We start from the raw sequence: 41,356 nt of genomic DNA on the forward strand, positions 1-41,356 counted from the left end.
ACGTCCGAGTGACGGTATCTCCCGAAGCGTGGGCGACATTTTTGGCCGTTAAACGGAGTGAGAGAAATCAGTACGTGCAATCTATGCAACTCGATGGCTCATCCGAAGGTGTAAAGCAGTTTCTGCAGTCTTTCGTCGATTAAAATCACTTTACTAACAGCTTAGAAAACGGTATTGGAATCGAAGTAGAAGGCTAATAAGTTTTGATTTTCCAGGTAGCTATTCGCAGTATTTTTATTGGCTCAAGCCCTTCTATTTGATTTAGAAATTCCTGAGAGGAGAGGTAAGAAGGAGTGAATAGAAAAAATCTAGGATGAAGAGGAGGGGAAATTTTGAGCGAATGGAAAAAGACCAGTTGCGTGCTTTGTGCCCAAAATTGCGGTCTCGAGGCGTTGGTGGAGAATAACCAAATTGTTAAGGTCAAACCTGACAAAGATAATCCCCGCAGCCAGGGATATGCTTGCCGAAAGGGGCTCAATATCGCTTATTACCAGCATCACAGTGATCGTCTTACTCACCCGTTGAAAAAAGTGGGGAACGATTTTGTACCTATTTCTTGGGATCAGGCACTCGCTGAGATCGCGGAGAAACTCAGGTCTATCGTAGATGAGCATGGGCCACGTTCCTTGGCCTTTATGGGTCTGGGAGGCTTGGGCGGTCATTCTGAAGCCGTTTTCGGACTTCGTCTTTTACGTTCTTTGGGCTCGAAATACTACTATAATGCCTTGGCTGGCGAACTTACCGGTTTATACTGGGGCTATGGTCGAACAATAGGCAGGCAATATAATTTTACGATTTTCGATCACGATCAGACGGATCTCCTTTTAGCCATTGGTTGGAACGGTTGGATGAGCCATCAGATGCCTCAGGCCAGAAGGTACCTTGATAAGATGTCCAAAGACCCAGGAAAACTGTTAGTAGTCATAGATCCCCGTCCTTCAGAGACTGCAAAAAAAGCAGATATTCATCTGGCTTTGCGTCCAGGTACAGATGCCCTCCTAACTCGTGCGTTGATCGCCATCATCTTACAGGAAGGGTGGCAAAATCAATCATATATTGACCTGCATGTCAGTCAGTTTGAGCAGATCCATCCTTGGTTTAAGGATTTTGAAGCCAGGGAAGCCTGCAGAGTATGTGAACTGGACTATGATCAAGTCAAAGAAGTTGCGCGACTTTTTGCCACGCGAAAATCATCCCTTCATGCTGACCTGGGGGTACTTATGGGCAGGCATAGTTCAGTGACGACTTATTTAGAAATTATACTGCTCGCCATTTGTGGACGCCTTTTTGTTCCAGGAGGTAATGTTGTTCCAGGTTATTTAATGACCATGGGACCACATACGGATGATCGAAATCCCAAGCACTGGAAAACTATGTCGACCGGTTTCCCTACAATTCTAGGTATGTATCCACCTAACGCAATGCCAGAAGAAATTGACAATAACCACCCCGAACGGCTGCGGGCGGTACTTATTTCTTCCAGTAACCCTGTGCGCTCTTTTGCTGACACGACGGCCTATGAACAAGCCTTCTCCAAGCTAGATCTATTGGTTACTATTGATATTGCCATGACGGAAACAGCTAAGATGTCAGATTACGTATTGCCAGATCACTCGCTTTATGAGAGATGGGATACTACTTACTTCCAGCTCAATTATCCCGAAATATATTGCCAAATGCGTCAGCCCATCGTGAAACCAGAGGGGGAACTCCTGGAAGGGAGTGAGATCTTTACTCGTTTGGCCGATATACTAGGCTTTATTCCGGCAATCCCAGAATCACTTTATTCTGCTGCTAAAAAATCCCGAATAGAATATGGTCAGGCATTATATGCCTATATGAAATCGGAACCGAAGGCAGCGGCAATAATGCCATTTGTGGTGGCTAAAACTCTAGGCAAAGAAATGGGATCAGTTAACTTAGCCTGGATGTGGGCTCTGCTTCAAACTGTCCCTCAGAGTTTTAAGGAAAATGCAGTTCGGGCTGGCTTCAAACTCGGTCTCACTATGGGTGATGACATCTTTCAAGCAATCCTTGATCATCCGGAAGGTTTATGGATCGGTAAGGTGGACCCAGACAACAACTTTGCCAACCTAAAAACGGATGATAATCGCATCAACTTATATATACCAGAAGTCGAAGAATGGGTTACGGGCATAACCCCAGAGTATGAAGAAGAACAACTTCAGTCTGAAGGTAAGTACCCCTTTGTTCTTTTGGCAGGACGGCACATGGATGAGAATGCCAATACCTTAATGCGGAATCCTGAGTGGAACCGTGGGCGAAGAGCTTGTACCGTGGCTATGAATCCGGAGGATGCCGAACGGCTGGGCCTAAATGACCAACAAATCGTGAAGGTTACCACTGAAGCAGGGACGGTGAACATCGAACTGGAAACCACCACGGACACTCGCCCCGGAATGGTGATCATTCCGCACGGTTTTGGGTTGGAATTTAACGGAGAGATATACGGAGTGGGGGTCAATCGATTGACCAAAAATACTAATCGCGATCGCATTGCAGGTACACCTTTACATCGCTATGTGCGCTGTCAGGTGGAAGCGGTTATCGATTCTTAAGAAACACAATTCAAGATGGCCGATGGTTAGGGAGATGTGCGACCTGGAAAGAATGAGTAATCTTATAAATGGCTAAGATAAGAATGACATAGGACTTCGGGCAGAGGGTAAGCACTAATGACCGAGATGGTAAGCGACCCCGATCCCGAAAAATCGGGAAGAGTTATCAAAGCAATGCTCCAGATGAAGAAAATGGATATAAAGACTTTAAAGCAAGGGTATGAGGGATAGGATTATGAAGGGCACTCAATTAATGGGTGCTCTTTTCAATTTAAGGATTTGAATTGCAGTACATACCAGTGAATATTTGAAAATATTTCACCCGTAAAATGAACTTATTAGGTAAGATAGAACTCATAGGTATAGAAGTGAGGTGAAAGCTTTGGAAAATGAGTTTACCCAGATGATAAAACGAGCAAAAATGGGGGATAAAGAGGTAATTATAGAACTCATCATGAGGCAAAAACAGGATTATTATCGCCTCGCCTATACCTTTATGAAGAACCAAGATGACGCATTAGACGTCATGGAAGATATGATTCTTAAAGTGTATGAAAATATTAAGAAGCTTCACGATGATACTGCTTTTTATAGTTGGAGTAAAACAATCCTAGTTAATTGTTGTAAAAATAACTTAAGGAGAAAGAATAGGGTCATATTGATCAGCAATATTCCGGTAGGCTCTCACGAAGATGTCTTTCAAGTAAAGGACGAACAACTAGATATTGAAAAACACATGAAAAAGCTCAATCAAAAACACTTGGAAGTTCTAAAATTAAGGTATTACCTTGATATGGATTATGAATCAATTGCTGCTATCTTAAAAATCCCAATAGGAACTGTCAAATCACGAATTCACACTGGGCTTCTAAAATTAAAACAGAGCATGGGAGTGAGTAACTGATGAACAATATAGAGGATATTCTTAAAGCAGAAAAGTGTAAAATTGATCAAATTGAAGTCCCCGAAGAATTGGAGGGGCGACTGCGTACTGCCTTAAATAAAGACAAACAATTTAGACTAAGAAACAGAGCTAAAGTTTATGCCGCGGCCATGGTTATGGTGGTTACTCTATTACTATCGTTTAATTATGATGTAATTGCTTTTTATAGTAAACAACTCCTAGGGTATGATCAGGTCATGAATGCTTCTTTGAAAGAATTAAGTGAACTCGGTAAAGGACAACCCGTAGGAAAAAGCTTTCTATTTGACAATGGAGTCTCATTAACAGTTGATTACGTAATGTTAGATGAAAACCAACTTTTATTGTTCTATACCGTAAAAGATCCATCAGGGCACGTCGAAGAAAATGACATCTCATCTTTAATGTCCTTAAAAGCCTTTTGGGGAGAATATGACCATCAGAATTCCCAAGGTATTCTTAATGAAGATAAAACAGAAATAAAATATCTCGCCAGCTTTGAGCCTCCAAATCCTTTTGAAAAAAGCTTAACCTTAAGATTTTCGCAAATACTGAAGGGAACACAAACGCCTGCTGAGATCAGCTTTACTTTAAACAGGAATACTGCTATGGGACATACACTAAAAGAGACTCTCAATGAGACGATTAAAGTTGATCAAGCCCATATAAAAATTGAATCAATTCTTGCATCCCCTACAAAAACAGTAATCAATGGTTCTATTCAAAACATTTTAGAATTAGCTATAGAACAGCTCAGTGGAGAAAGACTTCGACCGACAGACCTAACGCTAAAGCTTATTGCCAATGGAAAAGAAGTTCCCGTACAAGGGGGTGGGATGAGTACAGACATGAAAGGGATTACTTTTCACAGTGATTATGATCCTTTACCCTCAGATTTAGAGCAACTCCAACTAGAATTGGTGAAGTTTGGAGCAGATCACGATGTGAATCGACAGTTTAAATTGGGGAGAACTAACGATAGCGAGAATCAGAAGTTAAATATTCTAGGGCAAATAGTAGAGATAGATCAAATTAAAACTTCCCAGGGAGAGACGCGTATAACCATTAGTAGTGAAGAGAGCCTTATCTTAAGTCGAGTATATTTGATGATTGATGGACAGAAGGTTCCCCTAGAAGAAACCATTCTGGACAATTATGATAAACTACAGGATGGTACCATTATTCATACACGAACGCTGCGTTTCTTGGGTGCGGGGGATGAGTTGGATCTGGACGTCCAAAGAATGACTTATTCAAAAAGCTATGATGAAATGCTGGAGATTCCGATTAATTAAATAATGGCTAAGATAATAAGTAAGAGCTAGGGCATTCAGACAGATGTTTGGATGTTCTAGCTTCTTGTTTTTAAATTAAAAAGGGATGGACTTTAACTATATACTGAATAAGAAATTGGCTCTCGTACAGCCCACCCAGGCTGAGGAAAGTCTGGGCGAACAGCTTGTTTTATAACAACTGCCCTCAATGAAATGATATAATCAATAGGGTCTAATGTTTAATGTATTAATTCGATGCTGACAAATTATTTAATGTTTAGCCGTTCCCTGGATGAAAAGGAACTATAAAACGAGCGTCGAAGTATTAATGACTCTTCTATGATAGTTGCCAGATTTATTTCAATCCAAGGATGGAAAAGGGGGATGCGAGGTGGGTGTTTTCTCGGATATGATCATTGGGTCTGGGATAGATACAGTGGACTGCATGATTACACTTGATTTCCCAAAGGTTTCTGAAGATCGAAATATTTATGAAGTCTATGAAGAATTTGGCCAATCGTTAGACTGTGTTTATGTCGTAAACAGAGACGGATTTTTGGTGGGTCTTCTAGATCAGCCTACTATGCTAAAGGTCGGGGCTCGTAGGAATATGCAAAAATTAGCAGGGGAGCTTGTGTGTAAGGTTCCGATGTGCTTGCCCTCGAGTAGTTCAGTTCAAGAGGCGATCACCCTTTTTTTAAAACTAAAAGTGAACGAAGTCCCGGTTACTGATGAGACGGGACGGATGATCGGAGTACTTAAGCTTTGGCCGTTGTTTGATTACCAGGCAAGCAAGTTGGAGAGTTTAGAACAAGAGCTTAACAAATCTAAAAAGCTAACAGCTACATTGGAAGCGGTTATAGAAAATCCGTATGAAGGTATGGTTGTCGTCGACGAAAATAGCCATGTGACTATGATTAATAATTTCTATTTGGAGGTCCTTGGGGTAACTAGGGAAGAAGCTCTGGGTCGACATATTTGCGAACTAACTCCACATTCAGAACTTCCAAACATTGTGCGTACGGGGAAGGCTCAATTTGTAGACTACTGGAAAGTTGGAGACCGGGATTTTATGATTATCCGGGCACCCATTAAAAAAGATGGCAAGACAATTGGCGCACTTGGCAAGACCCTCTTTAAGGATATGGGCCTAGCTCATGTCTTCGCCCGGAAACTGGCCCAATTGGAAGATGATCTGAAGTTTTATAAAGAAGAGTTGCGCAAAATTCACAGCGCTACTTATACTTTTGATGATATTATCGGAGAAGGATTTAAAATTACAGCAACCATACGCTTAGCTCAACGTGCGGCTCGTACAACCTCAACCGTTCTGTTAACGGGGGAGAGTGGAACGGGAAAAGAGTTGTTCGCTCATGCTATTCATAATTACAGCGTGCGGCGCCATGGACCATTTATTAAGGTTAACTGTGCCGCGATTCCGGAACAGCTCTTGGAATCTGAGCTGTTTGGTTATGTTGAAGGGGCCTTCACCGGAGCAAGCAAAGATGGTAAACCCGGTAAGTTTGAACTGGCGAACCATGGTACTATCTTCTTGGACGAGATTGGGGATATGAGCCTAACAATGCAGGCCAAGCTTTTACGTGTCATTCAGGAACGTGAAATTGAAAGGATAGGCGGAACGCAACCTTTCAAAATCGATGTGCGTATTATTACAGCTACAAACCGCAAATTAGAAAAAATGTTGCAGGAAGGGACGTTTCGGGACGACCTTTTCTATCGGTTAAATGTTATGGTTCTTGAGTTACCTTGCTTACGGGAAAGGTCTGGGGACATTAGATTACTGGCAAATTACATGGTGACTAAATTAAACCAAAAATTAGAGACAGATGTGGAAGGCATTTCTCAAGAAGCCATGCAAATATTACAAAACTATGCATGGCCAGGCAACGTCCGAGAACTGGAGAGCGTTTTGGAACGAACGATGAACATGGTTGACGAGCCGATTATTTTACCTGAACATTTACCGGCTCGAATACTGCAGGCCAAAATGAGCGTGAATGATATTCAGAGCGGAGAACATAGCAGATTCGAGGAAGGCAGAAATTTTGCTGAAAAAGAGTTGTTGGTTGATGCTTTGAAGTGTGCCAAGGGCAATAAGGCGCAAGCTGCAAAAATCTTGGGGATTCACAGATCTGTTCTGTATAAGAAACTTACGAAGCATGGGCTTGGTGGTGAGGTTTTGTCTGGGGAGTTGTAATCTGAATGATCGTCGGGTTGCTTAATCGAGACAAGGCGTCTTTTTTAGGAGCATATTGTCTCAAATAGGAGACGCGAAAATGTGTCAATGCGGCATTGTTTTAAGATGGTTCTAAATAATCTCATTAGATGATTTGCTTAGGGGCAGGGTTTTTCCATGCCCTTTTTTGGTTCGTTAAATAATTATTAAAAAAAGTCAGAAATTTGGATCTATTCTTGCATATTGAGTGAATTAACAGAGGGGGCTGCTGGGCCAAAATCTTCTGAGAATAAATAATAAGGGAGGGGTCGATTTGGATTATAAAAAGGAGTACGAGCGCAAATTCATCACTGCTGACGAAGCGGTCAAGGTCGTGAAATCAGGGGATGTTGTTCATTATGGTGAATTCATGATGGCTTCACATGTTTTGGATGCCGCTTTGGCCAAGAGGTGTGATGAGTTAGAAGGGGTGAACATTAGAACAGTTACCTGTCCGTTTATACCGCAAACTACTGTCAATGACCTGGAAAGGAAACATTTTATTTATAATGACTGGCATTTTAGTGGAGCCAGCAGAAAACTGCATGATAAGAATTTGTGCAACTATATTCCACTGACCTATCATGAAGGTCCCAGTTTTTTTGACCGAAGTTGGGTACCGGTTGATGTAGCCTTGATCAAGGTTACTCCTCCTGACCAACATGGCTATGTAAACTTGGGCACATCGAATTCTATAACACATGCCTTCTGTGATGCTGCTAAAATCGTGATTGCTGAAGTAAACGAGTCCGTACCCCGATGTTTAGGTGGCTCCAGGGAGACCTTACATGTATCCGAAATCAACTATTTTGTTCAGGGTGACAATAGACCTCTTATTCAGCTTCCTGAAACCCCAATCTCAGATGTGGATAAGATAATCGCCAAAATTATTCTGGAACAAATCGAAGACGGTGCCTGCTTACAGTTAGGAATTGGGGCTATGCCCAATGCAGTAGGCGCAATGATCGCCCAATCGGACTTAAAAGACCTAGGTGTTCACACAGAAATGCTGGTCGATTCCTTTGTGGATATGTACGAAGCCGGAAGAATTACGGGTCTGCGCAAACAGCTTGACAAAGGTAAGATGGTCTATACCTTTGCCATGGGAACCAACAAACTCTATGATTTTTTGAATAACAATCCGGTTTGTGCAAGTTACCCGGTGGATTACACGAATGAACCTGACATAATATGCCGGAATGACAATATGATCTGCATTAACAATGCGATAGAAGTAGATCTTTATGGTCAGGTGGCATCGGAATCATCAGGTACACGGCAGATTTCTGGAACCGGCGGCCAGTTAGACTATATTTATGGGTCTTATAAATCTAAAGGCGGTAAGGGTTTGATCTGTCTTACCTCGACCTTCGTTGACAGTGAGGGCAAGATGCAATCCCGCATTACGCCTACTATAAGTCCAGGGTCGATTGTTACCGTTCCTAGGAGTATTAATTATTATGTAGTTACAGAATACGGTATAGCGATGCTGAAGGGAAAGAGTACGTGGCAAAGAGCCGAAGCCTTAATAAATATTGCTCATCCGGATCTGCGTGATGAACTGATTAAGGAAGCGGATGCCAATAAGATATGGGTAAAATCTAACAAGATATCCTAAGGCTGTAGATCTCCTGAATTTGGGGAGGGCTAATTAATATTAAAGGGGTTTTAAATTATGGTAATGCAACTTAATGAAGTTGTGATGGTTAGCGCTTGCAGAACACCTATTGGTTCTTATGGAGGGTCACTTCAACCAGTGCCTGCCAATGAATTGACCAAGCTTGTTGCTACTGAGGCTATAAAACGTGCGGGAATTGATCCGAAACAGGTGGATGAAATCGTGGCCGGAATGTGCTTAGGTCATGGTAATGGCTCATGTCCTCCCCGTATTGTGGCTATGGAGATTGGTATGGATCCTAAATCAAGTGCCTGTATGGTCAACCAGAACTGTGCATCTGCAATGAGAGCCGTGGAAATCGCTGCTATGAAACTGCAACTAGGCAAATACGAAATAGCTCTAGTAACTGGCACTGAAAGTATGAGTAATATCCCTTACATCTCTACGACATCCAGATGGGGTGCAAGAATGGGCGACGTCAAACTTCAGGACGCCATGCTTGCAGATGGATTGGTATGCCAACTAGCCGGTTCCCATATGGGAGGAACTGCTGAAAATATCGCTGAACAGTATGGAATTACCAGAAAAGAATGTGACGAGCTAGCTCTTCTTAGCCATCAGAGGGCAATAAGGGCTATTGACGAAGGTCGTTTTGTCAGAGAGATTGTTCCTGTTCCAGTCAAAAAGGGAAAAAAAGAATACCTGTTCAAGCAGGACGAACATTCTATTCGAGGTGCAAGCTTCGAAAGTATGGCCAAGCTGAAACCTGCATTTAAAAAAGACGGTGTTGTAACTGCTGGCAACGCTTCTGGTCTAAATGACGCAGCGGCGGCTGTCGTTTTGATGACTAAGGAAAAGGCTGAGGAACTGGGAATCAAACCTCTAATGAAACTTATAAATATCTGTGATGAAGGGGTAGAAGCTAGTGTTATGGGCTTAGGTCCCGCTGTTGCTATACCCAAATGTTTGAAAGAAGCTGGAATAAAGTATGAAGACGTTGATTACTGGGAAATCAACGAAGCCTTTGCAGCCCAAGTGATTGGTGTTGGCAAGAAGATAAAAGATGAAGCAGGCATCACTTTCAACATAGGTACGTTCGAGCAGGATGGCAACATTAACACGAATGGTTCTGGAATTGGATTAGGACATCCGGTTGGGGCTACCGGACTGCGCATCATTGTAAGCCTTTATTATGAACTGGAGAGACTTGGGAAAACAGTTGGCGGCGCTTCCCTTTGCGTAGGTGGCGGAGCAGCTATGGCTTCTCTGTGGACTCGAGAGATATAGATGTTGTAAGAAATTGGTGAAAAAATTTGTGCTGGAGGGAATGTAAACATGGCGTCTAATTTTGCAGTTAATAATATTAGAGATTTTGAATTTATTATCCAAGAATGGCTTCCAACTGAGGGGGTTTTTAATTACCCGCAGTTTGCAGATTATTATTCCAAGGATGACATTAAATCAGTCTTAGATCCTGTTTTAAAAATGTGCAAGGCAGTAATTGAGCCGACCAATGGCGAAAATGAGACTCATCCTGCTACCTTTGCTGATGGTGAGGTAACTACCCCGCCTAGCTTAGGACCACTTTTCCACAAGTTGCAGGAAGAGGGCTGGGGTACCAGCAATATAGATAATTCCCCCGATGCCATGGTATTACCGGAAATGCTGAATGCCGCCGTTTGGGAGCTTATTTGTGCAGCTAATCCCACCTTTATGCCCTATGTTCTGCTGACCAGTGGGGCAGCCGGTTTAATTCAAAGCTTTGGCAATGACGAATTAAAAGCTAAGTTCCTTCCTAATATGATGAATGGAACTTGGGCTGGAACTATGTGTCTGACTGAGCCCGGAGCAGGGTCCGATGTAGGGGATATTCTTTCTAAAGCCTATCCGACTGACGATCCGCGGATCTTTAAGATCAAAGGCAATAAGATCTTTATAACTGGTGGCAACAATGATTTTACGGAAAATATCATCCACCTCTATTTAGCTCGTATAGAAGGTGCTAAACCCGGTACCAGCGGAATTTCTCTGTTCGTAGTTCCTAAGTTATGGGTTAACGAGGATGGCAGTTTGGAAGACAATGATTTTCTAAACACTGGGATAGAGCATAAAATGGGCCAGCATGGTTCGGTCACGGCCGCTTTATCGGCTGGGGAAAACGATAATTGTCGAGGCTGGCTGCTGGGTAAAGACCCACGTGATAACGAGGGCAAGGGCGAAGGTATGGCCCAGATGTTTCAAATGATGAACATGGCCCGGATGGAAACAGGTCATATGGCGCTGTCTTGTATTATCAACGCCTTTGCGAATGCCCGAGATAATGCTAAAGAAAGAGTTCAGGGCCGCTTGCTGACAAATCCCAAAGCTGGTCGGGTGTCCATTATTAACCATGAGGATATTAAGCGCACTCTGATGATGGGCAAAGCACATATTGAAGCCATGCGGGCCATGATGTACAGGGTTTATCTGGCTTTTGACCAGAGGCATCGCGATCCTGATCCGGCAGTAAGGCAAGCCGCCAACGACCTGATCGATATAGCCACCCCGCTTTGCAAGGCCTATCCTTCTGATGAAGGATGGTGGCTCATTGGAGAAGCTATCCAATCCTATGGGGGGTATGGCTACTGTGAAGAGTATCCCCTATCCCAAATAGCTCGCGACATGAAGATTTATTCCATCTGGGAAGGAACCAACTATATCCAGTCCATGGATCTGATTGGCCGTAAGATGAACATGAAGGGCGGCGCTGTCTTTGGGGCTTGGGTACAAGAAATGGTAGATTTCCATGAAGCTAATAAAGGCAATGAAGCTTTAAGCAAGGAATTTTCTAACCTGGGCAAGGCACTTGATGCTTATCAAGCTATGCTTAAGGCCTTGAACGGATACACCAAAACCAATATGAGCATGATTCCTCTCTATTCCCGACGAATCCTTACCGCCAGTGCCCAGCTCTTTTGTGGCCGGCAGATTCTTGATCAAGCGGTATTGGCGGATAAGAAAGCTAAAGAAGTGGGAGTAGAGCACTTTGATTATAAGTTCTACACCGGCAAAGTAGCCGCCGCCAAGTACTACCTGTGCAATGTTGTTCCCAATGTATGGGCAGTTGCGGAGATAGTCATTGATGGGGATACTTCAGCTCTTGATGTTCCGGTAGATGTTTTCGAATACTAGAAGATAAGAGAGCAAATTAAAACAGGGAGTGTCGCGAACTATTTTTGAAGTAGTAAGCGATGCTCCCTTTTGCTTTGCACGGAAAAATAATTTAGTAATCGGATTATAACTAACAAAACTTAAATTAGTTATCAAAAATATTCCCAAAATCAATGTTTCAATATTTACCCATTATGAGTTCCCATGTCTTATTTCAAGCACAACTTCTTAAAAATTAAATAAACAAATTTGACTATTATTACTGGCGCAAATATACATATGATAAAAACTATCTGTTGATTGTATTTTCCCTTTAATAAAGTGAAGTATTGGGCAAGAATCACATACAAATACACCCATATGGTTCCGAAAATCATCGTCCTGATAAAAGATTTCACAAAAATCACCCATATTCATTATAAACAATAGAAAGGGCAAAATCTACGAACTTTTGGTTTGCGTTTTGAGACCGTCCCTTTTTTGTGGAACAGATGTGAAGAGTCATCTCGCGGTGCTATAGAAACGTGGGACGTGTTGTTTAAAAGTTCTATTTTAAACAACACGTCCCACCTTACATTATCCTACTGCGTTCTCTGTTATTGGTTTAAGATCTAAACTTCCATCATATCCATTGGGAAAGAATATATAGGTGGCTGCTTCTTTGTTTTCACCTGTTAAGCGAACTGCACACGCAGAGCCGTCGGATAATTCACTAACAACCATGACGCCAGTTTCGGGGGTTGCATAAATCACTTTACTGCTGGTTATGGAGACCTCTTCCGGCATTAATCTGGCGATATCTTCTTCAGCCTTATTTTTCCACTCGGGATCTTCTGGATTTTTACTGTTATCTACTAAATAAGAAAGGTTGAAGGAACTTGCATCAAGCATGGATCCGTTCACAGAGTCCACACTGGCAATATACCTTTGTGTAGTATTGTCTTCGTTGGGAGCGTGGAATATTACTGTCCAGTTGTCTGAGTTTGGCATTGGGTTTTTCGAAAAGCTTGCATGAGCAGTGTAGCTTGTAAAGTCAACATTATAGGCCGTCTTAAGTATGTCTGCGGCGTAAGCGGCAGCTTGTTCAGCTGAAATATCCTTAGCGCCTGGAATAGAGTTGGAAATTATGTCCTTGAATTTTTCCTCGATCTGCTCAGGTGTGATATCTTCTGTCAGGCTTAACTTGTCTCTAATTAGTTTATCTCGCTCGGGTGACCCCTTAGATAGGTCGATTACTGAATACTCCGCAGTAACTCCAGTTTCTAAAGAAAAATTATTAGTAGTCTCTTGAGTGTTAGTCGCGACGACATATGCTGAAGAACTTTCTGGAACGTTAGGATCAAGGGCAAAAGCCATTGCAGAGCTGCTGCCTAAGATTAATAAGGCTCCAGCACCAATTACCCAAGTCTTAGCTGCTATTTCTTTAAGTTTTTTCATGATATTATCTCCCTCTTAAATCATTTATTATTGTAGCGCTACAACCAGATTATATATCCTTATGCATCAGGGAGTTTTCAGAAGGTTGTAAGGAAGTTGTAAAAATAACTTGCACTGTAGTTCCTTTTCCTGGAGAAGATCGGATTCTTAGTCTAGCCTCGTGCAAATGTGCAATCTCACGGCAGAGTGACAGTCCAAGTCCTATGCCACCGGAGCCTCGTGAACGTGCTTTGTCCACACGATAAAAAGGTTCGCAGATCAAAGCGGTCTGTTCATCTTCCATACCGCAGCCAGAATCCTTAACTTCAAGGATTGGCACAGTATCGAAATAAGCGGATAGCTGGATGGAAGATGCCTTGGGAGATGCCTTCACAGCATTGTCTACAAGGTTTACCAGCAGCGACTGTAAAAGGATAAAATCTCCTGTTATTTGATTCAATGAGGAGCTGATATCTAATTGAACATTTTCTTCTTCTAATTTTATTGCTAACACTGATTTTACCTGTTGAAGCAATTCTAACGGGATTATGGGCTGAAAATCTAACGTATTGTTTCTTACAAGTGCCAAATCTAGCAATTTAAAGGCCAAGTTCTTCATCCTGTCAGTTTCAGTTAGGATATATCTGGCTGCCTTGATGCGATTCTGTTCACTAGAATTAGTGTTCTGCAAATACTCTGCATATCCGTAAATAGCTGTCAGTGGCGTTCTCAATTCGTGTGCTAAATTATCTACGAGGCGCTGTTTATCGTGGGCATTCTTGTCGAGCTCTGTAATCTTCTCTTGTATGCTGTTTGCCATCAGATTGAAGTTTTCTGCCAGGTCATGGAACTCATCTTTGCCCGGCATTCTAATTCGCTCATCATATACACCGCCTGCTATTTTATGTGTAGCCTTTTGCATAATCCTGATAGGCTTAGTAAGCTTCCTCAACAGCAGCAGTAATACTAATGCTAACATTGTTTCTACCAAGGCACTCACCGAAATCAGATAGCGGGTGAGCTGGGAGTGGTTATTGTATAGTTCAGAAAGGTCCCGAACATAGATAAGAGTATGATCTTCGTACGGCCCGCCTAATTTTCCAACGATATATAAGTAATTTATTCCGTTAGCTGAAAGCACCTTGGTTTTATAGGAATCTTTCGTAAGGCTCCCAACATCTATTTCGGAGGTGACAGTAGGAGGAATATTAGAAAAAAGAACCTTCTTTGAATCCTTAAGCTCAAGGAATACATTTTGCTTTCCATAGTAGCCAGCATATGAACGCATTATGTTTTGAATAGCAGAGGGAGTCAGTGAAGCTGGTTCACGATAGTAAATGCTGTCCATAGTTTCCAAAACACCATTCATGATAAAGTGATATTCCCCTAATGTTCGGTCCGAATCCCGCTTCATATTGAGAGAGAAGCTATAGCTAGACGTGAGGTAGAGGCAGATGTTGATGGATATAATGAAAACGATTAAGATTCCAATAAAAGCTTTTTGCCAAAATTTCATTGATCCACCTCTAGGCGGTACCCTATTTTATAGACAGTTTTAATTCTGTTTTCCCAGTTGAGTTTTTTACGCAGCTTTTGAATATGTACATCCACCGTTCTTGTCTCTCCAAAATAATCATACTCCCAAGCCAGTTTAAGGAGTTTTTCACGGGACAAAGCAATATTTATATTATTAATGAGTATCTCTAGTAATTCATATTCCCGAAGCGTAAGTTCGATTTCACTGTCGTTTACTGTAACCACTCTGCTTTCCAGATTTACTACGGTACTGTCAAGAGAAAAAATCTTTGAAGACCGATTTGTACGGCGAAGCACGGCTTCAATACGTGCCAACAGCTCAATTGTTTCAAAGGGTTTAACGATATAATCGTCAGCACCTAGATTAAGTCCTTTTACTTTATCAGACAAATTGCCCATAGCTGTGAGAAAAATTACAGGGATGTTTTCGGGAACATGCTTCATCAGAGTAAAACCATCTTGGCCAGGAAGCATAATGTCCATGATAATCAGTGAATAAGTATTATGCTTTAAGAATTCGAGCGCCTCATTGCCTTCATATGCTTGTTCGCTGGTATGACCGACCAACTCAAGATTCATGGCAATGAGATCATTTATAGATTTTTCATCTTCAACTATGAGAATATGCGCCATAAAACCACCTCAGCTCAATTTTAACATATCCAGAAAACTAGAAATGTAATAGAGTTGTAAATTCGCTTTGGTGAATATAAACTTTGGTTAAAATTCCCTGAAAGAGTGCGCTGTATGTAATAATATATTTATAGAAATAAAGAAGAGGATTGGGTGATGAGGGAGACTCGTGGAGAGTTAAGCCAAGTTATTAAAATTCTTGGTCAGATCAATAATCGAAAGGAGGAACTTGCTTGGGTATATACGAATTTGAAGGAAATAAACCAGTTATTGGAAAAGGATGTTTTATTCATCCTGAGGCAACTATTATTGGCGATGTCACTTTGGAAGAGGGTTGTTATGTAGGGGCGGGAGCACGTATCCGCGGGGACTGGGGTAAGATTACAATCGGGCGTGAATCGAACATTCAGGAGAACTGCGTCATTCACGTTGGGGTTGGGCTATCTGCACAACTAGGCCCTCAGAGTCACATAGGGCATGGAGCGATTCTGCATTCCACCACCTTGGGGGAACATGTTTTTGTAGGAATGGCATCAATAATCATGGATGGAACTGAAATAGGAGATGGTTGTTGCATCGGAGCAGGAGCTGTAATTCCGGAAAACAAACTGATTCCACCCCGCAAACTATTGGTAGGGGTGCCTGCCAAAATAATTGGGGATGTCTCGGAGGCAATGAAGGAACATTTGGAACAAGGAACCTCTTTCTATATTGGATTGCCGTCTCGTTGCATTAAAGGATTAAAAGAAATAAAGTACTTGGGTGAAGAGAGGAATGGGTTCTTTTAAGTGATACAAATATGAAAGCTAACAATCGAAATCTAGCAGAAATCCATCTCGCGGTCCTTCTATTTGGTTTGTCAGGACTATTTGCGAAATTACTGCCCTTTTCATCGGTAATCATAGTGCTCGGCAGAGTCTTTTTTTCCAGCATTTTTTTAGGGGGAGTAATCCTTTATCTTAAAAAAGATATAAAGCTAAAAGAGCAAAAGCACTACATCTATTTGGTCCTCATGGGCGCTGTTTTAGCCTTTCATTGGAGTACGTTTTTTACGTCGATTCAAGTTTCAACAGTATCTATCGGCTTGTTAACGTTTTCCACATTTCCGGTGTTTGTTACATTTTTGGAACCGCTTTTTTTTCATGAGAAACTTAAACTATCTAATCTAACGATTGCGATAGTGACATTCTTAGGAGTTATGCTTGTGATTCCAAGGTTCGACTTGGGGAATAACTTGACCCAAGGGGTTATGTGGGGAATGCTCTCCGGACTTACCTATGCAGTCTTATCAATGCTCAACAGAAAATTTGTCAAAGACTATTCAAGCCTTGTCATTGCTTTCTATGAACAAGTTACGGCTACAATTATTTTAATTCCTTTTTTTGTCATACAACACCCGGTTTTTAGCTCGATAGAGATTTTATTACTCCTTCTTTTGGGGGTAGTGTTTACTGGAATTTCTCATTCACTCTTTATTAATGGATTAAAGACCATTAAGACACAAACAGCAGGTGTTATTTCCTGCCTTGAACCGGTCTATGGCATTATTTTCACTACGTTGATATTGAGAGAAATACCAACGATCCGAGAAGTCCTGGGAGGCCTTATTATTCTAAGTGCAGTTTTTTACTCGACCACTAAAACGAACTAATTTTTATAGCATAATAGTTTATTAGCAAATTGACCTATCCAGACAAGTTATGAAGATAATGAAGATGAAATGAACAAAGACAACCACTGAAAAACTGAAGGGGATGAGTTGAAAAGCAATAGTTGTACTATTAGTTTGCGATATATGGAATATAATAATAGACAGACAAATAATAAAGGCTAAAATCGAGAGTTCATAATATGGAAGCCCAAATGCCCTCTTTCAGATCTCATTCTTTAGGATAATTTCGTTAGAATGGATTGTATTGTATGGTCTCTCGATAAAAATAAGGAGAAGAAACTAGAAGTATGAAGAATATTTTTAAAAATGCTATCGAGATAGCAAAGGGAATATGCAAATCGAAATTAGGTAACGGGGATATAGCGGTGGATTGTACCATGGGAAATGGAAATGATACTGCATTTTTATGCAATCTAGTTGGAGAAGAGGGGAAAGTCTATGCTTTTGATATCCAAGAAGAGGCTGCAGTTAATACTGGGAAGAGACTAAAAGAATTGAAGTTTCTTGAAAGAGCTGAAATCATACTTACTGGTCACGAAAATATTGATAAATATGTTAAGGAAGGTGTTGTTCAATTAGTAATATTTAATTTAGGATATCTTCCAAAGGGAAATCATGAGGTTACTACGAAAAAGGAGACAACCATTGAAGCTCTACAGAAATGTTTAAGGTTGCTCAAACCTAACGGTATAATTTTATTAGTTGTATATTCGGGACATGAGAATGGTAAAATGGAACTAAGGGCTTTGGAGGACTTTACAGCAACATTAAACCAAAAAGAGTATAATGTAGCCAAAATTTGCTTCACAAATCAGATTAATAATCCACCGGGACTTATTTGTATTGAAAAAGTTTTCAAAGCCTAAGAAGAGAAGTAGAAATTAAATTTCTCCTTGCAATATAATATTGCATTGCGTACAATAAGATTGTATAAAATACAAATAAGGATAAGGTGATGAACATGTCAATTTATGATTATTCGTTTCAATCTATTGAAGGAAAGACCGTCTCTCTTTCTGATTATAAAGGAAAGGTGATGTTGCTCGTCAACACCGCCAGTAAATGCGGCTTTACGCCACAATATGAGGGATTGGAGAAGCTTTACAAAACCTATCAAGATCAGGGGTTGGTGGTAATTGGTTTCCCATGTAACCAGTTTTCTGAGCAGGAACCAGGGACAAATAGTGAAGTTCAGGAGTTCTGTAAGATAAGATACGGAGTTACGTTCCCACTGTCTGCTAAGATAAATGTACGGGATGAAAATGCAGATCCGATCTTTCAGTATCTTTCTGAACACACAACCTTTGACGGCTTTGGAAAAGGCCTTAAAAACAAGGCGTTTGAACTTATGATGAAACAGAAATATGGAAAGCAGTTCTCCGATAGCTCTGTAAAATGGAACTTTACTAAATTCCTCATCGGCAAGGACGGAAAAATCGCAGGCCGTTTTGAGCCCACCATATCCCCAGAAAGCATGACCACTTCCATTGAGGAGTGCTTGTAAATTGAACGGGAACTCAAAAGACATGCTCAAGCTCGATAATCAGCTGTGTTTTGCACTTTATGCATGCTCGAAAGAAATTATTTCCTTGTATAAGCCGTACCTGAACGCTCATGGGCTAACCTACACTCAATATATTACTCTCTTGGTATTATGGGAGCAGGATTCGCTCAGTGTCTCTGAGCTCGGAAACAAGCTTTTGCTTGATTCAGGTACACTCACCCCTCTTCTAAAAAAACTCGAAAAGTCCCAATTGATTGAGAGAGTAAGAGATAAAGACGATGAACGAATCGTCAAGGTTTACTTGACGGAAAAAGGAAGAATGCTACAGGAATCATTTCTTGAACTTCCTCAAAAAATGTTTTGCAATTCTGGCATTAAGCTAGAGGAGGCAATAAATCTTAAAGCAATGCTCAATCAGTTACTGGGAAATATTCGGAAGCTGTAATAAGTTGTTGTTCTTTGATATTGACAGCCATAATAACCTGTCATATAATAATTAGTATTATAGTTAATAAATTAATACACAATGACTGATGATGAGAAATAGTATGTCTTATGGGAATGTCTTAGCGAGTCAGAGGCGGTGAGAGTCTGATACAAATCTCTTAGACAGAATGGTTCTCAGAGGTGTGATCCGAAAGCTGTTACAGTTAGTAGGTGATCCGGGGGTTTCCCGTTACAGAGACAAGGGTATCGAGAAAATTTTTCTCCGTACCTGATAGATTAGAGGTATTTGGTGGTTTGTTTGCATAAGTTCGATCAGCAGTGATTGGATTTGTAAAAAAAATTACCCTATACGAATTAAGGTGGTACCACGGAGCATTCCGTCCTTTTAGGATTGAATGCTCTTTTTTATTTACCTGATTTAAGCACAAGCATCAAATGGTACATGGAAAATGAATATGCAACTGCATGAAAGGAGCGTTCAAATGGTTAAGGAAAAAACACATGTGCTATCCGATGACGGCTACGAAACGAGTGGGCATTTTGGCCCATATGGAGGTGCTTATGTTCCAGAGACGTTAGTGCCTGCTTTACGAGAATTAGAAGCGGCTTATATGGAATCTTGCCAAGATGAGAGCTTTCAGCAGGAATTTAAAGAGCTTTTGCAAAGGTATGTTGGACGACCGTCTCTCTTCTATGAAGCTAAGCGCCTTGCGAAACAATTAGGTGGTGCGCGCATTTATCTTAAGAGAGAAGATCTCAATCACACAGGCGCTCATAAAATCAACAACACCCTGGGGCAGGTTTTGCTTGCTAAACGTATGGGCAAGAAACGGGTGATTGCAGAGACTGGAGCGGGTCAACACGGGGTAGCAACGGCCACGGCTTGCGCGCTGTTTGCTCTTCCTTGTGTGGTTTATATGGGAGAGGAAGATGTGCGCAGACAGAATTTAAACGTTTTACGAATGAGATTACTGGGGGCTGAAGTTCGCACGGTGACCCACGGTTCATGTACCCTGAAAGATGCTATCAATGAAGCGCTCAGAGATTGGGTTACGAATGTTGAGGAAACGTTTTACTGTTTTGGAACAGCAGCCGGACCCCATCCCTATCCGACGATTGTTCGAGATTTTCAAACAGTGATTGGGCAGGAGACGCGGGAGCAGGCCTTGAACGAGCTGGGAAAACTTCCGGACGCGATCATTGCTTGCATCGGTGGAGGAAGTAATGCTATTGGGATCTTTCATCCATTTATCGATGATAAAGAGGTAAGGCTGATCGGAGTCGAAGCTGGAGGAACAGGGAACAAGACGGGTGAAAATGCGGCGACACTTTGTCTAGGTGAGCCGGGAGTTCTGCACGGAGCGTATAGCTATTTATTACAAGATGATGATGGACAAATCGTTGTAACAACCTCCGTTTCTGCAGGGCTTGACTATCCGGGCGTCGGTCCTGAACACAGTAATTTAAAGGAGACTGGGCGAGCTGACTATGTCAGTATTTCTGATCAAGAAGCCTTGGACGCGTGCACCCTGCTCTGTCAAACAGAAGGCATACTGCCTGCCCTGGAAAGTGCCCATGCTGTTGCTTATGCGGCAAAACTCGCACCAGGGCTCTCGAAGGACCAGGTGATCGTCGTTAATCTCTCGGGAAGAGGAGATAAAGACGTAGAAACTCTGGCTCAGTATTTGGAAGGAGGAGCAAATCATGAGTGAGCGGCTTAAAGCAGTTTTTAAAAGTGAGCCTATTGGGGTAACCCGTCTAGTCTCATATATAATGGCAGGAGATCCCTCTGTCGAAGCAAGTCTTCGTCGCTTGAAGGGACTGGCCGATCACGGTGTGGATGTGTTAGAACTGGGGGTCCCCTTCAGTGATCCTATGGCAGATGGAGTGGTCATTCAAGCTGCTGCTGAGAGAGCTTTGAACGCTCAGATGACAGTGAAAAAAACCTTGAAACTTGTCCAGGAATTTCGCAGAACCCACGATACTCCGCTTCTTTTAATGAGTTATCTTAACCCCCTTCTTCGCTACGGGTGGGATCAATTGGTGGAGGATGCTTCTGATGCAGGGGTTGATGGGTTTATTTTGCCGGATTTGCCTTGGAGAGAAGGCCAAGGTCTGCGCTTGAGAACGAAAAAGAGGGTGGGCAACAAATTGGATTTCATCCCAATGATCGCCCAAACGAGTCGTGAGCAGGATGTTCAGGCCGTCTCTCAGGTTACGGAAGGCTTTGCTTATGTCATATCGCGTAATGGGATTACGGGAGGAGAGGTTGAACTCCCTGCCAGCGTTAATAAGTTCATTGAAAGTTTAGGGAACAGTCTTCAAATTCCCCGTTGTGTTGGTTTTGGGATTCAGAAACCGGAACAAGTCCGTGCGTTGGCAAAGGTTTGTGACGGAGTTGTTGTAGGTAGTGCTTTAGTGAAGGCCTTTGCTAAGCTCGACCAAAAAGGACTAGAGGAACAAGATCTGATAGAGCAGGAAAAAGAAGTGTTTTCTTGGTTGGCTAGCCTTAAGAATTAGGCAGAGCAGAACCTTGGGGAGGCAACATTGAAAAAAGTGGTGTGCGGGCATGAGCCCTTAGAATGAAAAGAGAGAAGGCAAAGAGTATGAAAAAATTATTATCTCTGCTTATCCTGGTGGCGCTGGCATTCAGTCTCACAGGGTGTGGTGGAGGAAAACCTGCAACAACCGCTGGAGGACCAGAGAAGGAACAAAAGACTGTCGCAATTTTGACTCCTTATTTATCCTCCGTTACTACGAATGAAATGGTCGAAAACTTGAAAACCCAAGTAGCTGAGCGTGATTTGAAAGCTAATGTCGTAGATACCAAAGGGGACTTTGCTCAACTGGCAAGCCGGATGGAGGATCTGATCTCGAGCAAGGTAAATGCTATCGTGCTCGTGAGCACAGATCCGAATCAATTGAAGGATCAGATTAAGAAAGCACAAGAAAAGGGGATTCCGGTCTTTGGGTGTGATTCCGGTTATATCGAAGGAATGACTATGAATGCAACCAGTGACAACCAAGCAATGGCCCAGATGATTACAGAATATCTCTTTACAACGATGAACAATAAAGGGAACCTCGTAGTTCTCACCCACAGACCACATCCTGGAGTGCTGAAAAGAACTCAGGAGCTTGATGTGCTTCTCCAGAAAACAGCCGAGATCAAAATCGTTACAGAACAACAAGTCCAAGTTCCCGGACCTATCGAAAGCGCTCGCCAACAGATGGAAAATTTATTGCTGGCCAACAAAACCGAAGAATCATTGACAGCAGTTTGGGCTGGTTGGGATGAGCCTGCTATTGGAGCTTCACAGGCGATCGAGGCAGCAGGACGGAAAAACATCATGGTTGTTGGCATAGACGGGACCAGCCAAGCGATTGATATGATTAAAAAAGGTTCGCCATTGATTGCTACGGTCAAACAGAATTTCCCTGGCATGGCTGAAATAGTGGCCAACCAGATAGATTTAGTTTTCCAAGGCAAACAGGTAGAAGGTACGGAACTTTATGCACCCGCTACGTTGATCACGAAAGAGAATGCAGGGAAGTGATCAGTGGATGTCGCTGCTGCAGGTAAGAAACTTAGATAAGACGTTTGGCCAAAACTATGCACTTTCTGGCGTATCTTTAACTATTGAAGCGGGTGAAATACACGCGCTGGTTGGAGAAAATGGCGCCGGAAAGTCTACCTTCATTAAGTTAATAACTGGAGTTTATCAGCCTGACGGAGGGGATATTTTCTGGCAAGGGGAAAAGGTGGGCATAAAAAATCCACGGAATGCCCGTGACTTGGGAATCAGCGTCATTCACCAAGATCGTCATCTTGTGCCTTATTTTACGGGTCTGGAAAACCTATATCTTGGAGCCGATTATCCCAAACGGAAATTGTGGCTCGGTATTCGCTGGGACATAATGCGTGAAGAAGCTGAAAAGCTAAAAGTCCAATTAGGTATAGAGGTTCCCTTGGAAAAACAGGCTCAGGATATGTCGCCAACGGAACGTACTTTATTGGAGATTCTGAGGGCAGTAAGGGTCGGATGCAAACTTCTTTTTCTGGATGAGCCGACGGCATCGTTAACTGACCTGGAAACTGAAATATTGTTTCGTTTGCTTTTTCGCCTAAAATCCCAGGGAACCGCCATCATCTATGTTTCTCATCGTTTGGATGAAGTTTTTCGGCTTGCTGAGCGAATCACGGTGCTACGTAATGGTCAACTGGCGGGGACGGTAATTAAGGACGATGTTAACAAAGACAGCTTGATCAAGCTCATGGCTGGTCGTGAGATATTATCCAGTGACGTGAAAAAAGAAGCAGAGGTTAATGCGGAACCCTTCGTTTTGGAGGTAAAAGGTTTAAGAACAGTTGACAAGAGAGTAAAAGAAGCTACCTTCTCCCTTCGCAAGGGGGAAATAGTGGGTATTTTTGGCTTAGCAGGCGCGGGACGGACCGAACTCCTAGAGGCGATCTATGGAATTAGGCCGAACTGCAGGGGGGAAATAAGGATCAAAGGGAAGGTTTTATCCAAACCTTCCCCCGCGGTTTCTTTGCAAGAAGGAATTGTACTTATTCCTGAGGATCGCCGAGGACAGGCTTTGATCATGGATATGTCTATTCGTGAAAATATTACCTTGCCTGTTCTTAAAAATTACACGGCGAGAGGAATCATCGCTCATACTAAAGAACTTAGAGATACGGAAGACTGTATTACTGAACTGAAAATAAAAGCTAATGGGGCAGGGCAAGCTGTTCAAGCCCTGAGTGGAGGAAATCAACAAAAGGTCGTTTTTGCCAGAGCTTTAATGTCCCGTCCGGGATTGTTCTTGTGTGACGAACCGACCCAAGGCGTCGATGTGATGACTCGCAGTGAAATTCATCGTTTACTGAGAAATCAGGCCGAACAAGGTGGGGCAGTTGTGTATGTATCATCGGATTTAGAAGAAATGTTAGAAGTGGCTCATCGTCTGGTAATTATGCATGACGGAGAAACGATCACGGAATTTGCGGCCAAGGGATTGACACAGGAATCTGTACTGCAGTGTTGTTATTATCCAAGAAAGGAGAGTGAGCCTTCAATTGAAGGAGAAGGGTAAACCAAATTGGCTTCAGCTGCTTCGCGTGTATGGAACGGTTATCGCTGCAATTTTAATTGTAATCGGATTCAGTGTTTTAAGCCCCACTTCTTTTGCAACTTGGGACAATGCGGTTAATATCAGTCGCCAAATTTCCTTTCTTGTTATTATTGCTGTAGGAGCTACCTTGGTGATGGCTATTGGGGAATTTGACCTTTCCGTAGGTGCTATGGCCAGCTTGGGGGGCGTTTTTTCTGCTAAATTGGCGGTTCAGGGTTCACCTTTTTGGGCAGTATTCCTCATCCCCTTAGGGGTTGCCTTTGGAATAGGGTTTATTAACGGTTGGATTGTGACTCGTTTTAGAGTGTTGTCGTTTATTACAACTATGGCCATGGGAACGATATTAGGCGGTTTTACCTTCTGGTTTACGGGAGGGACCACCATCTTCGAGAATATTCCAGAATCGTTTCGTTATTTGGGTCAGTCAGAATGGCTTGGGATTCCTGTGCTTTCATTTGTGATGATTTTGGTGACGGTTATATTTTGGTTCGTGATGGCAAACACTGCTTTTGGACGTCGTTTGTATGCGTTGGGAGGGAATGAAGCAGCCTCACGAATTGCGGGGATTAATGTGCATGCCAATAAAAATTTGGCCTTTGCCATATGTGCTGCTCTGGCTGCTTTAGCTGGGATCTTAATGGCTTCTCGCTTAGGTTCTGCTCATCCCACCGGCGGAAACGGCCTGTTTTTACCCGCTTATGCTGCAGCCTTTTTAGGAATGACCACGTTTAAAGAAGGAGTGCCGAATATCTGGGGGACCTTTGTAGGTGCCGCCATCATAGGGATATTAGCGAATGGACTAACGATTCTTGAAGTGCCAACGTTTATGCAGGATGTTATAACTGGAGTCATTGTGATTTCTGCGGTGATCTTGCAAAAACTTGGGAGAAAGTGAACAAAAGGGAAGATAAGTGGCGATCAGTTCGGATAAACCTAGGAGGTGATTATATGCAGTATATTGCCTCGTTCGATATTGGTACAACCAATGCCAAGGGAATTCTTGTCTCTCAGGACGGAGTAATTCATGGGGAAATGACAAAACCTATTCGTACTTACCACGATGGGAACAGGGTTGAGCAGGAGCCAGAAGAGTGGTGGCAAGCTGTCAGAGAGATTGCCCAGGATTGGTGGAAAAGTGGGTTCCCGGCGGAAAAAATTCAAGCAATTACCTTGAGTGGGCAGATGGAGGACTGCATCCCAATCGATGGTAAGGGTAATCCGGTTAGACGAGGGATTCTTTATTCGGATTCCCGCGCCGAGTCAGAGGCTAAACAAATCTTAGGGCGCTTTGGAGAAGAAGAGATTCGGCAAAAAACCGGAAACCATATCGATGGACAGATGACATTTCCCAAAATGGTCTGGCTTCGAGAAAATGAGCCCGATTATTTTTCGAAAACAGAGTGTTTCTTGATTAGTGCTAAGGACTATGTCATCCGCCAATTGACGGGTCGAAGTGTCACAGATCCTACTTCAGCAGCCACTGCAGGGATGATGAATTTACTTGATCGATCCTGGCTAAGCACATGGCTTAACTCGTTTGGGTTAGTGACATCCTGTCTTCCCGAACTGTTAGGTCCTGATGAAATTGCGGGTTATGTAATAAAAGAGGCTTCTTCATTGACCGGATTCAAGATTGGCACTCCGGTGTTATGCGGAATCGGAGACGCTGGGGCAGCGACGTTGGGGGCAGGGGTGACTGAGATTGGGGAGATGTATGCTTATTTGGGGACAACCGGCTGGGTTGCCTTGCCTACAGCTACCGTCAGTCGGGTTGGCAATGGAGTATTCCATTTGGCTCATGCGCCCAAAGATGTAATGATTGCCATTGCTCCATTACTCAATGCGGGAAATGTTCACCACTGGGCGTTGTCCGTGTTTGGGGACCCTAATCGATCGGAGGGCAAAGAGGGGTTTGCTTATTTGGAAGAGATTATGGCCAATACTGACCCGAGCCCTAGAAAGGTTGTTTTTTTACCCTATTTGCATGGTGAACGCTGTCCGATCCAAGACCCGGATGCCAGTGGATCTTTTATTGGTCTTAAATCGACAACCACGCGAGGAGAAATGTGTGCGGCTGTTCTAGAAGGGGTTGCTATGGCGATCCGTCAAGTCATGGAGCTTCTCTTGGGCGAAAAAGAAATTCGGCGAATCACCTTGATTGGCGGCGGGAGTAGAAGTCGTGTTTGGAACCAGATAATAGCAGATGTATGTCATTGTAACGTGGTTGTTCCCCAAGATTCAGAATTTCTCCCGGCTTTGGGGGCAGCGGCGGCGGGTTATGTTCGCTTGGGTTGGGCTAATAGCTATGCAGACTTCTCGAAAAGATTCCTTTCTCTGAGGGAAGGAGAGGAGTATTCGCCTAATGCAAAGAATGCCTCCGCTTATGACAAACTGTATTGTAACTATCTGCGGATTTATTCGGCAGTACAAGCATTAGATTAAGACGGATGTTGAACAGAGAAATGAGTCTTATAAGTCGTTATGCAAAAACCCCAGCTTTGCTGGGGCTTTTTGCATGTTTCTATGTGTTGGATTTCAGCTCCGGTTATTTTTTTATTATCGGAACTTGTAATTCCGTAAGCCAATCATTTTCGTCTTCTTTATTCCAAATTCCATCAATATATGATTCCCTTGGGTTATCGTTTGCTAGAAAACCATTTTCTTCAATCCATTTATACAGATGAGCATAGGCATTAGTGTTAATTAGGGATAATTCTTCTCAACGTTATAAATAGTTAATAATTTGTTAATAAACTGTTTAGAGAAAGTCAATAGGCTTAGTCTAGAATATATCTAGGAAAGCTGTGAGAAATTTTGTTTTAGTGATATTCAATTTATCCCAAATAAGAAAAGCTTAAGAGTTCGAACTAAAATGAAGTATGAAATCAGAATTCTGCGTCTAAATAATATAAGACTATTTAGTAACTCTTATTGCGCTCTAGGCTTAAAGTAGGGTGTATTTGCTATTGCCAATTTTTGAATAGTTGAGGTGTGTAATGGATTTAGTTATCGAAACAGTCGATTTATGGAAGGCATATAAGTTAGGGACTGTAGAAGTGGAAGTTTTGAAGGATATTAATGTACATATTCACAAGGGAGAGTTTGTTTCGATTATGGGACCATCAGGTTCAGGTAAAAGTACTCTTTTATATTTAATTGGTGGGCTTGATAAGCCAACCTCGGGCTGCATTAGGGTAAATGGTCAAGAGATTTCCAAGATGAAGGATAAAGATGAAAGTTCGATGCGGAGAAGAGAAATAGGGTTTGTATTCCAGTTTTACAATCTCATACCTAATTTAAGTGTTGAAGAAAACATTTTACTTCCTGTCCTGCTGGACGGGAAAAAAATTAAGAACTATAAAGACGACCTAGAGCAGATTTTAGATATTGTAGGTTTGTCTGATAGAAGAAACCATACTCCAAAAGAATTATCAGGGGGTCAGCAACAAAGAGTGGCAATTGCCAGAGCACTAATTAATGAGCCTGAGATTATTTTAGCAGATGAACCCATAGGAAATCTTGACTCGAAAACCGGAACTGAGGTTATGGAACTTCTAAAAACAATTAATATGGAAAAAGGAAGAACTATTGTCCAGGTTACCCACTCAAAGGAGGCCGCAGATTACGGCCAAAGAATCATTAACTTAAAAGACGGGAAGGTATGTCAAGTATGAAAAAGGTATTACTTATAGGGCTTATCGGGATATTCTTATTAATTATAGCAGGGTGCAGTAAAGAAACGGCTAAAACTAACGATGAAAATGTTACCCAAGTTGAAACAAAGCAGGTAATAGAAGCTTTTGGTACCGTTAAGTCAACAGAGGTGAAAAATATAACCATCGATTTTTTGGCACAAGTTACTAAGATTAATGTTATAGAAGGGCAAAGTGTAAAACAGGGAGATGTTTTACTTAGCATAGACTCTCAAAACTATCTAACAGAAATCCGTAACAAGGAACTTGATTTAGGGACTCTGCAAATAGAATTAGCGGGTTTAAATAAGGATTATGAGGTAAAAAAGAGCAGGCTGGAAAATAACTCTGACCCTGAGATCATGAAATATATAAATGATAAGAAACATGCCGAGGAATTATTGAATAGAGCTCAAGAGGATTTAACAGCTAGAGAAGCACTATATAATGCTGGCGCAATATCCCAAAGTGAGCTTAATGGGTTTAAGGAAACTGTCACTGAAAAGAAAAAATCTGTCCAAGATGCTGTTTTTTCTGAGGAAACCACCCGGAAGAAAATTCAAGATGAGCTGGATCAGCTTAAAACATCAATAGATCTGAAAAGTCCCAGAGTTACCTCCCTGGAGCTTGATATCAAAGCTATGCAGGAAAAAATGAACAAAAGCTACATAAGCCGCAATGATATTCTGACAGATGTTCCAAATGGGGTGGTATCCGAAATTGGTTGCGTTCAAGGGGATACAATTACTGACCCGGAGAAAAAACTTTTGAGTATCCTGAATAAGGACCGTTTAGTGGTAGACGCAAATGTAGCTGAAGAATTTATTAAGGATGTTAAGATAGGAGCGGAAGTTACAATAATCCCTCAAGCAGATAAATCACGGAATTACCAAGGGAAAGTTTTGTTCATTGCTGACAAAGCGGTTCTGAAGAACAATGAGACCATAATACCTGTTCGGATATCGATTGAAAATCCAGACAGCTTTTTGCTTCCAGAGTTTAATGTTGATGTCAAAATAAACTTTGAAAACGTTAAAGAAGAGTCAGCGTATAATTTGACAGTTACAACAGGGAAACTTTAGGAGTGATGAAATGGGCATAATCACCAAGTTCATAGTTAAAGGTATTTGTGAAAAAAAGTTACGTTCATTTCTGATAATCTTGGCAATCGTGCTTTCCTCGGGAGTGTTTTTCGCTTCAATTGCAATTTCCGGAAGTCTAGAACAAATGATTATTAAAGGGATTCGAGATTCAATTGGAAATGCGGATATTATAATCACCCCAAGCGAAAAATCCTCCTCCCCGTATTTCTATATGGATAAAGCGGAGTTATATAAAGATCGTGCGGAATACATGATTGGGGAGCTTCAGGAAAACGCAGTTTATAAACCAAACAGGAATGAAGAAATCAGTATTAACATGACAGGAGCATCTATTGAAGACGTTCAAAAAATGAACCCATTCACAATTAAACAGCAGTATAACCTATATCCTTTTGAAGGCAGAAAAATCATTATTGGAGAATCAGCTGCAGAGAAGTATCAGTTGAAGGTTGGAGACAGTTTGGATCTGGAATTTGTACAAGGTGGGACTACATCCAAACAGAGGTTTACAATATGCGGAATAGCTTCCTCGACAGGATTATTTAAGGGGAATACAAAATCAGCTTCTGCCATAGTACCCAGGGACTTTCTGAGTAATTACAGCAATGCGCGAGGCAAGGTAGGGGCTATCTATATCAAGCTTCTTAAGCCTGAAGACAAGCAGGAAATGATTGAGCTGTTATCTAATGACTATAACAATTACAAGGTATTTGAACTTTTTCCTCTTGAAGAAATAAAGCAGGAAACCATGATGATATCCGCAGTATTTCTCATGCTGTCATCCATTGTTTTTTTTATGAGCATATTCATTATTTACTCCTCATTTAAAGTTATTACGACAGAAAAGCTGCCAATAATAGGGACCTTTAGAAGTATTGGCGCTACAAAAAGAATGACAAACTATTTATTATTAGGAGAAAGTATTATATTTGGTATTGTCGGTGGGCTTTTGGGATGTGGTGTAGGAGTAGGAATCTTATATCTTATGTCCTATGCCTTAAGTAAAATGGTCAATGGCTCTGAGGGAATGGAATTTAATGCTACAATTCAATTTTCAGGAGTTAATTTTGTATTGGCTTTTTTGATGGCCATAATTCTTTGCTTCGTAAGCTCCATCATTCCTATCTTAAAAGTATCAAAAATTCCGATCAAGGATATTGTTTTAAACTCTGTGCAAAAAAATACAAAACGAAGAAGGCTTTGGACCATACTTGGGATAGTTTTTATGGTCATTGCGTTTGTTTCTTCCCTCATAGAGTCGGACAACTTAAGGCCTATTTTGGGCAGCGTGGGAATGTTGCTGACCCTTACGGCCATCGTAATGCTTGTACCTAATCTTACTTCAGCTTTTGTCAGGGTCTTTGAAACGTTATATATCTTTGTTTTTGGGAACATAGGGATTCTTGCTGCCAAGAATTTGCGCGAGAATCAAAATATCATTAATAACATATCGATGCTAGCTATTGGTATAGCCTGCTTACTTTTGATCAATACAGCCAGTTATGATAATGTCATAAGCATAACAGATCAATTTAAAAATGTTTCATATGATATTGAAATGTATATGGACAAAGCGGATAGAAATATCGAGAACAGGTTGCTTAGTATTGATGGAGTGAAAGAAGTCTATGGGGATTATGAAGCTTACAGAGTAGAAATCGCCGATAAAAATGATAGGATATCTCGTATAAAAGGGGTAGATAAGAGCAAGATTTTAGATTTCTGGAACATAAATATGGAGGGAGACATTCAAGCTGAATTTGAACGACTTGATGAAGGACGTAATATTTTAATAACCAACACTTTGAAGGAAAAGCTGAATTTGAACGAAGGAGATCTGATCAAGCTCAAAATGAAAAGCGGCGAAAAAGATTACAAGGTAATTGGCTTTTTTGATGATTTTGCCACGAATAAAAACATTGGCTTGGTATCCCAAAGATTCTTAAAAGCAGATATGCAACTCAAGTATTATTCTGATATTTTTATAAAGACGTCTCAAAATCCAGAAGACGTGCTGAAGAAAATTGAAACAGAATTTATAAGGCTTAAGCCCTACCTGGTCACAAAAAACGAACTTCAGGAAGAATACATGAGTTCCAATCAACAAGTCACTTTACTTATGTCGGGCTTTTCGGTTTTAGCAATCATCATCGGAGTTTTTGGAGTACTGAACAATCTCCTGATAAGCTTTCTTGTACGTAAGCGTTCCCTTGCCGTATTTCGATCTATGGGAATGAGCAAGGTTCAAACTGTCAAGATGATTTTTATTGAAGCAATTACAGGGGGAGCGATAGGCGGATTACTAGGGGTTATGGCTGGAACTTTAATGATCGTTATCTTGGCCGGAACAAACAATTCTAAAGACATACATTTCCCTTTTAGTTCATATATAATTTATGTTCTGGCAGGTGTAACCCTAATGCTTATGGCATCGATAATTCCGGCCTTAAAATCCTCAAAGCTTGATATAGTTTCATCGATAAAGCTTGAGTGAACTCGTTAGCTAAAGCTGAACATAGATAAAACTGGGAAGCAAAGAAAAATGCAATTTTACCGAAATTCGCTATGCATAGTGAACTTTAAGAAACAAGGTATAGAATAAGGAGAGATCAGAGCAATGTTATTAATTGAGATCATGAAGGCAGTTATTCTTGGGATTGTTGAGGGAGTCACTGAGTGGTTACCTATCAGTAGCACTGGGCATATGATTTTAGTTGACCAGTTTATACAGCTCAATATGAGTGAAGCGTTTAAAGAAATGTTTTTCGTTGTCATTCAGCTTGGTGCAATCATCTCTGTTGTAGTTTTGTACTGGAACAAGTTGGTCCCTGTGTCTTTTCAAAAGAGTTCAGCGGTAAAAAAAGATACTGTGGTACTGTGGTTGAAAATTCTTACAGCCTGTATCCCAGCGGCAATCATTGGACTTTTGTATGACGATCAAATTGATGCACAGTTCTATAACTATCAGACGGTTGCAGTCACTTTAATTCTGTATGGAATATTGTTTATCGTAATCGAGAGCCGAAACAAGAATTCAAGGCCAAGGATCAATAATCTTTCGCAAATTACCTATAAAACTGCAATGCTCATAGGAGTATTTCAAGTTTTAGCATTAATCCCCGGCACATCTCGTTCAGGCGCTACAATACTTGGTGCTATATTAATAGGCACTTCTAGAACGGTTGCAGCAGAATTCACCTTCTTTTTAGCTATTCCTATTATGTTTGGTGCAAGCCTGATAAAAATATTAAAATTTGGTTTTGTGTTTACAAACACTGAAATTTTGATTTTATTAACGGGCATGATAGTTGCTTATATAGTATCAATCTTATCAATTAAATTTTTGGTAGGATATATCCAAAAGCATGACTTTAAGGTGTTCGGTTGGTATAGAATTATATTAGGAATTATTGTAGTTTTATATTTTTTGGTTTTAGTTTAGATCTTATAATGACAACTAGCCGATCGTATTGTGCCTTAAAAAATGTTTTCCTTCGTTGATAATCTTCAAGAGACATGCAAACTCGAAGTATAAGGTCATGATTGCCTACCAGAGCGTCCATACGCTCTGGTCTTTTCTTTTTTAATGTACTTTTAGGACTTATGAAGTAATAAAAGTGAACTCGTTTAGCTAAAGCTGAACATCGAGACTTACGTCATCGAAGTAGAATAAGGAACACCTACTTGAAGAAGTGGAAGTCTCGGAATTGATAAAAAAGTTATTTTACATTTAAGTTAAACTTTAACAATTTCTTTACGCTTAGATAATCTGCTCCTTACACTCTAATGGTACTATCATGTAAAAGAATTTGTGTTAATTTTTTACATCAAAACATTTTAAAGGAGGGATTTCCTAAAAGAAACCAATTCGTTAATTAGCCGTGCTCCAGTTATTTTAATTAGGGGGTAAGTCATGAAAAATGTAAGAAAAGTACTATCTTGTATTCTAACGATTTGTATGCTTATAGGCACATTTGCTATACCAGGCACTGCCTTAGCAGCTGATAACAACATTCTTCTGGCAAAGGATGCTGAATGGAAGTACTTAGTTGTTGGTGAAGACCAAGGTACTGTCTGGCGAGCCACAGATTTTGATGATTCTAGTTGGACGACAGGAAAAGCTCCTCTCGGATTTGGTGATGATTTCTCCGAAACAGAACCTACCCTCCCTCTCGCCACAGAAATAGGTTTTGGTGGTGATTCTGCAGACAAAAATATGACCACCTATTTCCGTAACGCCATCGATGTCACCAACCTCAGCAATTATTTAGCTCTTGAAGTTTATATTCACGTTGACGATGGCGCGGTAGTTTATATTAATGGTGATGAAGCCTTCCGACGCGGAATTGCCGATGGAGTATCTGTGGATTATCACACAGATGCTAAATTCAGTGATAAAGAAGAATCTTTTCGGATTCCTGTTACTGCACTTAAAGAAGGATTAAATACAATCGCAGCCGAGGTTCATCAGGATGGTGGGGATAGTTCTGACCTTTGGTTTGAAATGTCCATTAAGGGACTGACAAGCCTAGAGGAACCTGTCGATCCTGAACCCACCGTTACGCCTGATCCTAATGCTCCAATAGGCGTAGTCAGCAAGGTAACTGTAACTTTCAACGGTGATACCACTTCAACAAAAGGCTTCACCTGGTACACCACCTTGCGTTCTGTTATCAGCGATCTGCAAGTAGTGGAGAAGACAAACGATACTCCGGATTTCAGCCAAGCTACTGAGTTCTCAGGCACATGTGCCATTCCTACTTATTCCACAACACAATTTGTTCATAAGGCAGAGGCAAACGGTCTTAAAGCCAACACAGAGTACTTCTTCCGTGTCGGTGAAGAGGCTATCGACCTTTGGAGTGAGGTCGGTACCTTTAAGACCGCTCCTCAAAGTGGTGCTTTCACATTTGTAGACATTGCTGATCCCCAGGCTAAGACTGAGGATGAGGCAATCCTTTCTTCTGAAACTATTGCTAAGGCATTAGATACTGTTGATAATGCCGAGTTTCTAGCTATAAATGGTGATATCGTAGATACAGGAAGTAACGAGCAACAATGGGATTGGGTGTTCGGCCATTCACAAACAAGCCTACTGAATACGACCGTTTTACCCGCTGCTGGTAACCATGAATCACAAACAAATTCCTTTATCGAGCATTTTGACATCAAACCAGCCCCCAATTCTCCTACCACTAAAGGTGCTTACTTTTCCTATGATTACAGCAATGCTCACTTCATCATCCTTAACAACAATGAGACTTCGACCGAATATGCTGATTTCACTCCGGCGCAAATCCAATGGATGAAAGATGATGTTGCAACAGCTAAATCTGCTGGTGCTAAATGGATTATAGTAATTATGCACAAGGGCCCCTATTCTACCTCTAATCATGCAACTGATAGCGATATCATGGGTGCGAACGGCGTGAGAACCAAGGTGGTTCCAATCATGTCCGAGTTGGGAATTGACCTAGTGCTCCAAGGTCATGACCATGGCTATGCCCGCAGCAAGCCCATCAAAGAAGACGGTACTGCAGCAACCGCAGAAACGATTACTGAAACGTTCAATGGTCAAACAATTGAATACACCGTGAATCCCGACGGCAGTATCTATTTAATTCCTGCGACTGCTGGACCCAAGGTATATTACAAGAATAAGAAAATCGATGACCCCACTAACAGCTCCTACGTCCCAGGCTACTATGATCTCTTCGATGTGGCTGACGAAAATCACGCTGCAGTATATGGTCCTGACCCAGGTGATACTAGCAGACCAACGCGCGCAATGGTTCAGAATTTCGAAGCTATAACCATAGATGGTGATAAGCTTACGGTTGTTTCCTATGAGATTGACCAGGGCGATTTGATTGACGGTGATGCGAATACGTCTGATCCTTATATCATTGAACAGTTCGGGATCGTGAAGGATTCAGAAAGTAATAATTCAGAAAGTAAGGACTACGAAATTGATAATCCTTATGCAACAGTAGATTGGTCAGTATTTGGTCAATATAAAGCAGATTTCCATGCACACTCCGTAGAAAGCGACGGAGCAGATCAGCCGGCTGCAATGATTGAAGAGCATTATACAAAGGGCTTTGATATTTTGGCTATGACTGATCACAACTTCCTTGGCACTACATGGGATAGAACGGATAGAGCTGGCAAGACTTATCTGACGACGGACCGTCTTGCAACTATTTCCGCAGGAACAGACAGAAATAATAAAGGGATGACTGCCATCCCATCCTCAGACGAACAGTCAATCTCGGATCATGTAAATACATTCTTTGCAACATTTAATAATGAGCCAGGTGCTACATTGGAAAGCAGTATCGCAAAAGCGCAGGAATTAGGCGGGATTTCCCACATTAACCATCCAGGCAGATATACAGGTGGAGCAGGAAAAACTGATGCAACAGGTGAAGCCGCATCGAGTGCTCCTGCAACTATTGCAAAATATGTCGATCTATTTGATAGATATCCTTCCTGCGTAGGTATGGAAATTATCAACAAGAAAGATGGCGACTCTGCCAGCGATAGAATTTTGTGGGATAACATTCTTAAACAAACGATGCCTGACCGCCCGGTATGGGGATTCTCTAATGATGATACCCACGCTTTAGCGAATACAGGTTTTAGCTATAACATGATGCTGATGCCTGAAAATACATTGTCAAATGTACGTAGTTCAATGGAAGATGGTACTTTCTACGCAGTTGCCCTTGTTTCCAAAAGAGAACTTGGAACAAGTTTTTCCGCAAGTGGTCCTGCTCCTAAAATCATAAATATAGCGGTCGATGAAGAAGATGACAGTATTGCGATTGAAGGGCAAAATTACAATGTAATTGAGTGGGTTGCAGACGGTAAGGTTATTGCCACTGGAAATACAATTGACCTTGACGACTATGAAGACCAAATAGGCACCTATATCCGTGCACAGCTTAAAGGTGATGGTGGTATCAGTTTCACACAGCCTTTCGGTATAGTAGATCCGCAAGCAGAAACAGAACCAGAACTGGCAGAGGTTACATTGACAACAGATGGTGACACATTACCAGCAGACTCTCCGACAAGTATTAAGGCCAACTTAACAGGAAAAGACAACTTAGGATCAGCCATCAGTCTTTCTACTGCCACAGTAAGTTATAAAACTGATAAAGATGGAGTATTGGCTATAACAGCAGACGGAACTGTTACTGTCCAAACCACACCGGTCTATAATCAAAGCGTAAAAATTTGGGCAGAAGTTACCCTTGGTGGAAAAACAGTCACTAGCAATACAGTGTCTATAACAGTTTCTGGAACAGAAGATGGAACAGAGATCGTAGCACGCATCAAAACCGGTCTGGATGATCTTGAAGAACGACCAGACGGGTCATTGGATTGGGACAGTTCCGACCTAGAAATTACATGGGAAGACCCAACCAAAACGGATGTAAAAGACCAGCTAGTAGGACTTAGATTTCCGGATCTTGCCATTCCTAAAGGGTCAAAAATTACGAATGCGTATATTCAGTTTTCAGTAGACGAAGCTAGTAAGAGCTTTAATCCCTTTGACGTTAATATTTTTGCTGAGGATGTTCCTAATTCAGCTGCTTTTGAAAATGTTACGCATAGTGTCTCCTCACGTGTTAAAACGACGGATTCGATAGAATGGAAAGGCGCCCCATTGTGGACGACAGAGCATGAAGCTGGCTCAGCCCAACAAAGCACGAATCTTGCGTCTCTGGTACAGATGATTGTAGAGAAGGATGGCTGGAATGAAGGGAATGCCGTTAGTTTCATTCTAAGCGGTATCGGTAACAGAACTGCTGAGTCCTTTGAAGGCGCTGGAAGCAACTTAGATCAGGTGCCAAGTCTCCACGTAATATATACCGTACAAGAGGGTAATCAGCCTGCACAGCTGACCATAGGCCTAGAGAAACAAATCGTCGAAGTGGGTGGAGAAGCAACCGTCACACTTAGTGCCAGGGCAGCAGAGGATCTTTATGGGTTTGATTTGTTCTTTAAATATGACCCAACGTTATTTGAATATGAGAGTGTAACATCAAAGCCTGAATTTGACTTGGGCGAAGCAGGAGTAACTCATGATGCTGAGGGTAATATTCAGGTCATCGGTGTCCTTAAGGGGCAAAGCACAGGTATGGATGGAGATATTGATTTAGTCACAGTCAAGCTTAAGGCTAAACAGCAAGATGCATTAAGTAACATAACAATATTAGCTGGTTCAGAGTTCTCTGACGGAAATGCAGAACTATTTACCTTAGATCAAGATGTTGTACAAGAGATTGCTGTTGCAAATTCAGATGTATCTGAAAATGCAAAAACAGAGATTAATGACTTGGTCATGGTGGCTAAGCTCTTTGGAGCAGAGCAATCGAAGGCTGATTCGGGTTATCAAGCAATGATCGATATGGATAAAAATGGAATCATTGACATCGAAGATATTGCTTACGTTGCAAAAATGCTGCTTGGAAAATAAGAAAGGGTTTAGTCGGATGACAATAAATATCTGTCCATATTCTGGGCAGGTGTTTATTGTGAATTATTAACTGAATGAAAAAGGGAGTAAAGAAATGCTTAAGAAACTGACTATATTATTGCTCGCGATGATTTTAGCCTTCAGTTTTGTTTTGAGCCCGGATCACGCTTATGCAGCTGCAAACAAAACAAATATAATCCTGACCTGTGACAAACAGCAATATAATACGGGCGATATTGTGAAAGTAGCTGTCAAAAGCCAGAGTGAAGCTAAAATCTTTGGCATACAATTCAATATTAATTACGATCCTTCAGCGCTTCAAGTCAAGTCTGGGATGATACCACAAGGGGACTATACAATCTGGGTCGAACAGACGAAGGAAACAGAGCCTGGCATCCGAAAATACGCAATGACGACAACAATTGAATCACTTTCAACGATCAATATTGGTGAGATATCCTTTCAAACCCTAAAAACTGGAACGGCAGAGATCAGTCTTAGTAATATTAAAGCTATTGATGATAGTGGTAGTCTTGATGACTCCAATATAATTAATAACAACACCACTTATAAGGTATCAGCCAATGTAAATTCTTCTTCATCAAATCATGATGGCGGATCCGGTGGTTCATCCACTCCTACTCCAGATACCCCAACCACAGTAATTGGTGAAGTACTTGATAAAACAGGGCAATTAGTTAAGGGAGTAGAAGCAAAGGTAACTGTGGAAGCAAATGGAACTTCAACTGTTGCAGTTAAATCAGATGAAGCCATATTAATGAAACAACCAGACGGAACGAGAGCTCCATTAAGTGATATTACCAAACTAGGGTTTCTAGTAGAAGGTAATACAGAATCTAATACAAATGTTGTTATTACTCTTTTGGCTGACGGAAACATTCAGGTTAAGAACTTGGCGAATGGAACAGAGACAAAAATTGCCGTTACTTTTGATTTAGGAAATGGACAGAAGATTACCATTGGAACGATGGATATTAAGGTAAGAAGCAACGGTCAGGTGAGCTTGACGAGTACCTTAATAGACCCCTATGGGATAATTACAGATTCAGCTACTGGAAAGGTAATAATGGGTGCTGATGTCACCTTGTATTATGCCAATACAGAGAGAAACAAAGCAGCAGGAAAAACACAGGATACTGTCGTAGCCCTGCCTATTATTGAAGGGTTTAAACCTAACGACAATAAAAATCCGCAAATAAGTGATCTCAGTGGGGCCTACGGATTCATGGTTTTTCCCACGTCAGACTACTATATTGTGGCAACCAAAGAGGGGTATGATCAATTTAGAAGTCCAACCATACCTGTAGAACAAGACATAGTCAAATTGGATTTCAAGATGAATCGACCAAAAATCGGCTTAACAAGACTTGCTGGTTTAAATAAAGTGGATACCGCTCTGGAAATTGCCAAAGCAAGTTATACCGGACCGGTCTCCAATGTGATCCTGGCTACTGCAGAGAATTTTCCGGATGCACTGGCAGGGAGCGTCTTAGCCCATAAGCATAATGCTCCCATCCTGCTGGTTGGAAGTACTGAAGAGGATCAAACCAAGGTAATCTCCTATATGAAGGATTCTATGGACGCAAACGGAACCGTTTATATTTTAGGGGGAACTGGAGCAATCAGTGCTGCTATGGAAGGGAAAATAGCGGCTAGTGGATTCTCTAATATTAAGAGACTAGGCGGAGTGGACCAATATGAGACAGCCCTAAAAATTGCGGATGCCGTAGATGTATTGACTGGAACGCCGATCGTCTTAGCCTATGGGGAAAATTACCCAGATGCCTTATCCATAAGCAGCACGGCAGCAGCTATGCAATATCCAATATTATTAGTTCAAAAAGATGGAATCAGTGAATTAGTCAAGAAGAAAATTTCTGAGATTGAACCAATCAGAGTCTATATCATAGGGGGTCAGGCAGTCATAAACTCAGCCGTCGAAGATGAAGTTTCCAAGCTCACTGCACTAGATAAAGGGGCTATAGTAAGACTAAGTGGAGTGGATCGATTTGAGACCTCACTTGCGGTAGCAAAGTACTTTAATTTATCAGGGCAAAATGTTTGTGTGGCAACAGGAAATAACTATCCGGATGCTCTAGCAGGAAGTGTTTATGGAGCCAACTCCAATGCCCCGATTATTTTAGCAGACGTTAATCTTTCAGGCAGTATTATTGATTACCTGAAAACAAGAAAAAGCACAGGAGCTAGCATTTTCGGAGGAGAAGCAGTGATAAGCAAAGCAATAGAGCGAGAGCTTTCACAGATGTTGGCAGAATAAAGAAATGCATTTTTATGGGGGCTGTCTCATAATGATGTCTGAGGACATTCATTGAAAAGGCAACTCCTTTTCACTTTCGAAAACAAATGAGAGAGGTAGATTTGTTTTATTGGTCATATCTTCTTTGTTTTTCCAAGACGTCTACCAGCATCTCTATTGCCTTCTGTAGCTTGGTTTTGCGTTTACCTTTTCCAGAAACAAACTCAATCTTTTCAGCTGCTGCTTCTCCTTCAAAAAATCCACAGCTTTTTGTAGGGTTTCTACCGTAATTGGCGATTTGCTTAAGGGAAGGCCGGCATCGAACTCTTGATTAAGTTCTACCAGTAACCCTTGGCCTTTTCCTGCAGGTTTAGTTTATTTTTTACGGTGGGTTTTTTCCAAACGAAGGTATATTTATTGGCATAAGCCTCAATTTTCGTTCCGTCTATAAAGATTGTTTTATATTGGATTTCTCCCTTTGGAAGAGTACGCCATGTTTAGAGTTTTGTAATCTAATTCCTCCGTTATATGGCTTAGCAGTCTTGCCGAGTCATCTCCAGGTATTAAAGCTTCCATGCCCAGTGGGAGTATGAGTTGATATACTCCGCAATTTTCGGTATAGTTTGTTTGTTTTGCAGCATAACTAATTATACCTTGAAGGCGGGTCTTTAGACTCGTCTTTTTGCTTTTTTATAAATAAAGAGGGTGCCTCTCCATAGAAATTACATTTCTATTTTGAGACACCCTCTTCTCAACTCTTGGTATTGAAAGGGATAGCTTGACAATGAGACCCAGCTGTAAAACAGCAACTATAAATATTTGCTTATATAGTATCAATCTTATCAATTGAATTTTTGGTAGGATATATCCAAAAGCATGACTTTAAGGTGTTCGGTTGGTCATAGAAATATAAATTATATTAGCGTTATATTTTTTGGTTAAGAGTTAGATAAAGTTACAATTTATGAGCTTTGGCCATACATTAGCTAGAGATACCTTATAGCTACATGTGGTTTGTATGATCGAGATTTATATGATCAAATAACAACAAATTTAAAATAATAGTTGACAGAACAAGCTAAAGGATGTATTCTAACAAAGCGCCAAAACGACGCACAATGACTGAATAGCTACGGGGGTAAAACCTTCGAACCTTTCAATAAGAAACAATACAAATTAGCTATTGACAACGCAAGTTGAAGATGCTAAGATACAACTCTGGCCTTAAACAGCCAAAGAAAATGATGGTCTTTGAAAACTAAACAACAAGGACAGCCAATGAGAGAAACTCGCAAGAGTTTCAAAAGAATCATGAGCGAATCATCTTCTTCATTGAAGTGAGATAACTTTTTTTGGAGAGTTTGATCCTGGCTCAGGACGAACGCTGGCGGCGTGCCTAACACATGCAAGTCGAACGGAGAATTTCAATAAGTTTACTTAGAGAAATTTTTAGTGGCGGACGGGGGAGTAACGCGTGGGTAACCTACCCATAAAGCCGGGACAACCCTTGGAAACGAGGGCTAATACCGGATAATCTTTGAGCTTGGCATCAAGTTTAAAGGAAAGGTGGCCTCTGAATATGCTACCGATTATGGATGGACCCGCGTCTGATTAGCTAGTTGGTGGGGTAAAGGCCTACCAAGGCGACGATCAGTAGCCGGCCTGAGAGGGT

28 protein-coding genes, 1 rRNA gene and 1 other annotated feature (1 of these 30 running past the window's edge) are annotated in these 41,356 nt (G+C 41.4%); of the genes, 26 read left to right on the top strand and 3 right to left on the bottom strand.

The features are described 5' to 3' along the window. From BUB11_RS16475 to BUB11_RS16510, 8 genes are all read left to right on the top strand, one after another. Positions 1 to 143: the 3' portion of a winged helix-turn-helix transcriptional regulator gene (locus BUB11_RS16475; RefSeq protein ID WP_073030846.1), read on the top strand. It extends 502 nt beyond the left edge of the window; the window shows 143 of its 645 coding nt (coding positions 503–645); its start codon lies beyond the left edge, outside the window; the stop codon is at positions 141 to 143. Positions 144 to 332: 189 nt separating this feature from the next. Further along, positions 333 to 2,579, top strand: coding sequence for a molybdopterin-containing oxidoreductase family protein (locus BUB11_RS16480; protein ID WP_073030847.1), 2,247 nt, complete (start codon positions 333 to 335; stop codon positions 2,577 to 2,579). A gap of 403 nt (positions 2,580 to 2,982) precedes the next feature. Beyond that, positions 2,983 to 3,483 (top strand): RNA polymerase sigma factor, encoded by a 501-nt coding sequence (locus BUB11_RS16485; RefSeq protein ID WP_073030886.1) that lies wholly within the window; start codon positions 2,983 to 2,985, stop codon positions 3,481 to 3,483. Further along, positions 3,483 to 4,796 (top strand): DUF4179 domain-containing protein, encoded by a 1,314-nt coding sequence (locus tag BUB11_RS16490; protein ID WP_073030848.1) that lies wholly within the window; start codon positions 3,483 to 3,485, stop codon positions 4,794 to 4,796. The genes BUB11_RS16485 and BUB11_RS16490 overlap by 1 nt, the downstream gene beginning before the upstream one ends. 370 nt (positions 4,797 to 5,166) lie before the next feature. Beyond that, positions 5,167 to 6,993 (top strand): sigma-54-dependent Fis family transcriptional regulator, encoded by a 1,827-nt coding sequence (locus BUB11_RS16495; protein WP_242947575.1) that lies wholly within the window; start codon positions 5,167 to 5,169, stop codon positions 6,991 to 6,993. A gap of 292 nt (positions 6,994 to 7,285) precedes the next feature. Continuing rightward, entirely contained in the window at positions 7,286 to 8,629 is a 1,344-nt protein-coding gene (locus BUB11_RS16500) for an acetyl-CoA hydrolase/transferase family protein (protein ID WP_073030849.1), read from the top strand. A 57-nt stretch (positions 8,630 to 8,686) separates the two neighbouring features. After that, entirely contained in the window at positions 8,687 to 9,916 is a 1,230-nt protein-coding gene (locus tag BUB11_RS16505; protein ID WP_073030850.1) for a thiolase family protein, read from the top strand. Positions 9,917 to 9,964: 48 nt separating this feature from the next. After that, positions 9,965 to 11,800: an acyl-CoA dehydrogenase family protein gene (locus BUB11_RS16510; RefSeq protein ID WP_073030851.1), complete on the top strand. Its 1,836-nt coding sequence runs from the start codon at positions 9,965 to 9,967 to the stop codon at positions 11,798 to 11,800. Between the two features lie 555 nt (positions 11,801 to 12,355). Here the strand turns inward: BUB11_RS16510 and BUB11_RS16515 are convergent. From BUB11_RS16515 to BUB11_RS16525, 3 genes are read right to left on the bottom strand one after another with little or no spacing between them, the layout of a single operon-like run. Then, a complete protein-coding gene (locus BUB11_RS16515) occupies positions 12,356 to 13,216 on the bottom strand; it encodes a hypothetical protein (protein ID WP_073030852.1) in 861 nt (286 codons plus the stop codon). Positions 13,217 to 13,265: 49 nt separating this feature from the next. Then, the gene (locus tag BUB11_RS16520) at positions 13,266 to 14,711 is read right to left on the bottom strand and encodes a sensor histidine kinase (RefSeq protein ID WP_073030853.1); all 1,446 of its coding nucleotides are present in this window, start codon (positions 14,709 to 14,711) and stop codon (positions 13,266 to 13,268) included. Further along, positions 14,708 to 15,364, bottom strand: coding sequence for a response regulator transcription factor (locus BUB11_RS16525; protein ID WP_073030854.1), 657 nt, complete (start codon positions 15,362 to 15,364; stop codon positions 14,708 to 14,710). The genes BUB11_RS16520 and BUB11_RS16525 overlap by 4 nt, the downstream gene beginning before the upstream one ends. Before the next feature lie 233 nt (positions 15,365 to 15,597). Between BUB11_RS16525 and BUB11_RS16530 the strand changes: the two genes are divergently transcribed. From BUB11_RS16530 to BUB11_RS16625, 18 genes are all read left to right on the top strand, one after another. Then, on the top strand, positions 15,598 to 16,152 hold the full coding sequence (locus tag BUB11_RS16530; protein WP_073030855.1) for a gamma carbonic anhydrase family protein: 555 nt from the start codon (positions 15,598 to 15,600) through the stop codon (positions 16,150 to 16,152). Between the two features lie 11 nt (positions 16,153 to 16,163). Beyond that, positions 16,164 to 17,015 (top strand): DMT family transporter, encoded by an 852-nt coding sequence (locus tag BUB11_RS16535; protein WP_073030856.1) that lies wholly within the window; start codon positions 16,164 to 16,166, stop codon positions 17,013 to 17,015. Between the two features lie 308 nt (positions 17,016 to 17,323). Next, complete coding sequence (gene mnmM, locus BUB11_RS16540; RefSeq protein WP_073030857.1) at positions 17,324 to 17,902, top strand: tRNA 5-(aminomethyl)-2-thiouridylate-methyltransferase MnmM; 579 nt, start codon at positions 17,324 to 17,326, stop codon at positions 17,900 to 17,902. 95 nt (positions 17,903 to 17,997) lie between these two features. Continuing rightward, positions 17,998 to 18,540 carry a glutathione peroxidase gene (locus BUB11_RS16545; RefSeq protein WP_073030858.1) on the top strand — a complete coding sequence of 181 codons (543 nt, stop codon included), beginning with the start codon at positions 17,998 to 18,000 and terminating at the stop codon, positions 18,538 to 18,540. Between the two features lie 22 nt (positions 18,541 to 18,562). Beyond that, positions 18,563 to 18,985 carry a transcriptional regulator, SarA/Rot family gene (locus BUB11_RS16550; RefSeq protein WP_073030888.1) on the top strand — a complete coding sequence of 141 codons (423 nt, stop codon included), beginning with the start codon at positions 18,563 to 18,565 and terminating at the stop codon, positions 18,983 to 18,985. A 79-nt stretch (positions 18,986 to 19,064) separates the two neighbouring features. Next, positions 19,065 to 19,375 (top strand) — a binding site (T-box leader). A 94-nt stretch (positions 19,376 to 19,469) separates the two neighbouring features. Further along, entirely contained in the window at positions 19,470 to 20,699 is a 1,230-nt protein-coding gene (gene trpB, locus BUB11_RS16555; RefSeq protein WP_073030859.1) for a tryptophan synthase subunit beta, read from the top strand. After that, positions 20,692 to 21,507: a tryptophan synthase subunit alpha gene (gene trpA / locus BUB11_RS16560; protein ID WP_073030860.1), complete on the top strand. Its 816-nt coding sequence runs from the start codon at positions 20,692 to 20,694 to the stop codon at positions 21,505 to 21,507. The genes trpB and trpA overlap by 8 nt, the downstream gene beginning before the upstream one ends. 86 nt (positions 21,508 to 21,593) lie before the next feature. Beyond that, positions 21,594 to 22,544: a sugar ABC transporter substrate-binding protein gene (locus BUB11_RS16565; protein ID WP_073030861.1), complete on the top strand. Its 951-nt coding sequence runs from the start codon at positions 21,594 to 21,596 to the stop codon at positions 22,542 to 22,544. Between the two features lie 7 nt (positions 22,545 to 22,551). Continuing rightward, positions 22,552 to 24,084 (top strand): sugar ABC transporter ATP-binding protein, encoded by a 1,533-nt coding sequence (locus tag BUB11_RS16570; RefSeq protein WP_073030862.1) that lies wholly within the window; start codon positions 22,552 to 22,554, stop codon positions 24,082 to 24,084. Next, positions 24,068 to 25,018: an ABC transporter permease gene (locus tag BUB11_RS16575; RefSeq protein ID WP_073030863.1), complete on the top strand. Its 951-nt coding sequence runs from the start codon at positions 24,068 to 24,070 to the stop codon at positions 25,016 to 25,018. Before BUB11_RS16570 ends, BUB11_RS16575 begins: the two co-directional genes overlap by 17 nt. A gap of 53 nt (positions 25,019 to 25,071) precedes the next feature. Further along, positions 25,072 to 26,565, top strand: coding sequence for a xylulokinase (locus BUB11_RS16580; protein WP_073030864.1), 1,494 nt, complete (start codon positions 25,072 to 25,074; stop codon positions 26,563 to 26,565). Between the two features lie 554 nt (positions 26,566 to 27,119). After that, entirely contained in the window at positions 27,120 to 27,797 is a 678-nt protein-coding gene (locus tag BUB11_RS16590; RefSeq protein WP_073030865.1) for an ABC transporter ATP-binding protein, read from the top strand. Continuing rightward, positions 27,794 to 28,897: an HlyD family secretion protein gene (locus BUB11_RS16595; RefSeq protein ID WP_073030866.1), complete on the top strand. Its 1,104-nt coding sequence runs from the start codon at positions 27,794 to 27,796 to the stop codon at positions 28,895 to 28,897. Before BUB11_RS16590 ends, BUB11_RS16595 begins: the two co-directional genes overlap by 4 nt. 10 nt (positions 28,898 to 28,907) lie before the next feature. Continuing rightward, positions 28,908 to 31,412: an ABC transporter permease gene (locus tag BUB11_RS16600; protein WP_073030867.1), complete on the top strand. Its 2,505-nt coding sequence runs from the start codon at positions 28,908 to 28,910 to the stop codon at positions 31,410 to 31,412. 123 nt (positions 31,413 to 31,535) lie between these two features. Further along, on the top strand, positions 31,536 to 32,360 hold the full coding sequence (locus BUB11_RS16605; RefSeq protein WP_073030868.1) for an undecaprenyl-diphosphate phosphatase: 825 nt from the start codon (positions 31,536 to 31,538) through the stop codon (positions 32,358 to 32,360). A gap of 471 nt (positions 32,361 to 32,831) precedes the next feature. Continuing rightward, complete coding sequence (locus BUB11_RS16610) at positions 32,832 to 37,406, top strand: metallophosphoesterase (protein WP_073030869.1); 4,575 nt, start codon at positions 32,832 to 32,834, stop codon at positions 37,404 to 37,406. A gap of 94 nt (positions 37,407 to 37,500) precedes the next feature. Beyond that, a complete protein-coding gene (locus BUB11_RS16615) occupies positions 37,501 to 39,705 on the top strand; it encodes a cell wall-binding repeat-containing protein (RefSeq protein WP_073030870.1) in 2,205 nt (734 codons plus the stop codon). A 1,328-nt stretch (positions 39,706 to 41,033) separates the two neighbouring features. Next, positions 41,034 to 41,356, top strand: a 16S ribosomal RNA gene (locus BUB11_RS16625); the annotation flags it as partial.

Origin of the sequence: Desulfosporosinus lacus DSM 15449, from assembly GCF_900129935.1 — a bacterium.
Taxonomy (GTDB): Bacteria; Bacillota; Desulfitobacteriia; order Desulfitobacteriales; family Desulfitobacteriaceae; genus Desulfosporosinus; species Desulfosporosinus lacus.

Coding starts and splice junctions, on each gene's coding strand:
- BUB11_RS16485 (WP_073030886.1), top strand. CDS start 2,983: ATGATAAAACGAGCAAAAATGGGGGATAAAGAGGTAATTATAGAACTC.
- BUB11_RS16490 (WP_073030848.1), top strand. CDS start 3,483: ATGAACAATATAGAGGATATTCTTAAAGCAGAAAAGTGTAAAATTGAT.
- BUB11_RS16505 (WP_073030850.1), top strand. CDS start 8,687: ATGGTAATGCAACTTAATGAAGTTGTGATGGTTAGCGCTTGCAGAACA.
- BUB11_RS16510 (WP_073030851.1), top strand. CDS start 9,965: ATGGCGTCTAATTTTGCAGTTAATAATATTAGAGATTTTGAATTTATT.
- BUB11_RS16515 (WP_073030852.1), bottom strand. CDS start 13,216: ATGAAAAAACTTAAAGAAATAGCAGCTAAGACTTGGGTAATTGGTGCT.
- BUB11_RS16520 (WP_073030853.1), bottom strand. CDS start 14,711: ATGAAATTTTGGCAAAAAGCTTTTATTGGAATCTTAATCGTTTTCATT.
- BUB11_RS16525 (WP_073030854.1), bottom strand. CDS start 15,364: ATGGCGCATATTCTCATAGTTGAAGATGAAAAATCTATAAATGATCTC.
- BUB11_RS16535 (WP_073030856.1), top strand. CDS start 16,164: ATGAAAGCTAACAATCGAAATCTAGCAGAAATCCATCTCGCGGTCCTT.
- mnmM (WP_073030857.1), top strand. CDS start 17,324: ATGAAGAATATTTTTAAAAATGCTATCGAGATAGCAAAGGGAATATGC.
- BUB11_RS16545 (WP_073030858.1), top strand. CDS start 17,998: ATGTCAATTTATGATTATTCGTTTCAATCTATTGAAGGAAAGACCGTC.
- BUB11_RS16550 (WP_073030888.1), top strand. CDS start 18,563: ATGCTCAAGCTCGATAATCAGCTGTGTTTTGCACTTTATGCATGCTCG.
- trpB (WP_073030859.1), top strand. CDS start 19,470: ATGGTTAAGGAAAAAACACATGTGCTATCCGATGACGGCTACGAAACG.
- trpA (WP_073030860.1), top strand. CDS start 20,692: ATGAGTGAGCGGCTTAAAGCAGTTTTTAAAAGTGAGCCTATTGGGGTA.
- BUB11_RS16565 (WP_073030861.1), top strand. CDS start 21,594: ATGAAAAAATTATTATCTCTGCTTATCCTGGTGGCGCTGGCATTCAGT.
- BUB11_RS16570 (WP_073030862.1), top strand. CDS start 22,552: ATGTCGCTGCTGCAGGTAAGAAACTTAGATAAGACGTTTGGCCAAAAC.
- BUB11_RS16580 (WP_073030864.1), top strand. CDS start 25,072: ATGCAGTATATTGCCTCGTTCGATATTGGTACAACCAATGCCAAGGGA.
- BUB11_RS16590 (WP_073030865.1), top strand. CDS start 27,120: ATGGATTTAGTTATCGAAACAGTCGATTTATGGAAGGCATATAAGTTA.
- BUB11_RS16595 (WP_073030866.1), top strand. CDS start 27,794: ATGAAAAAGGTATTACTTATAGGGCTTATCGGGATATTCTTATTAATT.
- BUB11_RS16600 (WP_073030867.1), top strand. CDS start 28,908: ATGGGCATAATCACCAAGTTCATAGTTAAAGGTATTTGTGAAAAAAAG.
- BUB11_RS16605 (WP_073030868.1), top strand. CDS start 31,536: ATGTTATTAATTGAGATCATGAAGGCAGTTATTCTTGGGATTGTTGAG.
- BUB11_RS16610 (WP_073030869.1), top strand. CDS start 32,832: ATGAAAAATGTAAGAAAAGTACTATCTTGTATTCTAACGATTTGTATG.
- BUB11_RS16615 (WP_073030870.1), top strand. CDS start 37,501: ATGCTTAAGAAACTGACTATATTATTGCTCGCGATGATTTTAGCCTTC.